The sequence below is a fragment of the Aporhodopirellula aestuarii genome (genome assembly GCF_023701485.1).
GTDB lineage: Bacteria > Planctomycetota > Planctomycetia > Pirellulales > Pirellulaceae > Rhodopirellula > Rhodopirellula aestuarii.
Genome location: NZ_JAMQBK010000024.1, coordinates 56,388 through 113,274, shown reverse-complemented (window position 1 = coordinate 113,274; position 56,887 = coordinate 56,388). Strand labels below are relative to the sequence as shown.

General features: G+C 56.6%; 61 protein-coding genes and 1 other RNA gene (2 of these 62 only partly in view). 46 read left to right on the top strand and 16 right to left on the bottom strand.

All coding sequences use genetic code 11. The annotated features are described in order from the left end of the window. Window positions 1–30, bottom strand: the beginning of a protein-coding gene (locus tag NB063_RS08860) for a DUF2924 domain-containing protein (protein WP_250928383.1). The gene continues 462 nt to the left of window position 1, outside the view; the window shows 30 of its 492 coding nt (coding positions 1–30); the start codon lies at window positions 28–30; its stop codon lies beyond the left edge, outside the window. Continuing rightward, the gene (locus tag NB063_RS08855) at window positions 27–239 is read right to left on the bottom strand and encodes a hypothetical protein (protein ID WP_250928382.1); all 213 of its coding nucleotides are present in this window, start codon (window positions 237–239) and stop codon (window positions 27–29) included. The genes NB063_RS08860 and NB063_RS08855 overlap by 4 nt, the downstream gene beginning before the upstream one ends. 1,421 nt (window positions 240–1,660) lie before the next feature. Here NB063_RS08855 and NB063_RS08850 point away from each other — a divergent pair. Then, on the top strand, window positions 1,661–2,905 hold the full coding sequence (locus NB063_RS08850; protein WP_250928381.1) for a carboxypeptidase-like regulatory domain-containing protein: 1,245 nt from the start codon (window positions 1,661–1,663) through the stop codon (window positions 2,903–2,905). 291 nt (window positions 2,906–3,196) lie between these two features. Here NB063_RS08850 and NB063_RS08845 read toward each other — a convergent pair whose 3' ends face one another. Further along, complete coding sequence (locus NB063_RS08845) at window positions 3,197–4,540, bottom strand: cation:proton antiporter (protein ID WP_250928380.1); 1,344 nt, start codon at window positions 4,538–4,540, stop codon at window positions 3,197–3,199. A 632-nt stretch (window positions 4,541–5,172) separates the two neighbouring features. Between NB063_RS08845 and NB063_RS08840 the strand changes: the two genes are divergently transcribed. The 6 genes from NB063_RS08840 (at window position 5,173) to NB063_RS08815 (ending at window position 10,271) form a co-directional block, all read left to right on the top strand. Beyond that, window positions 5,173–5,346: a hypothetical protein gene (locus NB063_RS08840; protein ID WP_250928379.1), complete on the top strand. Its 174-nt coding sequence runs from the start codon at window positions 5,173–5,175 to the stop codon at window positions 5,344–5,346. Next, window positions 5,330–5,824, top strand: a complete 495-nt coding sequence (locus tag NB063_RS08835; protein ID WP_008684308.1) for a DUF2924 domain-containing protein — start codon at window positions 5,330–5,332, stop codon at window positions 5,822–5,824. The genes NB063_RS08840 and NB063_RS08835 overlap by 17 nt, the downstream gene beginning before the upstream one ends. Then, the gene (locus NB063_RS08830) at window positions 5,821–7,386 is read left to right on the top strand and encodes a recombinase family protein (RefSeq protein WP_250928378.1); all 1,566 of its coding nucleotides are present in this window, start codon (window positions 5,821–5,823) and stop codon (window positions 7,384–7,386) included. The genes NB063_RS08835 and NB063_RS08830 overlap by 4 nt, the downstream gene beginning before the upstream one ends. Next, window positions 7,383–7,784: a hypothetical protein gene (locus NB063_RS08825; protein WP_250928377.1), complete on the top strand. Its 402-nt coding sequence runs from the start codon at window positions 7,383–7,385 to the stop codon at window positions 7,782–7,784. The genes NB063_RS08830 and NB063_RS08825 overlap by 4 nt, the downstream gene beginning before the upstream one ends. Before the next feature lie 152 nt (window positions 7,785–7,936). Then, window positions 7,937–9,175 carry a hypothetical protein gene (locus NB063_RS08820; RefSeq protein WP_250928376.1) on the top strand — a complete coding sequence of 413 codons (1,239 nt, stop codon included), beginning with the start codon at window positions 7,937–7,939 and terminating at the stop codon, window positions 9,173–9,175. Next, entirely contained in the window at window positions 9,084–10,271 is a 1,188-nt protein-coding gene (locus NB063_RS08815) for a hypothetical protein (RefSeq protein WP_250928375.1), read from the top strand. Before NB063_RS08820 ends, NB063_RS08815 begins: the two co-directional genes overlap by 92 nt. A gap of 10 nt (window positions 10,272–10,281) precedes the next feature. Here NB063_RS08815 and NB063_RS08810 read toward each other — a convergent pair whose 3' ends face one another. Beyond that, on the bottom strand, window positions 10,282–11,001 hold the full coding sequence (locus NB063_RS08810; RefSeq protein WP_250928374.1) for a hypothetical protein: 720 nt from the start codon (window positions 10,999–11,001) through the stop codon (window positions 10,282–10,284). A 238-nt stretch (window positions 11,002–11,239) separates the two neighbouring features. Between NB063_RS08810 and NB063_RS08805 the strand changes: the two genes are divergently transcribed. The 9 genes from NB063_RS08805 (at window position 11,240) to NB063_RS08765 (ending at window position 19,652) form a co-directional block, all read left to right on the top strand. Further along, the gene (locus NB063_RS08805; protein ID WP_250928373.1) at window positions 11,240–11,857 is read left to right on the top strand and encodes a hypothetical protein; all 618 of its coding nucleotides are present in this window, start codon (window positions 11,240–11,242) and stop codon (window positions 11,855–11,857) included. Between the two features lie 115 nt (window positions 11,858–11,972). Continuing rightward, window positions 11,973–12,206: a hypothetical protein gene (locus NB063_RS08800; RefSeq protein WP_250928372.1), complete on the top strand. Its 234-nt coding sequence runs from the start codon at window positions 11,973–11,975 to the stop codon at window positions 12,204–12,206. 42 nt (window positions 12,207–12,248) lie between these two features. Continuing rightward, window positions 12,249–13,034, top strand: a complete 786-nt coding sequence (locus tag NB063_RS08795; RefSeq protein ID WP_250928371.1) for an ATP-binding protein — start codon at window positions 12,249–12,251, stop codon at window positions 13,032–13,034. A gap of 2 nt (window positions 13,035–13,036) precedes the next feature. Then, entirely contained in the window at window positions 13,037–13,495 is a 459-nt protein-coding gene (locus tag NB063_RS08790) for a DUF669 domain-containing protein (RefSeq protein ID WP_250928370.1), read from the top strand. A gap of 94 nt (window positions 13,496–13,589) precedes the next feature. Continuing rightward, window positions 13,590–14,111, top strand: a complete 522-nt coding sequence (locus NB063_RS08785; protein ID WP_250928369.1) for a RusA family crossover junction endodeoxyribonuclease — start codon at window positions 13,590–13,592, stop codon at window positions 14,109–14,111. Beyond that, the gene (locus NB063_RS08780) at window positions 14,108–15,769 is read left to right on the top strand and encodes a DEAD/DEAH box helicase (RefSeq protein ID WP_250928368.1); all 1,662 of its coding nucleotides are present in this window, start codon (window positions 14,108–14,110) and stop codon (window positions 15,767–15,769) included. Before NB063_RS08785 ends, NB063_RS08780 begins: the two co-directional genes overlap by 4 nt. Next, window positions 15,769–17,946, top strand: coding sequence for a bifunctional DNA primase/polymerase (locus NB063_RS08775; RefSeq protein ID WP_250928367.1), 2,178 nt, complete (start codon window positions 15,769–15,771; stop codon window positions 17,944–17,946). Before NB063_RS08780 ends, NB063_RS08775 begins: the two co-directional genes overlap by 1 nt. Before the next feature lie 438 nt (window positions 17,947–18,384). Then, window positions 18,385–18,864: an NADAR family protein gene (locus NB063_RS08770; protein ID WP_250928366.1), complete on the top strand. Its 480-nt coding sequence runs from the start codon at window positions 18,385–18,387 to the stop codon at window positions 18,862–18,864. Beyond that, window positions 18,861–19,652: an AAA family ATPase gene (locus tag NB063_RS08765; protein WP_250928365.1), complete on the top strand. Its 792-nt coding sequence runs from the start codon at window positions 18,861–18,863 to the stop codon at window positions 19,650–19,652. Before NB063_RS08770 ends, NB063_RS08765 begins: the two co-directional genes overlap by 4 nt. A gap of 52 nt (window positions 19,653–19,704) precedes the next feature. Here the strand turns inward: NB063_RS08765 and NB063_RS08760 are convergent, their stop codons facing one another. Next, the gene (locus NB063_RS08760; RefSeq protein WP_250928364.1) at window positions 19,705–20,532 is read right to left on the bottom strand and encodes a hypothetical protein; all 828 of its coding nucleotides are present in this window, start codon (window positions 20,530–20,532) and stop codon (window positions 19,705–19,707) included. Window positions 20,533–20,700: 168 nt separating this feature from the next. On the opposite strand from NB063_RS08760, the gene NB063_RS08755 reads away from it, so the two are divergent. Next, window positions 20,701–22,011, top strand: a complete 1,311-nt coding sequence (locus tag NB063_RS08755) for a DNA modification methylase (protein ID WP_250928363.1) — start codon at window positions 20,701–20,703, stop codon at window positions 22,009–22,011. A gap of 3 nt (window positions 22,012–22,014) precedes the next feature. Here NB063_RS08755 and NB063_RS08750 read toward each other — a convergent pair whose 3' ends face one another. The 10 genes from NB063_RS08750 to NB063_RS08705 form a co-directional block, all read right to left on the bottom strand. Further along, on the bottom strand, window positions 22,015–22,335 hold the full coding sequence (locus tag NB063_RS08750) for a hypothetical protein (RefSeq protein ID WP_250928362.1): 321 nt from the start codon (window positions 22,333–22,335) through the stop codon (window positions 22,015–22,017). A 12-nt stretch (window positions 22,336–22,347) separates the two neighbouring features. Next, window positions 22,348–22,563 (bottom strand): DUF4314 domain-containing protein, encoded by a 216-nt coding sequence (locus NB063_RS08745; protein ID WP_250928361.1) that lies wholly within the window; start codon window positions 22,561–22,563, stop codon window positions 22,348–22,350. A gap of 11 nt (window positions 22,564–22,574) precedes the next feature. Beyond that, window positions 22,575–22,808, bottom strand: coding sequence for a hypothetical protein (locus tag NB063_RS08740; protein ID WP_146406592.1), 234 nt, complete (start codon window positions 22,806–22,808; stop codon window positions 22,575–22,577). A gap of 351 nt (window positions 22,809–23,159) precedes the next feature. After that, the gene (locus NB063_RS08735) at window positions 23,160–23,300 is read right to left on the bottom strand and encodes a hypothetical protein (RefSeq protein WP_250928360.1); all 141 of its coding nucleotides are present in this window, start codon (window positions 23,298–23,300) and stop codon (window positions 23,160–23,162) included. A 12-nt stretch (window positions 23,301–23,312) separates the two neighbouring features. Next, window positions 23,313–23,819, bottom strand: a complete 507-nt coding sequence (locus NB063_RS08730; RefSeq protein WP_250928359.1) for a winged helix-turn-helix domain-containing protein — start codon at window positions 23,817–23,819, stop codon at window positions 23,313–23,315. Window positions 23,820–23,848: 29 nt separating this feature from the next. After that, window positions 23,849–23,919: hammerhead ribozyme type II (locus NB063_RS08725), an RNA gene on the bottom strand. 5 nt (window positions 23,920–23,924) lie between these two features. Then, window positions 23,925–24,179 (bottom strand): hypothetical protein, encoded by a 255-nt coding sequence (locus NB063_RS08720; RefSeq protein WP_250928358.1) that lies wholly within the window; start codon window positions 24,177–24,179, stop codon window positions 23,925–23,927. 159 nt (window positions 24,180–24,338) lie between these two features. Next, complete coding sequence (locus NB063_RS08715) at window positions 24,339–24,548, bottom strand: hypothetical protein (RefSeq protein WP_250928357.1); 210 nt, start codon at window positions 24,546–24,548, stop codon at window positions 24,339–24,341. Between the two features lie 72 nt (window positions 24,549–24,620). Further along, entirely contained in the window at window positions 24,621–24,896 is a 276-nt protein-coding gene (locus NB063_RS08710) for a hypothetical protein (protein ID WP_250928356.1), read from the bottom strand. A gap of 321 nt (window positions 24,897–25,217) precedes the next feature. Beyond that, window positions 25,218–26,075, bottom strand: coding sequence for an amidoligase family protein (locus tag NB063_RS08705; RefSeq protein WP_250928355.1), 858 nt, complete (start codon window positions 26,073–26,075; stop codon window positions 25,218–25,220). 274 nt (window positions 26,076–26,349) lie between these two features. Between NB063_RS08705 and NB063_RS08700 the strand changes: the two genes are divergently transcribed. The 13 genes from NB063_RS08700 (at window position 26,350) to NB063_RS08640 (ending at window position 41,602) form a co-directional block, all read left to right on the top strand. Beyond that, window positions 26,350–26,556, top strand: coding sequence for a hypothetical protein (locus NB063_RS08700; protein ID WP_250928354.1), 207 nt, complete (start codon window positions 26,350–26,352; stop codon window positions 26,554–26,556). Then, on the top strand, window positions 26,546–28,804 hold the full coding sequence (locus tag NB063_RS32435) for a terminase gpA endonuclease subunit (RefSeq protein WP_250928353.1): 2,259 nt from the start codon (window positions 26,546–26,548) through the stop codon (window positions 28,802–28,804). The genes NB063_RS08700 and NB063_RS32435 overlap by 11 nt, the downstream gene beginning before the upstream one ends. Before the next feature lie 480 nt (window positions 28,805–29,284). After that, window positions 29,285–29,509, top strand: coding sequence for a MerR family DNA-binding transcriptional regulator (locus NB063_RS08690; protein ID WP_250928352.1), 225 nt, complete (start codon window positions 29,285–29,287; stop codon window positions 29,507–29,509). Further along, window positions 29,506–34,464, top strand: coding sequence for a chemotaxis protein CheB (locus NB063_RS08685; protein WP_250928351.1), 4,959 nt, complete (start codon window positions 29,506–29,508; stop codon window positions 34,462–34,464). The genes NB063_RS08690 and NB063_RS08685 overlap by 4 nt, the downstream gene beginning before the upstream one ends. Window positions 34,465–34,786: 322 nt before the next feature. Beyond that, window positions 34,787–34,984 carry a hypothetical protein gene (locus NB063_RS08680; RefSeq protein ID WP_250928350.1) on the top strand — a complete coding sequence of 66 codons (198 nt, stop codon included), beginning with the start codon at window positions 34,787–34,789 and terminating at the stop codon, window positions 34,982–34,984. A gap of 63 nt (window positions 34,985–35,047) precedes the next feature. Further along, window positions 35,048–36,541: a phage portal protein gene (locus NB063_RS08675; RefSeq protein ID WP_250928349.1), complete on the top strand. Its 1,494-nt coding sequence runs from the start codon at window positions 35,048–35,050 to the stop codon at window positions 36,539–36,541. Next, window positions 36,513–38,531, top strand: coding sequence for a Mu-like prophage major head subunit gpT family protein (locus NB063_RS08670; RefSeq protein WP_250928348.1), 2,019 nt, complete (start codon window positions 36,513–36,515; stop codon window positions 38,529–38,531). The genes NB063_RS08675 and NB063_RS08670 overlap by 29 nt, the downstream gene beginning before the upstream one ends. Window positions 38,532–38,594: 63 nt before the next feature. Beyond that, window positions 38,595–38,927, top strand: coding sequence for a DUF2190 family protein (locus tag NB063_RS08665; protein WP_250928347.1), 333 nt, complete (start codon window positions 38,595–38,597; stop codon window positions 38,925–38,927). Window positions 38,928–38,947: 20 nt separating this feature from the next. After that, complete coding sequence (locus NB063_RS08660) at window positions 38,948–39,274, top strand: DUF2190 family protein (RefSeq protein WP_250928346.1); 327 nt, start codon at window positions 38,948–38,950, stop codon at window positions 39,272–39,274. Between the two features lie 28 nt (window positions 39,275–39,302). Beyond that, a complete protein-coding gene (locus tag NB063_RS08655; RefSeq protein ID WP_250928345.1) occupies window positions 39,303–39,914 on the top strand; it encodes a hypothetical protein in 612 nt (203 codons plus the stop codon). Further along, window positions 39,904–40,932, top strand: a complete 1,029-nt coding sequence (locus tag NB063_RS08650; RefSeq protein ID WP_250928344.1) for a hypothetical protein — start codon at window positions 39,904–39,906, stop codon at window positions 40,930–40,932. Before NB063_RS08655 ends, NB063_RS08650 begins: the two co-directional genes overlap by 11 nt. 5 nt (window positions 40,933–40,937) lie before the next feature. Further along, window positions 40,938–41,216, top strand: coding sequence for a hypothetical protein (locus NB063_RS08645; protein ID WP_250928343.1), 279 nt, complete (start codon window positions 40,938–40,940; stop codon window positions 41,214–41,216). Next, complete coding sequence (locus NB063_RS08640) at window positions 41,213–41,602, top strand: hypothetical protein (protein WP_250928342.1); 390 nt, start codon at window positions 41,213–41,215, stop codon at window positions 41,600–41,602. Before NB063_RS08645 ends, NB063_RS08640 begins: the two co-directional genes overlap by 4 nt. On the opposite strand, the gene NB063_RS08635 is transcribed toward NB063_RS08640, so the two are convergent. Continuing rightward, complete coding sequence (locus NB063_RS08635) at window positions 41,599–42,078, bottom strand: DUF1569 domain-containing protein (RefSeq protein ID WP_250928341.1); 480 nt, start codon at window positions 42,076–42,078, stop codon at window positions 41,599–41,601. The genes NB063_RS08640 and NB063_RS08635 overlap by 4 nt on opposite strands. Before the next feature lie 337 nt (window positions 42,079–42,415). On the opposite strand from NB063_RS08635, the gene NB063_RS08630 reads away from it, so the two are divergent. The 16 genes from NB063_RS08630 to NB063_RS08560 all read left to right on the top strand — a co-directional run. After that, on the top strand, window positions 42,416–42,871 hold the full coding sequence (locus NB063_RS08630; RefSeq protein ID WP_250928340.1) for a hypothetical protein: 456 nt from the start codon (window positions 42,416–42,418) through the stop codon (window positions 42,869–42,871). Next, window positions 42,868–43,425 carry a hypothetical protein gene (locus NB063_RS08625; protein ID WP_250928339.1) on the top strand — a complete coding sequence of 186 codons (558 nt, stop codon included), beginning with the start codon at window positions 42,868–42,870 and terminating at the stop codon, window positions 43,423–43,425. The genes NB063_RS08630 and NB063_RS08625 overlap by 4 nt, the downstream gene beginning before the upstream one ends. A gap of 17 nt (window positions 43,426–43,442) precedes the next feature. Continuing rightward, the gene (locus tag NB063_RS08620; protein ID WP_250928338.1) at window positions 43,443–43,859 is read left to right on the top strand and encodes a phage tail tube protein; all 417 of its coding nucleotides are present in this window, start codon (window positions 43,443–43,445) and stop codon (window positions 43,857–43,859) included. Window positions 43,860–43,912: 53 nt separating this feature from the next. Next, window positions 43,913–44,428 (top strand): hypothetical protein, encoded by a 516-nt coding sequence (locus NB063_RS08615; protein ID WP_250928337.1) that lies wholly within the window; start codon window positions 43,913–43,915, stop codon window positions 44,426–44,428. Between the two features lie 241 nt (window positions 44,429–44,669). Then, on the top strand, window positions 44,670–47,804 hold the full coding sequence (locus NB063_RS08610; RefSeq protein ID WP_250928336.1) for a phage tail tape measure protein: 3,135 nt from the start codon (window positions 44,670–44,672) through the stop codon (window positions 47,802–47,804). Beyond that, a complete protein-coding gene (locus tag NB063_RS08605) occupies window positions 47,804–48,595 on the top strand; it encodes a hypothetical protein (protein WP_250928335.1) in 792 nt (263 codons plus the stop codon). The genes NB063_RS08610 and NB063_RS08605 overlap by 1 nt, the downstream gene beginning before the upstream one ends. Next, window positions 48,595–50,748, top strand: coding sequence for a hypothetical protein (locus NB063_RS08600; protein WP_250928334.1), 2,154 nt, complete (start codon window positions 48,595–48,597; stop codon window positions 50,746–50,748). Before NB063_RS08605 ends, NB063_RS08600 begins: the two co-directional genes overlap by 1 nt. Then, a complete protein-coding gene (locus NB063_RS08595) occupies window positions 50,745–51,302 on the top strand; it encodes a hypothetical protein (RefSeq protein ID WP_250928333.1) in 558 nt (185 codons plus the stop codon). The genes NB063_RS08600 and NB063_RS08595 overlap by 4 nt, the downstream gene beginning before the upstream one ends. Next, window positions 51,265–52,665, top strand: a complete 1,401-nt coding sequence (locus tag NB063_RS08590) for a glycosyltransferase family 25 protein (RefSeq protein WP_250928332.1) — start codon at window positions 51,265–51,267, stop codon at window positions 52,663–52,665. Before NB063_RS08595 ends, NB063_RS08590 begins: the two co-directional genes overlap by 38 nt. 5 nt (window positions 52,666–52,670) lie before the next feature. Beyond that, window positions 52,671–53,423 (top strand): glycosyltransferase family 2 protein, encoded by a 753-nt coding sequence (locus tag NB063_RS08585; RefSeq protein WP_250928331.1) that lies wholly within the window; start codon window positions 52,671–52,673, stop codon window positions 53,421–53,423. Continuing rightward, the gene (locus NB063_RS08580; RefSeq protein WP_250928330.1) at window positions 53,416–54,069 is read left to right on the top strand and encodes a sulfotransferase domain-containing protein; all 654 of its coding nucleotides are present in this window, start codon (window positions 53,416–53,418) and stop codon (window positions 54,067–54,069) included. The genes NB063_RS08585 and NB063_RS08580 overlap by 8 nt, the downstream gene beginning before the upstream one ends. Further along, entirely contained in the window at window positions 54,066–54,974 is a 909-nt protein-coding gene (locus NB063_RS08575; RefSeq protein WP_250928329.1) for an alpha-1,2-fucosyltransferase, read from the top strand. The genes NB063_RS08580 and NB063_RS08575 overlap by 4 nt, the downstream gene beginning before the upstream one ends. Then, window positions 54,967–55,554 (top strand): glycosyltransferase, encoded by a 588-nt coding sequence (locus tag NB063_RS08570; protein WP_250928328.1) that lies wholly within the window; start codon window positions 54,967–54,969, stop codon window positions 55,552–55,554. Before NB063_RS08575 ends, NB063_RS08570 begins: the two co-directional genes overlap by 8 nt. Window positions 55,555–55,566: 12 nt before the next feature. Continuing rightward, complete coding sequence (locus tag NB063_RS32220) at window positions 55,567–55,701, top strand: hypothetical protein (protein ID WP_261367273.1); 135 nt, start codon at window positions 55,567–55,569, stop codon at window positions 55,699–55,701. Next, a complete protein-coding gene (locus NB063_RS08565; protein ID WP_250928327.1) occupies window positions 55,698–56,504 on the top strand; it encodes a radical SAM protein in 807 nt (268 codons plus the stop codon). Before NB063_RS32220 ends, NB063_RS08565 begins: the two co-directional genes overlap by 4 nt. Then, window positions 56,501–56,887, top strand: the 5' portion of a protein-coding gene (locus tag NB063_RS08560) for a hypothetical protein (RefSeq protein ID WP_250928326.1). The gene runs 36 nt beyond the window's last position; only the first 387 of its 423 coding nucleotides appear in the window; the start codon lies at window positions 56,501–56,503; the stop codon falls past the right edge of the window. Before NB063_RS08565 ends, NB063_RS08560 begins: the two co-directional genes overlap by 4 nt.

Below are 56,887 nucleotides of genomic sequence, written 5' to 3'. Positions count from 1 at the left end.
AGCAACCGCCAATCGAGTTTCATCCTTCATCGGCTCACCTCAGTGTTAGCTTGCTCCGATTCGGAGACGATCGACAATTCGTTGATGTCGAGCGATTCGGAATCTTGTTCGACATTGACTTCATTCGACTGGCGAGTGTAGATCGCACATTGCGTCGCAGACTGTTCTGCCTTGGTCCGGCATCGAGTCAATGCACGCGAAAGAATGGCAGCGATATTGCTGCGTCTTGCATCACTCATGAATGGGTACCTCTGTGAAAGAAGGAATGGATTCGGCCGCGGTCATCTGCCGCTCAGAAACCGCGTCCGTCACAGAGAGCCCTGGAAACCGACCCGGCTCAAGCGGCTTTCCCAAAGAGTCTTCAAGAGTTCCCGAAACAGTTTCCAAACAAAACCGTTTCCACCGTCCCACGCCGCGACCGAGCAACTCAGCCACCGCCCGTCGTCGCTCATCTGGCAACAACTCACCCAAATCCGACTTACCCACACGCATCCCTTTGAAAGAACAACAAGCAACCGGGAGCAACCAAACGCTCCCTCCCCGGTTACCTATGCCGTCCTTCCGCTCACCTGCGCGCCAAAGTAGAATTCAAGCCAATCAAAAAACATTCACCCCACCAAGGAACGGCAACGTACAAACCGATCTCCGTGATCGGGCAATTCCTAAAAGAAAATCACCACATAATCTGCCAAGTGTTCTGACCAACGGTTAGAATCCCGCAAGAGTTTGAAAACCGCTGGTCGCCCACAACTTCAATTGGACCCTTCGGTTTACTCCGACCGTCGGGTTATCGAACAAGCCGACGTTGGTCCCATGGACCGACGCCGGCTTTTTTCGTGTTTTACCGCAGTCCTGGCAAGGACTTACGTCAACAGTCGAACGGCAGAGATCTCTCAGAGTGTCTCTGGAAAAGTACTATCCGGCCGCCGGCGAAACGGTCTCTGGGCCGATCTCGGCCAAAGGTCTCTCTTGTCTCTGTACTATTTGACCTCAAGGTTATGAAGTCTCAGAGTGCTATCGGAAAAAAGTGGTCAACGTTTTCGAGGTGTCATTCGCCTGAAAGTTCCGGATCGTCGAGATCCGTTTGAACCCAGTGGTCGGAGAGGTGAATGTCCGTTGTCTCTCGCGAGCCGGGGCCGAGGTTGTGGTATTTGTGGGGGACATTTGCAGGGCCGGCAGAATGTCGCTAGCTTTGGCCTCAATCTTCTTGTCGCCAATCGTGAAAAGCTGACCGCGACGAACGATGAAAACTTCGTCGTCCGAATGTACGTGCCACAGTGGGCCTACTCCGACTTCGTCGGAGCAATAGAACAGCACCGTCACTCCCGTTCCCAAGATCCTTGCCCTGGACAGCGCCCATCCACAGTTCATCGTGCGACGCCCAATCGGAACGGTGAAGGATAGTGGGCTCACGATTTGGTGCGTTATCGGTTTGAGCGTCATCGCTCATAACTAGCCTGCAAGTTTGTTGTTTTGCTGAACTATCGGAACAGGATTCCTCAACGGGCCGCACGCGAGCGTTTGAAGTCCTTACGGTCTATCCGGCATGTGGGTTGCTCACTATTGGTGGCAAACTCGGTGTCAACGCGATTGATTGGATAGGGCTATGCTACGCAAATTTGTGTGTTCAGTTCTTTTTAGTGGTGTTTGTGCGTTAACCATGTTACCCGCCATCAACGCACAAGAACCCGCCGGTCGTTCAAGTGGTGATCCATCAGGCCGAAACAACGATGGTGAATCTGAAGCACCCGTTTCGCCTGAATTGGTTGAGCTCAAACGCTCGATCGCCCGCTTGGAAACAAAGATTGATAGGCTTCTTGAGCAACCATCCGAGTTTACTCCTATCAAAGTGCGGATCGTTGATGAACTTGGAGAACCACTGAACGGTTTCGAAGTGCAGTTGTCCTCAATCGGTGATGTACAGGCTGCTGAAGCCACGGGGATCAGTAGCGATGACGGGATTGGTCTTTCCCGAGCGTTACCCTACGGACGCTACTGGATGACCTTGAGTGGGAACGGCTGGCACTCTCGTTCTATGATGACCTTGGAAGTCGGAAAGGCGATGGATCTAACCGTCGTTGCACCTGCGGCCGATCAGGTCGGCGAGTTGGTTCTGCAAGCCTTGGTTGCACCCGACAAGGTGACCGGTCTGCCGTTTGGTGAATGGGAGGTCAAAGGACAAAACGGCGGCTGGGGCACCAGGATTGTACCGGAACCTGAAGAAGTTCAAGAAAGCTCGAATGATTGGAAAACGTTTCCCACGGTGTCCGACGGTATCGAAGCCGTTGCAGTCGTTGTGGAATTTGAGATCAAACGAGGAATCGATCAACCCAATAACCGTCCCGTCACATGGAGCTGGCGGGGAACCTCAAGTGGCAGTGGAGAACCCCACGTGAAATGGCTGGTTCAGTCCAATGGAATCATTCGCCCGCTTTTGAAGGTAACGGAGCGAAGCACGCAAATCAGCCCAGAGTCGGAGAGATTCCAAAACCTGGCACCCGATCGCGAAACTGACGAAGCTGAGTACGAGCGTTCAACCCGTCGCGAACGGCTCGGTTATCACCTCTTGGAACTAGGTACTGAGTATCAAGACCAAGCTGCCATTGCAGTTCCAGCAGGGCAGATTAAGTTGTCGATCGAGACCATTTATGGCGATCCAACCGATGACGTGTTGCAAGCCATTGATAAACAAATGGACAATCACAATGGCCAGATTTGGCTTCATGGCGTTACATCAAGCGTATCGACGCAATGGTTAGTCCGCCTTTCGGGACAGTCGTGGGATGTCTCGCGACTTGGCGTTAACAAGAGTGTCGAAGTTTCAGCAAACGAGCGAAAGGAAATCCGCATTGGAACCGTCAAATCTTCCGAATCGCTATCCCCTCTGAGACGTCCCCAGGACTGACCGTCAATGTACCAGAGGCGTCAGAGGCGGGGTCAATCGCGGTCTGCCGCCCGTTCCTCTTGTTGTTGTTGTTGTTGTTGTTGTTGTTGTTGTTGTTGTTGTTGTTCCTTAGAACCGGGATATCATCACATGGGGACTGAGCTCCCGCATGGGATTTCGGGAGCGATCAAGCGGCGCGACCGTCACGCTGCCGTTCAAAGGCATCATTCACGTGACAGGCACCAGCATGTGGTGGCGCAGTAGCAAAAGGTCGATTGGTAATTCTTGGGTTCGCTTTCAGGCTCGTACACGTTAACCATCTTGTTGCTTGTTACGGCGCAGACGTTGGTCGCGTAATCGCATCACGGGTGCTGCTGCGATGCCATGTACAATCACGGACAACACGACGGCAAAGGAACAAACGGCCCATAACGTGTCTTCATTGGAAAAACTCTCCGTTTCCGCTCCATAGGCAAGATAAAACAGGCAACCGATGCCTCGCACTCCAAAGAAACTGACGATGCCGCGGTCCAGGAGGGAAAGCCGCTGTTCTCCCAGCAGGCTAATCATTCCGGCAGCTGGGCGTAGAACGAACACCAATAGTAACCCTAACGCGGCCCCTGACCAGGTTAGCGGAGCCAGCAAACCACCAGCAATCGCACCGCCGAGGGCGAGTAGGGTGACTGTCATAAAAAGCTGCTCCGTTTGTTCGGCAAACGCATGCATCGATCGATGCGATTGCATCGCTTGTTCACTGTGTCGAATCGTGAGTCCCCCGATGAACACGGCCAGGAATCCATATCCCCCCAAGATCTCCGTCGATCCGTACAACAGCAGTGTCGCCGCCAGTGAGCCGACTCCGGCCCTCATTCTCTCCTGTTCGGATTCCGCCGGCAGCCGCAATAGTAAGCGAGGCACCCCCCAGCCGATCGCTGTACCGACAATGAGTGCCACGCCAAGCCGATAGGCGAGATCGATAAGTACCCACTGGCCAATCCAGTTCGTTAACGACAGGCCCTCGTTGAGCATCAGAATCGCAAGGTACGTGAAGGGAAAGGCCAACGAGTCGTTGAGTCCAGCTTCGGCCGTGAGTGTGAACCGCAGCTCGTCCTCTTTCTCGGTGGGATCCGTCTCGTTGGAGGCCTCCTCGCTCTCGGCCTGTTTGCTGCCCTCGGGAATCTCCTCGTCCGGCTTCCCAACCTGCACGTCCGACGCCAGGACTGGATCGGTGGGAGCCAGTGCGGCCCCCAGTAACACCGCAGCCGACGCTTCTAGGCCGATCAAGTACCAGGCAAGAGTCGCGACCCCGGCGATCGTCAGAGGCATGCAGACGCCTAGCAGTCGCCACGTCGCACTCCAAGTGCGCCACTGCGGGAGCCGATCAATTTTCAGCCCCACGCCCATCAACGAGACAATCACGCCAAGTTCGGTCAGATGCAAGGCAATCGCGCCGTGTTCCCTGGGATCGAGCGAAGGGAGGCCCAGTGGCAAAGCGAAGGCGGCGTAGCCTGCTGAAAGTGCGAGAATTGGAAACGAAAACGGATAACCTTGAAACCGGTGCAATAGTGTCGCCAGGCCAAGCACCCCCAAGCCCACGACCACGAGGGATAGATCGTAAGCTTCCAAAAAGGTGAGGGTGTCTGTTAGGGTGAACAAAAACGCGACTCCCGCCAATCCATTGCGATGGATGGTGGGACAACACTTGCACCATCCGACATTTTCTTTCGTACCCTGCGATCCTCCAGCAAATCGCAGGCCAGGGTGGTCAACAATCTAGTGAATCCAAGGCGACGCAGGCGTTCAAGCTGGTTGTTGGGTGTCGTTGGCTGGTTCCTTTGGTGACACGGTATTACGAATTACCACATGCTCCAGCCAGACGTGGGGCATCTCGTGAATGTTTCATTTGCCGAAACCTCTGCGGACCGTTTTATCTCGCAATTCATACTTGATTCCATTGATGCGAACGGATTGCTGTCGACACAAATCTGGTTAACCCTACCGAGTTCTCTCCTACATAACCCTGAGGGCGATCGCCGTTTCGTTCGGTTCGCTAGGGATTGGTTTTAGGAGGAAGGGTTATATGGCGTTGGACTATATCCAGCCTGTGGTGCAGGTGCGGAAAGTTGCGAAATTGCTTGAGTTGGTGACGATTCGGGTCAAACGTGGCGAGATTCCAGAGACTTTGGAAAGTTCTCGCGAGATTGAAGAAACGGGACTTGAGATCTCTCCGCCGTCAGTGATCACTGTGTCTCGCGGTGACTGTTTTGCAACGGGCAAGACGGTCCGCGATGAACTCTCAAACAGTAATGGTGATCCAATTGAGCGAACAGCAACGCGAAGAGATCGCGACCATTTTGGCGCGGGCGATTCGACGAACCCTGGACAAGGCGGCAGCAAAAGGCACGCAAGACACATCTCAACGTCCGAGCCAACCGGAGGTAGCTGATGAGTCCCAATCCTAAAAGTAAAAACAGTGCAGCATTTGAAATCGCCGAGTTGGCCGACCTGACGATTGACCAACTGGTGGCGAAGTTCGAGGTCGTTCATCAAGAGAAGTGTCGCTCCCGCAATCGCAACTTCATCGTCCGCCGCATCGCTTGGCGGATTCAAGCGAACGAAGAAGGCGGGCTGAGCGAACGAGCATTGCTTCGAGCCGGACCGATCGCCGACGAATCGGTGATCCGAGTGACTCCTCCGAAACCAAAAGTTGGTGGCGACGTGGTACGAACCAAGATGCCGCCGAACTGGGATCCTCGGATTCCGCCGCCAGGCAGTTTTGTCGAGCGGCGATACAAGGGCAAGATTCGGCGTGTGCTGATTCTGACCGACGGCTTTGAATACGAGGACGAGCGTTTCGACTCTTTGTCGGCGGTCGCCAAATCAATCACAGGAAACCACTTGAGCGGCTTCCGATTTTTCAAGTTGGGAGAACACGCATGAGCAAGAAACAAGAAACGCAGCAAGTGAAAACGATCCGATGTGCGATTTACACTCGCAAGTCGACTGAAGAGGGTTTGCAGCAAGAGTTCAATTCGCTCGACGCTCAGCGGGAAGCCGCCGAAGCGTTCATCGCTAGTCAGAAAGCTGAGGGCTGGCGTTGCTTGCCGGAGATGTATGACGACGGAGGATTTTCCGGCGGCAACCTTGAGCGGCCGGCGATGAAGCGGCTGATGGAGGACATCGAAGCCGGCAAAGTCGACTGTGTCGTGGTTTACAAGGTTGACCGGCTGAGTCGGTCGCTGATGGACTTTTCCCGAGTGATGGAGACGTTCGATAAATTCGGCGTCTCATTTGTTTCGGTGACTCAGCAGTTCAATACTACGCATTCGATGGGGCGGCTGACACTGAATATTCTGCTGTCGTTCGCTCAGTTCGAGCGTGAAATCATTGGCGAGCGGATTCGCGACAAGATCGCCGCGATGCGAGCCAAGGGCAAATGGTCGGGCGGTATGCCGGTGCTCGGATTCGATGTTGACCGCAGTGGGACGAGCCCGAAGCTGGTCGTGAATGCAACCGAAGCGAAACAGGTTCGCAAGATCTTCGAGATGTACTTGGAGTATCGTTCGCTATTGCCGGTGGTGAAACGCCTCCAAGAATTCGGCTGGCCGAACAAGATCTGGCGTACTCGTACCGGGCGGACGCGCGGCGGCAGAGTGTTCGACAAGCCCGCGGTTCACTCACTGCTCACCAGTCCGCTCTATGTGGGCAAGATCGCCTACAAGGAACATATCTACGAGGGTGAGCACGACGCAATCATCGACCAAGAAACGTTCGACGCGGTTGGCAAGATGCTGAAAGCCCACCAGAAAGGGAGGGCACAGCGGCTGGTCAACAAGTACTCGGCACTGTTGAAGGGCATCCTTGTTTGTCCATACTGCGAAAGCCGAATGGTTCACCGAACGACCAAGAAAAAGTCGAGCGTGTATCGGTATTACGCTTGCCAAACGACGGTAAAGAGTGGAGCCGATGCTTGCGAGATGGGTTCGGTGTCAGCGGCGATGATCGAGGCCGCGGTCGTCGATGAACTCCGAGTGGTTATTGATGACCAAGGCCTGCGTGACGCCGTGTACCAAGGGTCAAAGGTATTGCTTGATAAAGAGCAAGCCGAAGTTGAAACGCTCTTGGCTCAGTTGAAAGCTCAAATCAACCGAGACACAGAGGAGGTTCAACGAATTTTGAAGCACGAGGTGTTCGAGAACCTCAACGATATCCGAGTCGAAGACCTGAAAGCCCGGATCACCAAGGCGGAAGCCGACGTCGTTGTCGCGACGGACAAATTGAAGGAAGTCGCCGCCCGCCAACTCTCTCGGCTCGACATCGACATTGCGATGTCGGATTTCAAAGTGGTTTGGGCGTCGCTGACGGCGAAAGAACGGGTTCACCTTGTCGAGCTGCTCGTCGCGAGAGTTGTCTACGAACCTGACGCCGGTTCAATGGCGATCTCGTACCACCCGACGGCGATCACCGCGCTCGTCGAAGAGTGCGAGGAGTCGGTCGCATGATCACGGTTCGCAAGACGATCGCGGTGACGACATCGCGCCGCCACAAAGTAGTCGACGAGAAAGAAGTCGTTCCGGGCACGCTGCCGCGAATCACGCGGCTGATGGCATTGGCGATTCGGTTTGATGAGCTACTCCGGTCCGGGCGGGCGACGGGACTGCAGCACATTGCGGAGATCGGGCATGTGTCGCAGCCTCGCGTTTCGCAGATCCTCAGTCTGACGTTGCTGGCTCCCGATATTCAGGAAGAGCTGCTATTCCTGCCTCGGATGAAAAAGGGCAAGCCGCAAATCTCGGAAAAACTTCTGCGCCCGCTGACGATGGAAATGGACTGGGAAAAGCAACGTGTCTTGTGGGCTGAATTGCGGTCTGGCCCACGGTCAAAACAGGACCGGTCGTAAGGGCTGCGAAGAATTTTCTGGTGACGATGGACCAAACGTGTCACGGGACATGTGTCTGATAAACAGGAGCACGGAGTTTGCTAGCAAACGCTAGCCGCCTCGCCATTCCCCAAGGATGTTCATCGCCAAAGCTGATTTTTCATGAGTCCCAAATGCCTGCTTTCCGATCACCGAGTTTCCTCAACAATGACTTCGGATCTGTCGACCTCGATCTACTTCGCGACTTTCTGCTGCCGTTCTCCGACTACTTCGCCGCGCGGAAATTCACGATCTCGGCCGACATCAGTTTCGATGAAGACCAATTCAAAAAACTCGCACGTTTGCTGAGGACGCCGACGAGGTCCGCTCCCAGCGAACTAATCGAAGCTCAATTTCATATCGACGAAGTCGCCAATGATCGAGGAATGGAGTCCTTGATCCTTGCCTATTCCAAAGCCGGTATTCCGCTGCCAACCGACGACGAATTAACGCCGGCGGACCTGGCGATGCGAACGTGGATGAGTCATCCCGAATTGCTGCGACGATCGAACTACCAGCGTATCGCGACCAGCCAGCGTTCGTTTCGCCACTACATGAATCGGCACGAGAAACCGATGCCGTTTCAGTTGCCGACCACGGTCGTTATCAATGCGATGGAGAAACGCTTGTCGACATTTAACCGCGATCGGCACCGTGGTGGTGGGACAGCGTTGTGGATGCACGACGTAGGCGACGTTCTGGCATTCGTTGTCCGCCGTGGCGAAAACCTGAAACGCGGCGAATTCATCGAAGGCGAGAAGAGTCGCTATCAAGTCCAACGACCGGCCGGCTACGACACCATCCTCGTTCAGAAGCAGCTTGGCGAGTTGCACGTTCACGCTTCGTTGATCAGCGAGCACCGTGAGTATTGCCGTTTGATCGGAGAGTACCTTTTCGGTGACGAGGACTTCTTTCCGACATCGGAGTTATTTGACCTGTCTCCGATTCATGAACTCGGTGAAGACATTGAATCGCCCGCTTTCATTGATGGAATCGAATCCGTTCAGCTCGATGAAGTCACCGAGATGTTCATGGGGAGTCAGAACCTGACGAAGACATTCCGTGGGCGACGCATCTTCGTCCAGCTGCGTGAACACCAGCAGCAACTCACTCTCGGTACCCGCATCACGAAAGCAAAATTTCGATTCACGTTACGAGACTACCCCGAGGTCACGGCGACGATTCACTCGGGCAACATCATCTCGTATTCGCGACAAGTTGGCGTCGAACTGATCGAAGCCTGGATGACTCACCACGGAATCAAGACCACCGGAGTGCCTCGTGACCCTGCGACACCTACGACTTTGGCGAACGCTCTCTCGGATCCCAAGCCTGCGAGCACCACGGCGAGCGTGGCAGGTCGAGCTGGGTGAACATTGGGAACTGTGCCACCAGTTCCTTTCCGCGACGCCAGACCTGGCTGCATGGACGCTGGCCAGCGACGGTGTTACCGCGTGTGACGTCGTCGAGCACGATGACGGAACATTCGTCGGCATCAATCGTCTGCAAGGCGAAGTGTTCGATGTCGAACGAAATGAGTTGTCGATTTGTACGTTCAGCGTTGCAAAACTTGCCAAAACGTTGATGTCGTTGCTTGGTGGGCGTGCCGAGAGTCTGCCCGCTGTTCCGAATGGTTCGGTCCAGAAACTTGGTCGGCTACCACCTCGCTTTGCATCAACGATGGTTCACTTCTGCGCTCGTACAGATCAGACGTCGCTTATCGAAACGGCAATGAGTGTCGGTGCAAAGACTGTGCTCTTGGTCCCGTCACTCGCTGGGACTCGCACCGACCTTGGCTCGATCGAGCGAACATTCGAGATCACGATCGTCGCTGCCGATGAAGTATTCTTCAGCAAAGACGGCTCGGTCGTAGTGAGCACCGCGGCGTTGGACGAGCTTCGCTACCGACTCGGGCTGGGCGAAGATTCTCCACCAAACTCTTTCCGCATGACCGGCGACCATTGGGAGATTTGCTTCGAGAAGAATCGGTTCGTACTCGCCGACGCGATTGGCATGTGGTATCTCGCAGAGCTCTTGTCACGTCCTGGCAGAACACTGAATCCCGTCGAACTCGAAAACGCTCGCACTGGGATCGCGGCCCGGTCTTCCACCAGCGGCACGGGCGAGGCTTTCGACGAAGACGCTCGCCGTGAGTACAAGCGGACCTTGGCCGACATCAGTGCCCGCATCGCGGAAGCAGAACGCAACAACGATGCAGGTACGCTCGAAACGCTGCAAGCCGAGCAATACGAGATTCTCTCGCAACTTCAAAAGGACACCGGTAGGAGCGGCAAAGCCCGCGTCCTCACTGACGAATCCAAGTCACGCAAGAATGTGCGGCAAGCCATCAACCGTGACATCAAACGCATCGCCGAGCATCATGCGGAGCTCGCTGAGCACTTAAAGCTCGCATTCAAAGGTAACGCGATGTGTTACAGCCCCAGTGACGATCCGGCATGGGCGTTCTGATGGTGCGGCATTATGCGATACACATCATGTAAAAGCCAAGCGAGCCCACTCCCGAAATGAGCATGACAAGCAGTAAGTAGGCGATCGTTCGTTTCGGACCAAGGCGAATCATCCAAATGCCAAGCAAAAGCTCGACTGCGGTCAGCAAGAACGTCAACCATTGTGATTCTTGGAAATGTTGTCCGAACATTTGACTTAGGAATGCCGCCGGAAGAAAGGCTGGCATTCCGGCAATCATAACGGCCAACGTTGGCAGTATCCGGTCGAGTTCGTCGTATCCGACGACCCAGGCGTACGGCAGGATCAAACACGCCATCAGTGCCGATGCGGCCATGCGGTGCTGTGGGTTTCTTACGCAGAACCAAATTAGGAATGCATACGAGCCAACGCAAGCGATCCCACTCAACACAAGTGGCACCTTGGCAAACAGCGGAATCGTCACTGCTACGCCAGCAGTGATCATTAGCAATGTGCGAACCGAGAATCGCATCGGCTTGCGTGGTGCGTCGCTTGGCGGTTTCGTCCCGATGGGCAACCACGGCAGAGCGAAACAGAACGCGGCGGAAGCAATCGCCGACCACAGCGGCACCTTCCACAGCAGCGGCGATGGACGGCTCTGATCGGAGTCGGTCCATGCGTAAAACCCAGGGATAAACCAGCCAACGAGCAAGCTCACCGCTATGAACAGCGGGAAGATCGGAACTCGTGATGCCAGTTTGGAAACTTCCATACTTCTTCGAGAGCCCGTTCTGACTCGCCCACTGCGCCGTTTCAAAAAACAGCAAAATTACGAACGACTCACGTGATGTGTCAAAGACTCACGCCATGAGTCGCCGTGACTCCAGCTGAGAGATTCGCATTCGTGCTGATCCCGCTGGTCCGTGTTTCTCTGTGAACGATCGTCCGTTCGCAGCACGGTTTTCGCCGGCCGGAGTCCTCGAACGAACCTCCAGCCGGAGGATATTCGTTTGAAAACTCAGGAAGTCTCAAAAGTCAGCGACATCGACTGGAAGTACATCCAGGCCAATATCCGCTGTCAAGCGTGGCGTGGCTACAAGGCTGGTGCCTACGCCCGGCAAGAACTCCGCGACATCGAACAATCGTTGTGGACGATGGTCGAGCGGTATCTCGAAGATTTTACACCCGAGCGTGCGACGTTCAAAACGTACATCGACATGATCGTCTCGCGGGCACTGGCCAGGATCCTTGATTCTCGCAATACCGCGTTTCGCACTCCGCCCGGCGGCCCTGTCGTTTCACTCACAACGATGGTCGACGATCCCGATGGTGGTCCTCCGATGGAATTGGCATCGGAACTTTCGCTCGAAGATCGCGACCGTGCCATCGGCAGAGAGACTCGCAGCGAAGAAGCGGTATTCGAGGAAGTCGAAGCGTTCCGCGTCGTCTTCGCTGAGTTGCCCGAACATCAGCAAGAACTCTGCAAGCAAGTCATGGAACACGGACGCATTGCGACGCAGAAGCAGTCCGGAATGACGCGTCGCGCCTTCCACTCGATGTTGCAGGACATCCAGCAGCGGTTCATCGACGCCGGAATCACACCGCCTCGCGACAAACGATGGAAATAGCGTCGTTCTGAGAGTCGCTCTGCATTTTCTGGTCATACCCCCGCCTCGTTCGCCTAAGTAACCCAGGAGGGGACATGTCTTTCGATCACCAATCTACACCACCAAACGAGAACTCATGAAACAACTCGATATCGAACGCCGCGTCGCACTCTCGCTCGCCGTCGGTCGTTACTTGCGATCCGCCGAACGCTTCAACGAAGCCTCGCGGGAATTCACCGGAGCCTGCAAATCGCTCCGCAATCAACTCGGCACCGAACAGCGATTCGTCGTGCAAAGCGACTTCAAGCACTTCCTGGTGACCAGCGATCGCCACGGAAACTTCGATGTCGAGCAACTCCAGAGTCTTTAACAACCAACCGTTTCACCCATCCATCAAGGAGTTACCAATCCAGTGACCAACCTACTCGAAACCATCCAATCCGGCCGGCAATCGAAACCGCCTCGCGTCTTGCTCTACGGTGTCGAAGGCATCGGCAAGTCAACCTTCGGCAGCGAAGCACCCAAGCCGATCTTCATTCAAACCGAAGACGGTCTCGACGAAATCGAATGCGATCGCTTCCCACTGGCGACCAAATTCGATGACGTCATTGCAGCCCTGAAAACGCTCGTCAATGAGAAGCACGATTACGAATCCGTCGTGATCGACTCGCTCGATTGGCTAGAGCGTCTTGTCTGGGACAAGCTCTGTCAGCAGTACGCCGTCGAGTCGATCGAGAAGGTCGACGGCGGGTATGCCCGCGGTTACATGCACGCCCTCTCTCTGTGGCGTGAAGTACTCGACCTGCTCAATGTGCTGCGTTCGCGCGGCATGGTGACGGTCTTGATCGCGCATTCCAAGGTCGAACGGTTCGAGGATCCCGAGTCCTCACCCTACGACCGCTATTCGCCGCGATTGCACAAGCATGCTGCAGCCCTCGTGAAGGAATGGTGCGACGCCGTTTTGTTCGCCACTCGCAAGATGCGAACGCAAAGTGAAGACGGCGGGTTCAATCGCAAACGCACCATCGCTCATGCGATCGGCAAAGACGGCGGTGAACGCGTCGTGCGTGCTTACGGGTCGCCCAGTTGCGTTGCCAAGAATCGCTACGGCATCGCTGAAGAATTGCCGCTCTCGTGGTCGGCGTTCGTGAATGCACTGACCAACAACTCACCCACTCCTCAAACCCAAGGTAACTAACCATGGCCAACCTCAACGGCTTTGATGCCAACACTGTCGAACCAGCCGACGACCTCGAACCGATCCCATCAGGCAAGTACGTCGCCGTCATCACTGACAGCGAAATGAAACCCACGAAGTCTGGCACGGGCAACTACCTGCAGTTGACGTTTCAGATCGTGGAGGGCGAGTACGCAAACCGTCTTCTCTGGGTGCGTCTCAACCTCGACAACCCCAACGCGACCGCGGTGGAAATTGCCCGGCGGGAGTTGTCTGCGATCTGCCGGTCGGTTGGCGTCTTGGTGCCAACCGACTCGGCGGACTTACACAACTTGCCTTGCGTGATTCACGTGCGAGTCAAACGTCGCAACGACACCGGCGAGTTGCAAAACGAAGTGAAGGGCTACTCGAAGAAGGACGCCGTCGCTCAGCCGATCGCCGCGTCTCAAGTCAGCGGCACGGACGCCCCTTGGAAACGTTGATCTCGGTCACCGTTTCCAAGCCCGACAGCCGGCCGGCCTTCTAATTCCGGTCGGCTGTTTTTTTGTCTGCCGACACCGATTCAAGTGATACATCATGCTGCGACTGCAACTTCCATTTCCTCCCTCAGTCAATCGCTACTGGCGACATGTTGGCACCCGTGTGCTCGTCAGTAAAGAAGGTCGCGAGTACCGAAAGACGGTTCGCGGTCTGATGAAGCTTCAAAAGGTGAAGAAGCACGATGGCGACCTGATCGTTGACATTCGCTTGATACCTGTGGATCGCCGCCGCCGTGACGTGGACAACTCGCTCAAGGCGTTGCTCGATGCTATGCAAGCTGGCGGAGCGTATGACGACGACAGCCAGATCGTTCGTTTAACGGTCGAAAAGTTCGAGCCGGAAGCTGACTGCCCGCGAACGGAGGTCACCGTTCGTCGCGTGCCAGCAAAACTGGGCGAGCCTGGATACCGATTCTGCCTTCGATGCGATGACGAATTCTATTCGCTCGGCCCAGGGAATCGACTTTGCGAGGAATGCACGCGTTGGCGTAGCCGCCTCACCGGTTTCGTTCCGATCGCACGCGGTCGCAAATATCGCAACGGAGCACGAATCGCATGAAGTTGCGTTCCTACCAGCAAGCCGCCGTTGATGCGGTCTACGATCACCTGCGAAACCGCGACGACAATCCCGTTGTGGTCTTGCCAACAGGTGCCGGCAAAAGTCTCGTCCTCGCGAAGATCGCGTCCGATGCTGTGACGCAGTGGAACGGTCGTGTTCTGATCTTGGCTCACGTCAAAGAGCTTCTCGAACAGAATGCTGACAAAGTTCGCCGTCTGTGTCCCGAAATCAAGGTCGGTCTGTATTCGGCCGGCCTCAAGAAGCGAGACACTAACACGCCAGTTCTGGTCGCTGGCATTCAAAGCATCTACAAGCGAGCGTGTGACCTCGATCCGTTTGACCTGATCGTCGTGGACGAAGCCCATCTGATTTCAAAGAAGGGCGACGGCATGTATCGGCAGTTCCTGGCTGACTGCAAGGTTATCAATCCGCACGTTCGCGTGATCGGATTGACAGCCACTCCGTTCCGCCTCGACTCCGGCATGATCTGCTCGGCGGACCACTTTCTGAATGAAGTCTGCTACGAAATCGGAATCAAGGAACTAATCCGTGACGGATACTTGAGTCCGCTCATTTCCAAAGCCGGCGTGCATCGAGCCGATTTCGGCGGTCTGCATATCCGCGCCGGCGAGTTCGTCAGCGAAGAGGTCGAATCGCTGGTCAACGACGACGCCCTCGTGTCGGCCGCGTGTGCCGAAATCGTGGAACTCACGGCCGACCGCCAAGCAGTACTAATCTTCGCGTCGTCCGTCGCACACGGGCGGCGTGTGGTCGAAGTGCTGTACGAAAACCACGGTATCGAGTGTGGTTTCGTAACCGGCGAAACACCGGCGGGCGAACGAGACGAATTGTTGGCCCGCTTGCGTGGCGATGCTCCGACATCGTTAATCGAAAGCGAACCGCTACGCTTTCTCTGCAATGTGAACGTGCTCACCACCGGGTTCGATGCACCCCGTGTCGATTGTGTCGTGATGTTGCGTCCAACGATGTCACCCGGACTGCTCTACCAATGCGTCGGCCGCGGTTTTCGCTTACACCCCGACAAACAGAATTGCCTCGTCCTCGACTTTGGTGGCAACATCGAACGCCATGGACCGATCGACCAGATCAAGCCGAAGGACAAAGCCAAACGTCCGGACCAAGGTCCACCGGCGAAAGAGTGTGAAAAGTGTCACGCCCTCGTTGCATGTGGCTATGCCAACTGTCCCGAGTGCGGTCATCCGTTCCAGCCACCCGAGCGAGAAGCTCATGATGCCGAGGCAAGCGAGGCCGGAGTATTGTCTGGCGAGGTCACCGACACCGAGTACGACGTTCAAGACATCATCTATCGCGTGCATCGTAAGCGCGACGCCGACGAAGACGCACCACGATGCCTGCGCGTCGACTACATGATCGGCCTCGAACGTTGGCAGAGCGAATTCATCTGTATCGAACACTCTGGATACGCACGTCGCAAAGCGGAAGCGTGGTGGCGTGATCGTTGCCTCGATCCTTGTCCAACGAACGCGGAAGAGGCGATTGACATAGCCGACTCGGGTCTTCTCGCCGCAGCCGAAACGCTAACGGTTCGCTCGATCGCAGGCCAGAAATACGATCGCATCATCAAACAGTCGATCGGCGAGATTCCAAACGCAGCATTGGAAGAGGCACCCTTTTGATGGCCGATGTGCGGGAGCAAGTCACAAACTATCGCCAGCGTGGCTGGTACTGCGTGCCGCTGCGCCCGCGATCGAAGTCGCCGGCACGACGTGACTGGACCAATCTGAGATTGAACCCGGAGGTTTTTCCCGATCAAGGCAATATCGGAATCATCCTTGGCGAGCCTTCGGGATGGCTCGTCGATATTGACCTCGATTGCGACGAAGCGATTGAGCTGGCCGATCAATACCTGCCCCCAACACCAGCGATCACGGGCCGGCCGTCTGCCCCGCGATCCCATCGTTGGTACATCGCGGTTGGCGCTAAGACTGAAAAGCACACCGATCCGAATGACGGTTCGATGATCGTCGAATTGCGTTCAACCGGAACGCAAACCGTCGTCGGGCCGAGCGTGCATCCCGACGGCGAAACCTACGAAACACTCAATGGCGAGCCAGCCCCTGTTCACTCGCCTATGTTGTCCGCGTGTGTCAAAGCACTTGCCGAGGCTGTCAACCATCGGCGTGGAGCCGCCAAGAGACCACAACAAATCGCCACATTGCCGCCACAGTCGCCGCGTGTGAGCAACGACGTGGAATCGCGTGCAATCGCCTACTTGAACGCGATGCCGCCCGCGATCGCCGGCAGTGGCGGTCACTCGCAAACTTATTCCGCTGCGACCGCGCTCGTTCACGGGTTCGGCCTCGATCCGGCAGAGTCGCTGTCGATTCTGACCCACCACTACAACCCGCGTTGCAATCCACCCTGGTCCGAAAAGGAATTGCAACACAAAGTCAACCAAGCGGCAACGAAACCGCACGATCGCCCATACAGCTGGCTCCGTGATGGTGGGCCAATCGAAACGATCGACAACGATGTGGACTTGAGCAAGTTCATGATCGGCAGTTCGCAGCCTGCGATTGCAGCCCAACCTCCGCCACCCGAATCGACGCCCGATCCAGGGCAACTACCCGAGCGACTATTTGACGTGCCGGGTTTCGTTCGTCGTGTCATGGATTTCACGCTCGCGAATGCTCCATACCCGAATATCGGACTCGCGTTTTGCGGTGCGATGGCGCTGCAATCGTTTCTTGCCGGCCGAAAAGTCTGCACGTCGGGTGACTTGCGCACAAATCTGTATTTGCTCGCGCTCGCTAGCAGCGGGACCGGCAAGGAGTTTCCACGCAAAGTCAACTCGCAGATTCTGTTTCAAATAGGCATGTCCGGATCGCTCGGCGACAAATTCGCCTCGGGTGAAGGAATTCAGGACGCATTGGTGCGAACCGGCCGCATGCTTTTTCAAAATGACGAGATGGACGGAGTGCTGCGTCAGATCAACCTCGACCGCGAAAACAGCCGCGAGTCGATTCCGAACATTCTGCTGACGCTCTACACCTCTGCCGGCGACGTCTATCCCATCCGCGTGAAGGCGAACCAGAAAGACGCCATCCATATCGACCAACCGCATTTGACGCTATTCGGCACTGCGACACCGCAGTACTTCTACGAATCGTTGTCCAAGCGAATGTTGACCAACGGATTCTTTGCACGCCTCAACATCATCGACGTCGGCAAACGAGGCACTGGGCAAACACCAGGCTCGGCCCGTGACCTGCCCGAGGACATTCTGGAAACCGCGAAGTGGTGGGCGGACTTCGAGCCTGGCTCTGGCAACTTCCTGAACTTTCACCCCAAGCCGCTCGTGGTGGAAACCACACCGGATGCCGCCGAAGCGATCGACCACGTTCGATTGATGACCGAACGCGAATACGACGCTGCCGAAGAGGCTGTTGATGAGGTCGCTCGTACTGCGTGGAGTCGAACGTGTGAACACGCCAAGAAGCTGGCGTTAATCTATGCGTGTAGCGAAAACCACATCGAACCGCTCATCGGAGTGCCGGCTGTTGAGTGGGCCACCGAGTTCGCGATGCATCAAACGCGTCGGCAACTGTATCTCGCGTCCGTCCACGTCGCGGAGAACCCGTTTCATGCCGAGTGCTTGAAGCTGCTCAAACGAATCGGCGAGCAACCCGAACAGCGAATGCAACGACAGCACATCCTCAAATATATGAAGTGCAAAGCCGCCGACCTTGACCAGATCATTCTCACGCTCGTTCAACAAGGCGAGATCGTGCCGGTCACGATGCCGACCGCAACCAAAACTGCGAGCGGCTTCCAGCGAGTCGCTGCCGAATGAAACCTTCGCGAACGCTTCCCAATCCTTCCCCAGTAAGTGAAGGATTCGACTTAATAGCAACGAATCGTTCCCAAACCTTCCCCTGTGTCGGGGAAGGATTCGAGAAGGATTCCCAAGGACTTTTGACTCACAAATATAGGAACAATCTCTCTCTTTCTGTGAATACTTCCCCTGTTCCCCCGCTCATGCCCGCGATGACCAAAACTCAGACCGCCAGCCCTCGCACGGGGCTGGGGAAGGATTCGAGGGAAGGATTGCCCCAACGGACCGACCGCAAAACGATTAGGTACTCCCGGCGGATCGTATCTCTGGTCAGGGCCACGGGAACAGCGGCGGTATTAGGCACAGTTTGTTTCGCTTGTCCGAACGAGCGGGCGAACCTGTTACCATCGGCCAGTGTCTTTCGGCGAGGCACAAATCTTCATCAGAGCAGAATAAATGTCAGACCCAATCAAGTTCTACAGCACCGGCGACGAATACGGCGAGTTTTCGAATTTCGCGGGCTACCCAATTCGCATTGGCAAGGCGACTTGGCCAACCACCGAACATTACTTTCAGGCGATGAAGTTCAAGTCAAAAGCTGACCAGGACGAAATCCGCAAAGCCAACTCACCTATGCTCGCGGCAAAAATGGGACGCGACCGAAAACGAACGCTCCGAAAAGATTGGGAATCGGCAAAGGTCAATGTGATGCGGGAAGCATTGACCGCCAAGTTCACTCAACATGAAGATCTCCGGAAACTGCTGCTCGGAACCGGCGACGCCAAGATCATCGAGCACACCACTAATGACGACTATTGGGGTGACGGGGGTGACGGTCGCGGCAAGAACATGCTCGGTCGGTTGCTGGTTGAACTCCGCGATCGTTTGCGAGAGGAGTGTGATACGCCGACATTCGATCGAGACGAATCTCAATGACGAAGCCCACCGTCCACGTGATCGCCGGCCCAAACGGTGCCGGCAAGACAACCTTTGCGATGAGCTACCTGAATGCGTTCGCCGGTTGCCGTGAATTCCTCAACGCAGACTTGATTGCCGCCGGCCTGTCGCCGTTCAATCCAGACTCACAAGCGATCCCCGCCGGTCGTTTGATGCTCGGGCGAATCGAGGAACTCAATCGCCAACGCGCAACCTTCGCCATTGAAACGACGCTCGCCGGTCGTGGCCATGCCCAACGGTTGGCGCGGCTCAAAAGCGAGTGCGGCTTTCAAATCGAACTCATATTCGTGTGGCTACCGACTGCTGACTTCGCCGTCGACCGCGTCGCCAACCGCGTTCGCCAAGGAGGGCACAACATCCCCGAACCAGTCATCCGCCGGCGGTTCGACCAGGGGATTTCAAACTTCGCAAAGCACTACGCCCCCGTCGCCAATCGCTGGGCAATCCTCAATGGTACTTGGTATCCACCCAGCCCCGTCGTCTTGCACGAAAACAACCAAACAGTCTCGTTCGACAATAACGCCATCAAGGCAATCCAAACACGAACGCCGAACCTGCTAGACAAACCGCCAGCGACTTCAACCGAACCAACCTCGTTTTTCGATCGACTTGAATCAGCCGCAAGTGAAACCACCCAAACCATCGTCGCCTCGGCCGTCCGCGTGCCAACGCCGATTCTTGTTTGGGGTGATGGAGAGACCGTTCGGATCAATTCCATCACGGAGCGACGCATTCCCGACCACGTCGGCGACGACTGGATGGATTGAATTTAGATTCAATAAAGCGGCGACGGTCCCCAAAGACGCGAGCGAGCATTCTTCATCTCAACTGCTCGATCATCAAACTGTATTTCAAAATCATATCTTGATGATAATCCGCCTGCATCTGGTGTCGGCGAATTAGCGTTTCGATGTGCGACTTGCGGACAAAATCTGGAATGTCCATATCGTCCGGAAACGGTTCGTGTCCTTGAATTCGGCGAGGCGACTCGTCTGGTTTCTGGAAGAGATCAGGGAATCGCTCCCAGGGCGTTTCGACCGAGGTGCCGCACCAACCATCATCCATCACAAGAAACTTTCCGTCGACCATGTGAAACGATATCGGTCGAGTAGCTTGATCATCGAACAGGTACACATAAGGTGAGTTTATCCACAGCGGACTTACGTGGCACCCCAACTCGCGAAACCGATCGAGGATGTTGTCGACATGGGTTCGGTAGCGAGCACCAAACACGATTTCATGCAAACAGAATGTGACCAAGAATTCGGTAAGCGAATCACCGAGCTTTCTCCAGGGTGCACCGTCTTCATTCTCGCGAACCCAAACCGGTGGATCGCTGCCCTCCGTTAGCGTGCCGATCATCCAACAGCCCTGGTTCTCAATGACAAAAACCAACTTGCCCTCACACACTTCAAGGGACTCGAATGGAAGAAGCCTGTCTTGGTAAGCAAAAACAGACTCCCACCAACTGCTACTCGGCCACTCTCCGGCGAAATGGTAGATCCACTTCAGCGGATCTGGCATCCTCGTTCCGGACAATTTTTCAGCAGAGATGCCCATCCATGGACCACGATGCCCAAACCATTGTTCGGTGATCTTTTCAATGCCGCTTCGTAATCCATCAAGGTCAGTTCGGTCGTCGAGCATCGTCCAAGTCCAGTCTCAATCAATGGAGAAGCGTTTAAGTACGGCCAACATTCTAACGAACGGTTGATGAATCGGATTCATTGCAGCCACCCAACCAACCAAACAGCTAACCAACCATCCAACGACCGACCCCTTTCCATTTCTCACTTCCTTGGAAAGGACGCTGCCATGCAGGTCGAAATGTGGTCGCTTGATCGGATCAAGCCTTACGAAAACAACCCCCGCATCAATGACGACGCCGTTGATGCCGTCATCCTCTCGATCAACGAGTTCGGATTTCGCCAGCCGATCGTCGTCGACACCGACGGTGTCATCATCGTTGGACACACTCGATTCAAGGCCGCGACGAAGCTCGGGCTGACCGAAGTACCCGTGCACGTCGCAACAGACCTTGAGCCCGAAGCCGTGAAGGCGTATCGGATCGCCGACAATCGAACGGGCGAAAACTCCGAGTGGGATTGGGACTTGCTGCCCATCGAAATCGGCGATCTGCAGAACTCGGGTTTCGATTGCGAGCTGCTCGGGTTCAACGACGACGAACTCGCCAAGCTGCTTGATCCCGGCGTCACACAAGGTCTGACCGATCCCGAGGAAGTACCGGAGCCGCCGGACGAAGCGGTGACTCAGCCCGGCGACGTTTGGATTCTCGGCGACCACCGATTGATGTGCGGTGATTCGTCGAAAGCCGAAGACGTCGATCGGCTGCTCGCCGGCGCGAAGATTCAAATGGTGAATACCGACCCGCCGTACAACGTCAATGTGGAACCGCGAAGCAAGAACGCGATCGCTGCCGGTAATAGTTCGTTCCCGGCTGGCGAAGGCAAAACGAAAGCCGGTGAGAAGAAGATGCGGGCCAAGGATCGCGTGCTTGCGAACGATAAAGTCAGCGACGATGAGTTCGCGTCACTACTTGCCGCTTGGTTCGGGAACATCGGTCGCGTATTGCAACCGGGTCGCTGCTTTTACATCTGGGGCGGGTTCTCCAACATCGGCTGCTATCCGCCGGCACTGGCCGCCAGCGGGCTGTATCTTTCGCAGACCATCATTTGGGACAAGATGCACCCGGTCATCAATCGAAAAGATTTCATGTCCGGCCACGAATGGGCGTTCTACGGTTGGCGTGAGGGAGCCGGCCACAAGTTCTTTGGGCCGAACAACGCTACCGACCTTTGGCACGTCAAGAAGATTCCGCCGCAGCAGTTGGAACACCTCACCGGCAAGCCGGCGGAACTTGCGGTGACGGCGATGCAGTACTCAAGCCGCAAAGGCGAAAACGTGCTGGACTTGTTCGGCGGCAGTGGTTCGACCTTGATCGCGGCGGAGCAGACCGGACGCAAGGCGTTCTTGATGGAACTCGATCCGCCGTACTGCGACGTGATCGTCGACCGCTACCAACGCTTCACCGGGAAGCCAGCAGTGTTGGAACGAACCGGCGAATCACCGATCGCGATGAAACCGCGAGAGGAGAAGATGCGGTAATGGCTAGAGTTCCTTGTAGGACCAAGCTCCGTCGTCAAAGACATAGACGAACCGAGCACCGCAGTTCCTTGCGAAGTCCAGCAGCGAATCGTGCGTTGGCAGAATCGCTGGCGGGTCACCGTCGGCAAAACGCTCGGCCTCGCCCATCTCGGCGTCCAAGCAGCGGATATCACCGCCGTCGATCAAGGTTTCCGCTTCTTTGGTCGTTTGGTAGTTGGCCATCAAATGTGCTCCGGTGTGTTCGGGGTAGCCATCGTAGTGAAGGTAGACCGCTGCATAAGTTCGGTCGGCGCGGCGGACGGCGATCGTCGCTCGTGTGGACATGGTGGTTGCTCCTTAGTTCGTGGTGTCGGCCGGCAGTCGCTCGACGACGTCCGGTGGAATGGAAAGCATCAGCGACCGACCGTTGTCCCAGTCGACATCGACTTGCGTCCAACCGCTTAGCGGATAGACGCCGGCCACCGTTCCGGTGGTGCCAGCAGGAATCGGATCGGGGTCGTCGGTCATCGAAAGCAGCCGCACGCGATCGCCCGCCTTGAGGTTCGTTTTCATCGTTTTGTTTCCTAGTTGCGAGCGTTGTTGGTTTCGTCGACCAGCGCGGCGACTTCCGAAAGTTGAGCGTTGACCAAGTTCAACGCTCGCACGTGCGTCCATCGCAATGCCTTGTTATCGGGCCGAATCATTCGGTCGAGTTGCAACTCAATATGTTGCAGCAGGTCGCGTGAAATTTGGTGAGCGTTGTCGTAAGCCGCTGCCGGTTCGACCGGCCGCGCGGCGAGCGTTTCAATCTTTGCCATTTCGTTCTTCCGTTCGTGTTTGAAAACCGTTCGTACAACCACACATGAGCCATGACTTTCCGAACACATCAAGCGAAGTCTGCGAAACACGCCTCAGAATTCGCATTCTTTTCCCCGACGCCCAACGAGCCGCGACGTGGCCTCGTGTCGCGTCGTTTAGAAGGTCGGCGTTGTGTTTCCCGTCACGACGAAACGCCCGCACGTTGCAGACGTCGGGCGTTGTCGGCGAAGCCTCGCCAAGCGGGATCATCCGGCCGGCTACCAGCCGATCGGTACAAGAACGTGCGAATTGGGACCCGTCACTGGGAACGATTCGCCGGCGTCGGTTCTGGCGTACAAGGCGTCACCGCGTCATATGACGTCTCGCACCGGCCCGGCGTCAATCATCTCGTTGCGGATCGACCGCAGTTCGTATCTCACGCCAGCTTCCGGCGTCGCGGTTTCACCGTCTTCCAAGTCCTCGACGGTCCGCAGGTCGTAGAAATGCTTCATGGTTCAATCCCCCTACGCTCGCGCGGTGAAGCGACCGCGTTCAACTTTGATGAAACGGCTATCGTCGCCCTTGGCAAGCTCACGAAGGATCGCCGAGTACAAAGTCGCGTGTGGCGTCTTTCCTCCGGGGCTCGTCCAATATCCGGCGTCCGTCATCGCGGCGATCATTTCCTGAGCGTTCATCGTTTCCTCGGTCTCGCCCAAGACTTTCAAAGCCGCCTCGATACACGAGAGCTTCTTGTCGCCGGCCGTCGCCGCCACACTCGCCGCGTCGCCGCCGTTCGTCTGCTTCGCGACTCGTTTGCGGGCTCGCGTTTCGCCGGCCGAACTGGCCGACGTCGTCGCTCGTGCTTTTCCTTGCAACCGCTGGGCGGTTTTGATCCGCACCTTCTTGTTGGTCGTAAGGTTCGTGGCGTCCCAGCCGCCGGCCGAATTCGTCGAGTCGATTCGTACGACGACCTTCTTATTGGTCACGTTGGCATAGTACTCGCCGCCTACTTTTACGTCTGCCTTCTTCATCGTTCGTTCTCCGAAAGGGAAAGGTTCGTGGTTGGCTGCCATCGTCAGGCGACGGGTGCCACCCGCCGCTACGCCAAGCCTCCGTGCTGGCGTTTCGGCTTTGGTTTACAAGACCGCCCCCAAAACGCTCTCGTCGAGCTTTTCAAGCAGCTCGCAAAAGATGTAGTGCTCTTCGAGGAGCGGGCCGGCCGGTCCGCCGTGGTCGAGGTCGGCAATTTCAAGGGCGTTTACCAAGGGCCGAAGGTTTTCGGCGATGCGGTAATAGCTTTCGCGAATCTCTTGGGCCGTGTGCGCGTCCATGTTTCGGAAGAGCGGGGCAAGGGCTTCGGCGCGGGCCTTTTGGGTTTCGTTCATGGGCATGGTTTGTTCTCCGGTGGAAAGGTTGGTTACGTTTTGCCGTCGGGCGTTAAGACACATGAGCCATGGTTTTCAAAACACATCAAGCGAATCTCGGCGAGTTCTAGAAATGTTTTCAATCGTTTTTCCAGAACTCGCATAACTCCCGAACGTGTGGCGAATTCAGGCTCGAAAGTTTTTCCCGAAATGTTCCTTCAATTCGCGGAGCTGTTCGCAAAGATGCTGCAAGGAACCGACGTGCTCCCAATTCAGCGGCGCGGCTTCGCTACCTGGTGCCGGCAAGTCTTCGACGGATTCGTGCAGGTCTTCCAGCAACGTGAGGGCTTGAATGTGTGCGGCGGTGTAGGCGTGTTCGAGTTTGGCGTTGGCCATGGTTGTATCTCTCGGTTTGAAAAAGGAAAGAAAGCGGGCTTCGAGCGAAGCCCGCGTTGGAAACGACGGCGGCTAGCAGTCGCGGCAGGTTTCCCAGGCTCGCTTGCTGCCGTAGCAGATCTGCCCGCCTTCGACGATGTAGACGATCGCGTCTTCCGCTACGTCTTGGTCGTCGAAGTATTCGCTGGGGTCTTCCTCGCTGGCCTCGTTCATCTCCGAGCCGCTGGTGACGCCGGCGATTCGGTTTTCAAAGGGCCAGTTCTCTTGCGTCATCAAACGCACTTCAGCGTCCGGCCCGTGTTGTTCGCGGTACTCGCTCAGCAGTTCGATCAGGGCGTCAATCGTCATCGTTTGGTCTCCGTAGGTAGGAAGGAAAATTCGTTTTGCGATGACACACATGAGCCATGGTTTTTGAGACACAGCAAGCGCATTCGCACTGCAATTTGCAGTCTTTTTGCATGTTTCTCGATCTCGCCGACGTGCCCCGCAAAGGCCGCGTGTCGGCGTCCTCGAAACACTCGGCCCCTTAGGGTTACTTATGCGAACGACGCGACACGTGCGCCAGAAAACGCCAACGTTTGGAAGGAAACGGTTCGGAAGGAAACCAACGCGCAAAAGAAAAGCCGCGGTGAAGGCCGCGGCGTTGAAGGAAAGAAGTTGGCCGGCCGTTTAGACCGCTTGGTCGTACTTGCGAGCCATTTGCAAAAGCTTCTTCTTGACCGGTTTCCAGTCGCAGGTTTGTTCGCCGGCCGAAAGCTCGCCGTATCGTTTCGTGCGAAGAGCTCCTTTACGCCAGCCGATGGTCCAGCCAAGGCGGTAGTACAAGCGGTTCAGTTCCGTTTCGCCTTCGCCCGCGCCGTTGCGGTCCCAGCAGCTCTTGGTGCCAGGTCGCTTGGTGTAGTCCCATCCGCTGCAGCGTCGCGTGGTCAAAGCCAGTTCGGCCAAGCCCAATACCATTTGGATGTAGCCAAGCAGTTTGGTTTTGTTGAGCGTGCCGGCGAAGGCTCGAATCTCGATTCGGTTTCGGCCGCGAGCGAGGTGCGTCAAGTTCAAAAGGTGGTAGCGGTCTGCTTCGCAGTTTCGTTTTGCTGCGTCCTTGTTGCCGTAGCTCTTGATCTGCTTCGCCCAGGTATTTCGCTCGCGTCGTTTGGTTCCCGTCGAAGCGTAGATGGCTCGTTCGTGGTTTCCGATCAGGCTTATCAGCCGAGCCAAGGCGGCCGCGTCACCGTTCCAGGTGATGGTGATGTGAAGGCCGCAGCTTTCGTTGACCCGAGCCCCGCGTGCTTTGATCGCGTCGACCGCTCGTTCTACGTTTTGAAGTCCTTCGTACCCGCGAAGGATAGGCGATACGAACTCGGCGTTCTTGCGTCCGACCGGCGTGCGGATGCTGCTATCGCGTTCTGCTTTCCAGCCTTCGGGCAGCCAAGCGACCGGCAAGCCGTTGTGGTATCCACCGATCGGCGTGGTGTCGTTTCCGGGCAGGTGAGTTTCGATTTCGATACCGAAGGCGATGTCGTTGGCGTGCATGGTTGTGTCTCCGAAAGGTGGCTAGGTGGTTGGGTTTCGCGTGGCGTTTTGCCGGCCGCGTGTGACACATGAGCCATGGGTTTCGGAACACATCAAGCGAAGTCTGCCTAACGTTTTGAATGATTTCGCATGTTTTTTTGGACGCCAACACGCCGCCAGTTTTGGCCCAACGTGGCGTCCAAAAACATGCGGCTAACCACGCCAAACATGCAAACATTCGCGACAGTCGTCGACGTGTGCGGCGTGTCGCGAAGCCCTCCAATCAAGAGCAGTCATGGAAGACAAACGCAAAGCAGTGACGATTAACTCGCTGCCGATCAAAGACGCCGCGACCGCGATCAGTAACGCCTGCCAAACGCGATTCACGCCGGAGCAAATCGAGGCCGACGTTGCCGCCGGCGCACCAACCAACTCTGACGGAACGCTCAACGTGGTCGCCTACGTCGCGTGGCTACTCCAGGAGACACGACGTGCAACTTGACCCAGCGAAACTTCGACCGAGCGAGTGTTGCCGGCTACTCAACAGCACGTCGCTCGGCGAAGTCATCAACGAACGACAACTCCACCGTTATCGAACGCGAGCAGGTCTTCGCATCGGTGACGGCAAGAGCGTTCACTTGCTGAAGTTCGCCGGCCTGCTAATCGAAGACCGACACCGACCCAAAGCTGACGACACCGATGCCTACGAAAAGCACAAGGACTACTCGCGGGAACGAAACGCAGCGAAGTCACTGGCCGGCCGGGACATCGGAGAACTGCCACCGGTCGCCGACGGTGAACGTAAATCAAAAGCCGCCGACAGTTTCCGATACTTTTGCGAAGCCTACTTTTCGCTGACGTTTCATCTCTCCTGGTCGCCGGACCACATCGCCGTCATCAACAAAATCGAAGAAGCCGTCGTTCGAGGCGGTTTGTTTTCGCTGGCGATGGCTCGCGGTAGCGGCAAGAGTTCGCTCGCCGAAGTCGCCTGTATCTGGGCGGTGCTTAACGGCTATCGCGATTTCGTTTGCTTGATCGGCAGCGACGAAGGCCACGCCTGCGACATGCTCGAATCCATCAAGACCGAACTAGACGGCAACGACCTACTACTGGCCGACTACCCCGAGGTTTGCTTTCCGATTCAAGCACTCGACGGCATAGCCAACCGAGCCAACGGACAACTCCACCAAGGAAAACGCACGCAAATCGGCTGGACCGCGAAAGAAGTCGTCCTCCCCAGCATCGAAGGCAGCAAAGCGAGCGGTGCAATCATCAAAGTCGCTGGCCTCACCGGCCGAATCCGCGGGATGAAGTTCAAACGGCCCGACGGCAAAACGGTCCGGCCATCGTTGGTCGTCCTCGACGATCCGCAAACCGACGAGTCTGCTCGTTCGCTATCGCAATGTGCCAACCGCGAAGCGATACTCGCCGGCGCGGTGCTCGGGCTCGCTGGCCCTGGCAAAAAGATCTCCGGCATCATGCCGTGCACGGTCATTCGCCCCGGCGACATGGCCGACAACATCCTCGACCGCGACAAGCATCCCGAGTGGAACGGCTCGCGAACGCGAATGGTCAACTCGTTCCCAACCAACGAAACCCTGTGGGAACGCTACGCCGAGATCCGCAGCGAAGGTTTGCGAGCCGGCGATGGCGGAGCGGCCGGCACCGAGTTCTATCGCAAGAACAAGGCTGCGATGGACGAAGGTGCCGACGTCGCATGGAAAGAGCGTTTCAACCACGACGAGTTGTCCGCGATCCAGCACGCGATGAACTTGAAGCTTCAAGACGAAGCCGCGTTCTTCGCCGAATATCAAAACGAACCGTTGCCGGCCGAAACCGTCGATGCCGACCAACTCACCGCCGAGCAAGTCGCGCAAAAGTTCAACGGAATGAACCGGTGCTGCATTCCCATCGCCGCCAACCACCTCACCGCGTTCATCGACGTCCAAGGCAAACTGCTCTTCTACGTCGTCGCCGCCTGGGAAGACGATTTCACCGGCTACGTCGTCGACTATGGATCCTTCCCCGACCAGAAACGTTCCTACTTCACACTCCGCGACGCGAGGTACACGCTCGCCACCGAAGGCACCGGGCTCGAAGGCTCGCTCTACGCCGGCATGGAAAAGCTGACCACCGACTTACTTGGCCGAGAATGGCAACGCGACGACGGCGCGGCAATGAAAATCGAACGTTGCCTCATCGACGCCAACTGGGGCCACTCCACCAACGTCGTCTACCAATTCTGCCGACAAAGCCCTCACGCCTCGATCCTGCTTCCCTCCCACGGACGCTTCGTTGGAGCATCGTCCAGCCCCTTTAGCGAATACAAACGCCGGCCCGGTGATCGCGTCGGCCTCAACTGGCGAGTCCCCTCGGTCCACGGCAAACGAGCCATCCGGCACGTCATCTACGACACAAACTGGTGGAAGTCCTTCACCCACGCCCGACTCGCCGTCGCCATGGGCGACCGAGGCTGCCTCTCCGTCTTCGGCGACCGCGCCGAGCAACACCGCATGTTCGCCGAGCAAATCACCGCCGAGTACTTCATCAAAACCGAAGGCCGCGGCCGAACCGTCGACGAATGGAAAGCCCGCCCCGAGCAACCCGACAACCACTGGCTCGACTGCCTAGTCGGAACCGCTGTCGCCGCGTCGATGCAGGGAGCGTTGTTATTTGGAACCGATCGACCATTCGCACCAAAAAGAGGACGGGTTAGTTTCAAAGAGCTTCAACGCAGAAAACGAAGCTAGCTCCACCGTTCGGTAGAGCGCTGCAGTCAAGAAAACCGGAGCGCCCGGTGTCGGCCACCGGGGCACCGAAGAGAATCGGCAGAAACCCGCTGCAACGGAGTGGTTAGGTCTGACACGATAAGACTCCTTCGACTTCGAAATGCCCGGTAATTGAACCCCCGGGTAGCGAGCTGACGTCATTGCTAGCGATACGTGTGCTTTTCCAACATGCCGCGGCCTCATTTTTTTCCTGGTCCATCTCAACGACAAAGATCCACCCGATTCAGCTCAATGCTGGCTTTTTTCGTCTAGGTCCGACGCGCACTTGTTAGCGATCGCGAGTGTTCAAAAAGTAAGTTTGTAGTCCTCGTTGAATGGCCGGATTAGCGTTTCAAAAGAGAATCGGAGTGCCGACGCAGCCCAAAACGTCTGTTAGCCCTTCGCCAAATCGATTATCCTTTGTTTGCAATTTGGTTTTTGTAAGGTTTTGGAGTGTTGGCCGTGTCAACGAACGTGCAGGAAAGAGTAGAGCAACTGAAGGGTCTGCTGAAGATCGCCGAAGCGGCAACAATGTGTGGCGTGACGACCGAGACGCTGCGCAATTGGGATCGATCGGGCACCTTGGTTGCTCAGCGGCATCCGCTAACTGGCTACCGCTACTACCGCTCCAAAGACATTGAAGCATTCATCAAGCGGCGTCTCAAAGAACGCGAGGAAAATTCGTGAACGACAAACAAGACGAATCTTCCCACGAACGCCCGGTGGTTGTTGGTGTGGGCGCCTCCGCCGGAGGTCTTGATGCGTTGATGCGGATGTTGTCCAGTCTGCCGAACGATCCTCCGATGGCGTTTGTGATCATTCAACACCTGGATCCAACGCATGACAGTGCACTGACGGAGATTCTGCAGCGGAAGACTTCCTTGCATGTTCAGGAAGTCACTGAGGATACCGAGATCGAAGACGGGTACGTCTACGTCATTCCGCCTGGCAAGTATCTGTTGATCGACAAATGCGTTCTAAAGCTGACGCAGCCGACGGAAGAACGCGGGGCACGAATGTCGATTGACTACTTCTTTCGGTCGTTGGCCGAAGATCTATGCGAATACGCTGTCGGCGTCGTGCTTTCAGGCACGGGTACCGACGGCACCGCAGGTTTGAAAGAGATCAAAATGTGTGGCGGTTTGACCGTCGCCCAAGATCCGCACGACGCCGAACACATCGGTATGCCGCAAAGCGCGATCAACGCCTTGCAGGTCGACTTCACGCTGACGGCGGAACAGATCGGTCATCGATTGGTGAGTTACGTCCAGCATGCTCGCGAGCACAGTTTGCTGTCGGCGCAAGAATCCATTCAACACCGTGATCAACTCGAAGCGATTATCACACACCTGAAGGAAAATTCCGGCACCGACTTTCGCCGCTATCGCCGCAACACGATGACCCGCCGTGTTCGGCGTCGCATGGGGCTAAAGCAGCTCACATCGATGGAGGATTACCTGCATCTGCTGAAGGACGACAAGAAAGAAGCCGCCAGCCTGAAGTCGGATCTGCTGATCGGCGTGACAAAATTCTTTCGTAACCCGGATGCATGGGATTCGCTGCAAAAAACTCTACTGGGACCGATGATCAAGGCCAGTGAGGATTCGCGGCCGATTCGGATTTGGTGTGCCGGGTGCGCGAGCGGCGAAGAGGTTTATTCGCTGGCAATGTTGTGTCATGAAAATGCGGACACCGCGCCAAAACGACCCTCGTTTCAAATCTTTGCGACCGACATCTCGACCGAGGCACTTTCGACGGCCCGCGAAGGACTGTATCCCGAATCGGTCGTGGCCGATTTGACCTCGACGCGACTGCAGCACTTCTTTCACAAAGAAGGCAATCACTACCAAGTCTCACGACGACTGCGGGAAACCATCGTTTTCGCTGAGCAGAACGTGCTGTCACATCCGCCATTCTCGCAGCTTGATCTGATCGTCTGCCGAAACCTGCTTATCTACCTCGACCGGCCGGCCCAGCGGCGTGTGCTCGATGTTTTTCAGTTTGCACTCAAAGAAGGCGGCGGACTCTTCTTGGGCAGCAGCGAATCGACGGGTGATGCATCGCGTCACTTCACGGCGATTGACAAACGATGGCGATTATTCAAACGGACCGCAACGGCGGCGATGCCGCCGATCGAGCGGGACAACGATCCGCCGCCTTCGATGACCGAGACCCGGCCGACAAGGAGGGAGACGGATCAGCGACGTGGCAATCTGGCGACGCTTGTCCAGCGGCAGATGATTCGTGAAGCGAAGATGGGCGTCGCCGTGGTCAACGTCGACGACCGGGCGACGTACCTGCAAGGACAGATCGACCAGTACTTGCAAACCGGAGTTGGTGAACTTGGTGGTCCACCACCGCTCATTCTGGACATGGTCCGCGAAGGTCTGCGGAGCAAAGTTCGGCCGCTGCTACGCAGGGTTCGCGATTCGTTTGATACGCACACCGTCGATGGACGCGTACGCCGAGACGGAAAATACTATCCCGTCCGGTTGGTGGCGCGACCGCTGCGAGGACAAGACGGTGCGGTGTTGCTCTCGTTCATGCCAGCGGATATCTCAGGCAGCTCAACACCAACCGATGTTCCCGCGCCACCCCAATCCAAACCAAATTCCGCGCAGCTAGCGGCCAAGTTTGATGTCGAAGCAGACGACAAGGACGCTTTGATTGAGTCCTTGAGATTCGAAAACAGCGAGCTGTCTCACGAGCTCGATACAACTCGCCAACAGTTATCCACGACGATCGAAGATCTCGAAACGGCCAACGAGGAGTTGCAGGCGGCTAACGAAGAGTCCATGGCGGTCAACGAGGAACTGCAGGCCGGCAACGAAGAGCTAGAAACGTCAAAAGAAGAACTGCAATCACTCAACGAAGAATTGGTCACGCTGAACAACCAGTTGGAAATCAAGCTGCATCAGTTGCAGGACACTACCGATGACCTCAACAACTTGCTGCTGAGTACGCATTTGCCGACGGTGTTCATCGACACCCATTTCCGCATCCGCCGCTTCACTCCATCAGCGACCGATCTGTTCCACTTGATTCCATCGGACAACGGGCGTCCTCTGCTGGACGTTCGTGCCGACTTCAACACCGATGAATTGTTCCAGTTGGCTCGTGAGGTTCTCGAATCACTCCAGCCGCGTCAGTGTGACGTTGCAACGACCGATGCAAAGAGTTTTCTCGGCCGGCTGCAGCCCTATCGCACCGAAGACAATCATATTCGCGGGGTCGTGATGACGTTCTCCGACGTCACCGATCTCAAGCGTAGCAAACAGATCGCACAAACTCGTTTGGCCGAACTGGAAACCATCTACGAAGCCACGCCAATCGGTTTGTCCTTCATCGCCAAGGATCGCACCTACCGGAGCATCAATCGTCGGCTGGCGGAGGTGAACGGCGTGTCGGTCGAAGACACGATCGGTAAAACGCTGCGGGATGTTTTACCCGAGCCATTGGTGGAGGGAGTTGAGCAGTGCTACGAGCAGGTCTTTGCAACGGGCAAGCCGATCGACGATTTGGAGGTCATCGGACAGACCCATGCTGATGAAAAACTGCACAAATATCGCGTCAGCTACCATCCGGTGTTCGACAAACATGCCGACGATGCTGAAGTGATCGGTGTCAACTCGGTCGTCGAAGACGTGACGGATCTGCGACGGATGCAGTTGGAGTTGTCGACCAGCGAGGAACGTTTGCGGCAGATTGCGGAGGTATCGGACTACGTGTTCTGGATCACGCAGATTGATCCCGAGCGTGTGCTTTACGTCAGTCCCGCGTACGAGAAGTTGTGGGGACGCAAAGCCAAAGATCTATTGGAAGACGCCCGGCATTGGTCCGAAGCGATTCACGTCGACGACCGGGAGCGGGTTAGCAGGGCGTTCGAACGATTCATTAGCGAGCCCGACGTAGGACCTTTTGAAGTTGAGTATCGCATCGTTCGCGAAGGCGAAACCCGCTGGATTGCCGACAAAGCCAACGCAATCCGCGAGTCCGACGGATCAATCAATCGTGTGGCCGGGGTTGCCCGTGATATCACTGACACGACGACTGCGTTTCAGCGGTTGGAGATTAGCGAAGGTCGCGCGAGACTGGCCATTAACTTGGCAAAGATTGGGGTTATCGAAGTCGACTACAAAACCAACCAAGCGGTCCTCGATGACATCGCGGCCAAAACGTTTGGTCTGCCGTCCGGTGAAGCGGTATCACGCAACGAGATTCACGATCGGTTTCACCCGGAAGAGCGTGAGGGACTGGTCGCAGAAATTGACCGTTTTATCCAAGATCCCGATGAACGCGTCAGTTCATTTGAGCATCGAGTGCTACTCCCCGATGGCGAAGTCCGCTGGGTCCGCGCCTCCAAACGCGTCTACTACAGAACTGTGAAAGGGAAGCAAGTCGCTCGCAACACGGTCGTGGCCGTACTTGATTTCACCGATCAGCACAAACAGCGCGAACGACTCGCTCAAGCACGCGACGAGGCCGAAGCCGCGAACCGATCACGTGGTGAATTTCTGGCCAACATGTCGCACGAAATCCGAACGCCCATGGCGGCCATCTTGGGTCACGCTGATATCCTCAACGATCACCTGAAAGATCCTGACAACTTGTCGGTCGTCGATACGATCCGCCGTAACGGTCGGCACTTGTTGTATATCATCAATGACATTTTGGACTTGTCGAAGATTGACGCCGGCAAGATGGAAGTCGCATCGCGACCGGTGCGGCCCGATGCGATCGTGGGTGAAGTTCGATCATTGATGGACGTGCGAGCGGCCGAAAAACGATTGCCGTTGAAGATCGAATTTGACGGACCTGTTCCCGAGATGATCGACACCGATCCGGTCCGACTGAGGCAGGTGCTTTTAAACTTGGTTGGCAATGCAATTAAGTTCACCGATGACGGTGAAGTTCGATTTGTGATTCGCTACGACCAGTCCGACCAAACGATGCACTTTGATGTGATCGACACGGGGCTGGGCATTGCCGAGGATAAGCTGGATTCGCTGTTTGAACCGTTCACGCAGGCCGATGCCACCACAACCCGCTCCGCTGGCGGGACAGGTCTTGGCTTGACCATCTGTCGTCGTCTCGCTTACTCGCTTGGCGGCGAAATTACAGCCGACAGCCAACCCGGTGAGGGCAGCCGTTTCAGTTTAGTGCTGAACGTGCAAAACGAAACGCAACTCATTGAACCCAATCTGAACCGCGAAACGCCGTTGGACGCGGCGAGCGACGATCCGCAAATTTCCTGCAGCGTGCTCATCGTCGATGACCGACGTGACATTCGCTATCTCGCTCAACACTTCGTTGAAAAAGCTGGCGGAACCGTACACACGGCAACCAATGGGCGAGAAGCGGTCGACTTCGTTACCGCCGAGGATGCACCGGAAGTAGACATCATCGTAATGGACATGCAGATGCCAGTGATGGACGGCTACGAGGCAGTCGCTGAACTACGGCAGTTTGGTTGCAAGCTTCCCATCATTGCCTTGACCGCCAACGCGATGAAAGAAGACCGAGACGAGTGTCTTGCTGCCGGTTGCACTGACTACACCACCAAACCGGTCGACAGCAAAGTGATGATCGGCATGATCGACCGGCTGGTACGCGAAGGCTCGAACAGTTCTGATTTCAACTGAGTAAGCTGGCAGATTTGTGGGCATACAGCTATTCGCTGCTAGCAAATTGGTGATTCACCTTCGACAAATCACCCTGCCAGACTTCTTCGTGTTTTTCTGCCGATTCTTTTCGGTGCTCCGGTGGCCGACACCGGAGCCTTATCTCTACTCTTGGCCTGTTCGTTTCATCAACCGACGCATCGGGGAACACAATTCTGGATCCTCACGAGAGATACCAGAGGACGATTTGCGTTTCGCGGCCAATTTTCTGGTTTACCCACGGCTCACTTCGCCTAAGTAACCCTGAGAGGGACGTTTGTTTTCGAGCAAGTGAGTGCCGGCGATGGCTGATGATCTCAATGATGAAATTCGTGAGAACGCTGCGGGGCCTGCGAAGGCTTCGGGTGATGCGGGTTCGGTTGAGCAGCACAAGCTGACGGAGCAGATCGCTGCGGACAAGCATCTCGCTGGCAAGGACGCGGTTCGGAAGCCGAATCGCGGCTTGCGATTTAACAAGATCGTGCCGCCGTCGGCTGGCTGATCATTCTTTTTGCTTTGCGATGAGCACAGGGCTGCCGGGGACGGCAATAGGATTACATCACGGATGTTGAAACGTTTGTCAGGGATTATCGAGCAAGCATGGCGTGGCGGAGCTTCCCGCTCTTCATCCACGCCGGGACGCTCGCCCCGGCAGCCCTTCTTCTCGCGGCTTCGTGCGAAGTACGACGCGGCGAACACGACGCTCGACAACATGAAACATTGGTCGCGGGCCGATGGTCTGTCGTCTGCTGCAGCGAATAGTCCCGATGTGAGGCGAACACTTCGCAATCGGTCGCGATACGAGGTCGCCAACAACAGCTACGCTCGCGGGATCACGTTAACGCTGGCGAATGATGTCGTGGGCACTGGGCCACGTTTGCAAATGCTGACGCCCGATGCTGAAGCGAATCGTTTTGTCGAACAAGAGTTCTCCGCTTGGGCCGAGGCGGTAGGTCTGGCGGAAAAGCTACGAACCATGCGACTCGCCCGCGTTTCGGACGGTGAATCGTTTGGTTTGCTGACCAGCAACGAACGAGTTGACTCGACCGTGAAGCTCGACTTGCGATTGATCGAAGCCGACCAAGTGGCCTCGCCGACGTTGGTTGCGGACCGAACACGATACATCGACGGAATCCAGTTTGATACCGACGGAAACCCGCTCAGCTACGACGTGCTTCGCGAACATCCTGGCGATGTGACGTTTGCGATTAACGAGGAGTTTGACACGGTGCCGGCCGCCGCAGTGCTGCACTACTTCCGCTGCGATCGTCCGGGTCAGATTCGTGGCATTCCCGACATCACGCCGGCGTTGCCTCTATTCGCACAACTTCGTCGGTTCACACTCGCCGTACTTGCGGCTGCCGAAACCGCGGCTGACTTTGCTGGCATCCTCTACACCGACGCGCCGGCCAATGGTGAGGCAGACGCTGCGGAACCATTCGAGCCGATCGAACTTGAGAAGCGAATGCTGCTCACGATGCCGGGCGGCTGGAAGATGGCTCAAATGAGGTCGGAGCAACCATCGACCACGTATGCCGAATTCAAGAAAGAGATCCTCAACGAGATCGCTCGCTGCTTGAACATGCCTTTCAATGTCGCTGCTGGAAATTCTAGCGGTTACAACTACGCGAGTGGGCGACTCGATCACCAAACCTACTTCAAGTCGATCCGTGTTGAGCAAACCCAACTCGCTCGCGTCGTGCTGGATCGCGTTTTGATTGCTTGGCTTCGCGAAGCCATTCTCATCGAGGGCTATCTGCCCAATTCGCTTCGCACGCTCGACAGCACGTTCGAGCACCAATGGTTCTGGGACGGGCACGAACATGTCGATCCCGCCAAAGAAGCCAATGCCCAAAAGATCCGTCTCTCGAATCATACGACGACTCTGGCCATCGAATTTGCGCGGCAGGGGCGTGATTGGGAGACGGAACTCAAACAGCGTGCCAAAGAAGTGTCGCTGATGCGTGAGCTTGGTCTGTCGGCCAGCGATGAAACTGAAACCCAACCCTCAACCAAGGTCACGGAAGACAATGCCGAAGACACAGCACGCGCCGCTTGAAGCCGACGCCGAATCCGTTCCCAGTTCGCTGCGAATCGTTTGTGACGACGCTGCGACGATCACGCTCGCCGCAGCCGAAACGCCAGAAGAAGGCAAGCCGTCACTGCGTAAGTTCTCGATGACCGCGTACACCGGCGGTGCGATGCGGTTGGGCGGTTGGCCTTATCCGGTGGTGGTCGATTTAGCTGGCATGCGAGTGACCCGCAAGTCTCGTCCGATTTTGAAAGACCACGATCGGGGCAGCATCGTTGGGCACACAGACGACATCGCGATCACCGACAAATCGCTCGAAGTCGCCGGCGTGATCTCAGGAGTTGGTGCGACGGCTCAGGAAGTGATCGCGACCAGTGAAAACGGTTTCCCGTGGCAAGCCTCGCTGGGTGCGAGTGCCGACAAGGTTGTGTTCATTCCTGAAGGCAAAACGGCCAACGCCAATGGTCGCGAGTTCAAGGGGCCAGTCTATGTCGCTCGCAAGTCAACGCTGGGCGAGGTTTCGTTCGTCGCTTTGGGTGCTGACGACGATACCGAGGCTCGCGTCGCTGCCGGCAACTACGCCGAGGGCGATGATCCCGGCGATACGGATGAAGAAACCGACGACCTCGAACCCGTCAACGCAAGTTTGAACATGAGCACCAAACCAAAGACCGAAAACAAAACAGCGACCACTTCACCGGTCAACGACATGCGTGCCGAAGCCGCTGCGGAATCTCGTCGCATCGCCGGCATTCGCAAGGTGTGTGCGGGCAATCATGCCGATATCGAAGCCGATGCGATTGAGCAAGGCTGGTCCACAACCAAAACGGAACTCGCCGTGCTGAGAAGCGAACGCCCCAAGGCTCCCGAGCAGACGCAAAACTCACCGCGATACAGTCGCGAGGTCCTCGAAGCTGCTGCCTGCCTGTCGGTCGGCATCGAAGAAAAAACGCTGCTAGCCAGCTATGGCGAAAAGACGCTCAACGCCGCCAACCCGCTACGTCACATCGGCTTGCGTGAACTCGTCGCCGAGTGCGCTCGCATGGAAGGCATCGACGTGCCTCGCGTCTTTGGCGATGGTACGGCAACCATTCGAGCGGGTTTCAGTTCCATGAGTCTGCCCAGCATCATGGAAAACGTCATGAACAAGACGCTGCTGGCGGCCTATCAAAACACCCCGATCGCCGCCTTCGATCTTTGCAGCGTGGGAACGGTCACCGACTTTAAGGAAGTCGCCCGTTATCGTTTGCTCGGGACCGGTGGTTTTGAGCAAGTCGCCCCTGATGGGGAACTCAAGCACGGTAAGTTATCGGACCAAAAATTCAGTAACAAGGCCGACACGTATGGCCAGATCCTGACGCTGACGCGACATGACATCATTAACGACGACTTGTCGGCGTTCATGGATATCCCACGCCAGATGGGACGCTCCGGAGCCGAGTCGATCGACGATCTGTTCTTCACGCTGCTGCTGAAGAACACGGGCTTCTTCTCCTCAGGTAACGCGAACCTGCTCTCCGGTGCCGACACTAAGTTCGGTCCCGATGCGTTGACCGTCGCCAAGACCACCTTCCGCAAACAGAAAGCCGGTCCAGGCGGCAAACCCAAAGATCAGAAACCGATCAATATTCGCCCCGAGTACTTGGTGGTTCCAGTGGAGCTTGAAACCGAGGCGGAATTGCTGATGGGCTCGTCCCAGTTGATGATCGATGCTCAAGGCTCACCGACCAAAATCCCAGTCGATAACCCGCACCGCAATAAGTACCGGATCATCAGTACGCCTCACTTGTCGGATTCGTACTACACCGGCGCAAGCGGCACGGCGTGGTATCTGTTCGCCAACCCCAATGTGCTGCCGGCGTTTGAGATCGTGTTCCTCAATGGCCGTCGCACGCCGGTCATCGAGCGAGTCGAAATGCCGCCGAACACGCTGGGTATGGGTTTCCGATCGTACATCGACTTTGGCGTGAATTCTCAAGACCACCGCGCAGCCGTGAAGGTCACGGGCGAAGCGTAAATCCTGGGAACCGTGTCTTCCCCGTCACAGCAACCAACACATTCGAGTCCACCTGAGGTTTTTATGTCTGCAGCAGAGTTCGTTCACGATGGTTCGGCCATCGATCACACACCCGTCGCCGATCTTGCATCTGGAGAGATCGTGGTTCAAGGCGATCTTGTCGGTATTACCAGGCGAGCGATCAAAGCCGACACGCTGGGAGCGATTGCCGTTGAGGGCGTTTTCGACGTGCCCAAAGATCCTGCCGGCGCGGTTGCTTTCACGGTCGGCCAGAAAGTTTACGTCGACGGAAGTAACGAGCCGCAGACGACGGCGACCGGTAACAAGCTGCTTGGAAAAGCGGTACTGCCCGCAGCAACCGACGATGAAATCGTGCGTGTCCGCCTGAGCCAATAGTAAAAGGGCACTGACTCGCGATGTCCGCAGTCTTCCTGCACGACGGAGCGACCGTAGATTTCCTTCCTGCTGCGGACGTGGCCGCCGGTTCGATCATTGTTCTGGGGGACCTGGTAGGAGTCAGCAAATTCTTCGTTGCCGCCGGTCGCACGGGCGGGATCGCGGTTCGCGGCGTCTTCGATGTCCTGAAAGATCCGTCGACCAACATCGACGTTGGCACTCGACTTTATTGGTCCACGGTCAGTTGGCATGTGGTCAAAACGGCCAGCGGACATCCGCTGCTTGGCAAGTCAGTTTTGCCGGCTTCTCCCGGCACCTCCTACGTTCGCGTCCTACTGACGCAGTAGTTCCCATTCTCTTGAAGAGGAAATCCGAGTGAAAGGGCTCCCACGTTCGATTGCTACCGCATTCTTGCTCCTGCTGGTGACAGGGTGTTTGCCGGAACAGTCGGAACAAGTGCGTCCACTTCCGGCACCACCAGTAGAACGACCAGTGGCCAATCTCCCGCCCCAGCTTCATCAACGCAACTGGACTGGCAGGCTCAATCAAGGCAGCTGCGTCCACGCTTCACTGGTCAATCATCTGCGTTGGCTCAACGAGTACGAACTCGGCGAGCGATGGCGGGCGACCTACAGCGATGGCGAGTGGGACACGCGGCTGCGAAACCGACTCGATGCAGCGGACATTGACTACAGCTACACCGTTAAAGCCGATCCGCGATTTCTGGACTGGGCCAACGCCACTCGTCGCGGCGCGATTCTGTGGTGGAAGCCCGCCCACTGCTGCACCTTCGTTGGCTGGGTTGAACGCAACGGCCAGCAATACGCCGCGATTCTCGACAACAACTATCCGGGCCGGTTTGAACTCACGCCACGTGAACAATTCGTACGCCTCTGGGCGGGCTACGGGGGCTTTGCCCTAACCGTTATGGAAGACCCCGCCAGTTCCCTGCCCTATCGAAGCTATGAGGTCATTGATGAAGGATGAAATTCGGATCCGACTGAGCGCCGGTCTGATCGTTGTCGCGGTGCTGCATGCGGTTATGCTTGCAGCCGTGTTTACCGCGCTGCATCGAACGCCAAAGCCACAAGTGAGCGACGAGTGGCGGCTTCCGACAGCGCGACCCGCTCCGCAGGTTGGGCGGCAAATTGAGAAGCTGCCTGAACCGGCCCACGTGAATCTGGAAGCACAAGGCGAGCTCAAGCAGCAATCCGGCTATTGCCCGCCGTCATGTCCGCCCGTTGTGCGGCCCACCATTCGGCCCTATCACGTCGTTCCCGCCAGACCGGTCGTCCAGCCCGCAACTCCGTCGCCAACGACCGTGCCCGCACCGACCGTTCCTGCGCCGATTTTTGTCACGCCGACAAATGCCAACGACAACGCGGTCCCACAGCCATCCCCGAAGCGATACCAGATCGCCTTGTTTATCGGCAACGACGCGAAGAGCCAACAGTTGTTGGAATGGTTTAACAAGGACGCAAAGCTCTCGAAACTCCGAAAGAGCTGTGAATTCCAGGTCTACACCGAGAGCAACGCCCTCTACAAAACTCGCTTTGCGGACATCGTGCCGGCAAGCCAGTTCCCCGTCGTTCTTTTCCAGGATTCAAGCGGAGGTCACGTTCATGCAGCCGGCTACACGATGTTGCCATCGACTCCGGCGGAACTGTACGACGATTTGCGACACGGATACGAACTCTATCAGCAGACTCGCCAAGCCCAGAAAACTGGAGCTCTCAAATCGCGAGGCTATTCTTGGGATTCGGCGATCTCGCCAACGCTTCAACTCTCTCCTGAAGACTGTCCGGACGGCTATTGTCCGATCGAACCGACCGAGCCCACGTGGCGGCCCTTCGATCGGGACCGTGATCGCGAGCCACTCTTCGACCGCGATTCTGACGGGCGCAACGCACTGATTTGGGCCGGCGCCGGCGAATTGGCGACGCTCGCATTGATTGTCGTTGCGATCATTCTACTCGGATTCATTCTCATCAAGCGAGGCATGTAAGGCTCATGATTCTTGGAATTGCAACCGTTGTCGTCCTGGTTCTCGTTGCTGTGGCCTTATTGCCTGCTAAGAAACGCGACCGAGACGGCGGCAACCTCAACTTCACCCAGCCGCTTGTGCGGCCGACCAGCTTCCGACAGCAGCAGCTTAACGAAGAGGCCGAGGCGATCGCCGACGAATATCAACGTCGGGCCGACGAGGCGTGGCGTGAAGAGCTGGGCGAAAAGGCAGCAACACTGCTTAAGTCGAAGCCAGCAACCACATCAAGGTCCGCCAAATCGTGAGCGACCTGCTGCAACGCGGTCAGGCCTGGCTGTCTGACAAGCTGACCAAGCACGCATCTCGATTAGTGACTTATCAACGCGATGAGTTATCCGTCGAATTGCCAGCCACGATCGGAAAGTCGGAATACGAACAGGACGATGGCGAGGGAATCATCACGCGAGCCCAAGTCCGTGACTTTCTGATCAACTCCAAAGACCTGCTTGGCAGCTTCATCGGTACCTGGCCACGACGCGGCGATCGCATCCTCGAAACCGACGGAGACACGACGTTCGTTTACGAACTGATGTCGATCGGCAATGAACCACCGTGGCGATACAGCGACCCTTTCCGCGTCAAACTTCGCATTCACACCAAACTGGTCGACACGATTGTTGATGGTGATTAGGCGATGTTTGAACGAGATACGTGGGGCACCGCAAAACTCAAATGATGAGCGCAATGCCACTGTTGCAATTGAAGCCACTGCTCCCGGTTTAACCGCCCGAGCATCGGATAGGTCTCAACGAATTTGGTGTCGGGCTGCATTAGGGTATCGCAAAGTTCATAAAAGCGATTTGCACAGGAATCTTCATCAAGATTTGCGGAGGGCTGAATCTCCTTTGGAGCCTTTCCACGCAATTTCGACGGCTTCCCAACACGCAACGTGCGGCTGAACATTACTCGAAACAGTGGCCGCAAAAGAACAGGGAACGTGAACTCAGCACCGGTGAGCGTCATCTGCAACGAAAGATTCAGGTGATCGAGAATCTGGGCAAGACTCCATTGCCCGCTCAACTCATTGCCAACTTGACGCAAGTGACGAACGTCCTCACAAGCGGCGTTCAAATTGGGGAAGCACAGATCCATTCGTCTTTGAGGCATTCAGAGTTCTCTTTCCATGTTTCCGGTAACAGGTCAATGCAGAATGTAAGCGGCAGATTGGCCGTCAACGATAGTATCCGCAATACCGATCGGATAGGGCGACCTTGTTAAGTCCCGAGAGTATGTTCATTGGCAGACTTCAGTGTCAAGGAAACGGATCGGTGGCCCGAGTGGACATGTGAATCTTCAAATCTACGCAACCCGAAACAAAATGAACTGGATCTCCCTAATAGGACCGTAAGGAAGCTGAGATAGCCAGCGGTCGCATCCTCTGCAATCCGATCATCTCCCTGCGAGTTAAACTCCGCGTCCAAACAAGAATGGTCGACACCGACATATGACTGCAACCACTACTGCCACACCTGCCACCGTCATTCAAATTGCTGACAGCGTCGTCGCTGAAATCAATGCCGGCGAGTTCTCAAAGAAAAACCTCGCTGCACAACGATTGTATGTTCCCAACTTCGATCTCGAAGACATGAAGGAGCTGCGAGTTACCGTGGTGCCACGTGAGGTCGAATACTTGCCGCTCGATCGAGTCAGCAACAAGTTTCACGCGACGATCGATGTTGCAATTCAGAAGAAGTTTAGCAAGGGCGATGCCAAAGAAATCGACCCGCTGGTGTTCTTCGTCGAGGAAATCGCCGACTACTTCCGACTCAAACGACTCAATTCTTTTGTCGCCGCACGGTGTGTGAAGGTCGAAAACGCTGTCCTGTACTCCACCGAACACTGGACGCAGTTCAATCAGTTTACGAGTTTACTGACGTTGACGTTTGAGCTCGCCAAGTGATCCAGATTCGGACGCGTGTTCGTTTCGATCAAGCGAAAGTCCAGAAGAAAGTTCAAGCCGCCAACTTCCGCTCGCTTGGTCATGCCGCCGCAACCATTCGGATAACCGCGAAGCGATCGATCCGTAAACGGAAGAAGCCGTCGAGCCCCGGTTCGCCACCGCACACGCAGACGGGAATGCTTCGCCGCGTGATTCGCTACGAGGTGAATCGGGACCGCGAAGAGGCAGTAATAGGACCGGTCAACGAAATCGCTGGTCGCCTGTGGAACCTACACGAGTTCGGCGGTGTTGTCACAAAGCGACGCCAACTGAAGCGTCACCGTTTCCGGGTCGGCCAGCACGGTCCGATCCGCAAGACAACTCCGGGCAAATTTGTTCGCACGCTTTTGCAGACCGCCGCTCAAGCCAATCGTGCCACACGATTGGTCGAAGAAGAAAACGAACGCCGTGGTGCGAACAAGCCGCGACGTTATCCCAAACGTCCATTCATGAAACCGGCCCTGCAATCCAACCAATCACGTCTACCCAAGTTCTGGCGTGATTCCGTCAAGTAAATCAAGAGAAGGTCGATATGTCAGCAGAAGTAGTCCTCGGTCTCGACGCCGTCCTCACCATCGATGGTGCCGAAATCAAGAACGTCAAAGACTTGACGGTCAATCTTGAAAAAGCCGAAGCGGATGCCAGCACTCGTGACAACAACGGTTGGCGAGCCACCGTGGGCACACTCAAGGATGCCTCGATCGAGTTCACCGTCCTCAATAAAAATGGCGACACCTCGTTCTCGATGCTTCAGACGCTCTGGAGCAGTGGCACGCCCTGTGATATCGACATCAGTGACGTCGGCGGTTCACTCACACTGACCTGCGAAGTCATGACCTTCAACGTCAATCAAAACCTCGAAGAGGTCGTCTCGGCCGACGTGACGCTCAAGCCCACTCAATCCGCGACCGGTAACGGTATCAACGTCCCTGTCGGTAGTGGAACCTAAACGCCGTTCTTGGTTCGTCTCGCTTTCTCGCTGCTCACTATTTGTAGTTTCCCATGCAGAAATTCATTGATCGTCGCGGCCGGGTGTGGATCGTCGATATCGACAACACCACGCTTCGCCGCGTGAAAGCACTCACCGACGTTCGCTTGTTAGACGCCATCGATGGCGATCTGATCACACAGTTGTCCAGCGACCCGCTACTGTTGGGCGACGTCCTGTTCGCGATCTGCAAACCGCAAGCCGATCAACAAGACGTCGATGACGAGGCATTTGCTGAAGGGCTGGCCGGCGACGCAATCGATGAAGCTTGCAAAGCGGTCGTCGATGCGTTGGTGGCGTACTTCCCGGAGTCGCGTCGCCGTCTCCTGCGGAAGGCGGCCGACAAACAGCGGATGATCGAGACTCGGGGATTGGAAGCGATCGAGAGAAGGTTGGACGACCCGAAGTTGCTGGACACGCTTCTCAGCGACCTCGAACAGAAACTCGGGGTTCCGATGTCGAGCGAATCGTCGTCGAACTCGCGGGAGTCGTCGGAGTCGACCCCGGACCACTCACCCTCCGCCAACTGATGCAAATGGCCGACGCTCGACGACGGCACGATTGGAACATCGCATCGAGTGTCATGGCACTGACCGCCGAAATCAACCGCGATCGTCGGCGTCGTCGCAAGCCATTCAAGCCCGATGATTTCAACCCCTACACGGCAACTAAATACGTGCCTGCACGCGCAACCGTCGAGCAGCTTGCCACTCTTCTCGGTGCGGTGTTCACGCCTTCTAGCCACTCGCTTCTAGCAACTAGCCACTCCCCATGTCCCAAGTCCGAGCCGGAGCCGCCTACGTCGAACTGCTGACTAAGGATGCAGCATTCGTGAAAGGTCTGCGATCGGCTCAGAAGCGATTGGAATCATTCGGTGCATCGACGCGGTTGCTCGGCACCAAACTGATGGGGCTCGGCGCGGCTGCGGCAGCTCCTTTGGGCGGCAGCGTTGCCATCTTCTCCAACTTCGACGACGCCATGCGCGGTGTCGCCGCAATCACGCAGGCGACGGAAACGCAGCTGGAGTCGCTACGCAATACCGCCAAGAAGCTCGGGGCAACGACCAGCTATTCCGCAAACGAAGTCGCATCGCTGATGACGGAACTCGGCCGCGCCGGCTTCAAACCGGAGCAAATCGAGCGAATGACTTCCGCGGTGATGAACATGGCTCGAGCGACCGGCACCGACGCCACGCAAGCCTCCGGCATCATGGCGGCAACGATCCGCCAGTTCAGCATGGAAGCGGGCGAAGCAACACGGGTTGCCGATGGTCTGACCGCCGCAGCGAACAAATCGTTCAACACCGTGGAGTCACTTGGTGAAGCCCTGGCATACGCCGGTCCCGTTGCCGCCGATGCCAACATGAGCTTCGAAGAGACGTTGGCAATCCTCGGCACGCTCGGCAACATGGGCATCCAGGGCTCCTCGGCCGGTAACGCGATGCGTCGGCTTCTGACAATCAGCGCGGCGGAGTCCGAAAAGTTTCAAGCCGTTTTCGGTGTGGCAACCAAGGATGCCAAGGGAAACGCCCGCTCGCTGGTCGACATTTTGGGTGAAGTCGCGGCGGCCACAGCGAACATGGGGACGGCCGAGAAAGCGGAAAAGCTCAACGAAGTCTTCGGTTTGCTGGGCATTACGGCCGCAAGTTCCATCGGTAAATCCGTGGCCGACACTCGCGAGCTTTACCAAGAACTGCAAAAGGCCGGCGGAATCGCCGCGAAGACGTCCGAGGAAATGGAGGGCGGTCTGGGCGGCGCGTTCCGGATCCTCAAATCATCGATCGAAGGAGTCGCCATCGCAATCGGCGAATCGCTCGAAGGCAGCGTCACCAACATGGTCAATGCTTTTAGCCGCGCGGCCTCGGGAGTGATCGAGTGGATCAACAAGAATCAAAAGATTGTCAAGATTGCGGCGGCAAGTGCGGTCGCCATCATCGGGATCGGCGCCGCGTTGTTTACGCTTGGCTCGTTTGCTGCTGCCGCATCCTTCGCGGTCGGAGGCTTGGCCAGCATCTTCAGCTTCATCGGTGCCTCCATCGGAGTGATTGTCAGTGCCGTCGGGATGTTGTTCACGCCACTGGGGCTGGTCGTTGCGGCGATCGCGGCTCTCGGTGGCTATTTCTTGTATTCGACCGGTATCGCTGGCAAGGCGATCGAGTATCTGGGCAGTGTCTTTGAAGTCCTCAAAGCGGAAACGTTGGCCGCCTTCGGTGCAATCGCCAATGCGTTGGCGGCTGGCGACATCACCGCGGCCACCGACGTGCTCTGGTCGTATCTGAAACTCCAGTGGATCAAGGGCACCACCTTCCTACAAACCAAATGGGCCGAGTTCACTCAGTACATCGCGGATGTCTGGGCGGACTCGGCCTATTCCATTGGTGACGTACTGATCGGTGCATTGTCCGGCCTGGCCGGTGTGTGGAATGACACGCTCGGATTCATGGCCGATGGGTGGACGATTCTGACTTCCGCCGTCCAAAAAGGCTGGAACAATACGATCGGCTTCCTGAAGAAAGGATTCCTCAAGCTTCACGAACTCGTCGACATCGCCGGCGACGTATCGGTGCAAATTGGTGGCGTGCTCATCAACGCATTGGCCGGAGTTGAGAATGCATGGGTCGAAACCGTTGACTACCTGGCCGACACCTGGACCGTGTTTGTAGGCCAAGTGAAGTCGATGTGGAACTCAACGGTCGGCTTCCTCAAGAAGGCCTGGATCAAACTCAAATCACTGTTCGACGACGATATCAATGTCGACGTTGAGATGGCGAAGATCGACGCAGACACTCGAGCGGCCGAAGCGGCTGAGCAACAACGTCGCAATCAAGCGATTATCGAGCGGCAACAACGACGGTCGAAACGCAAGCAGCAGATCGAAGCCAACCGCATCGAGATGCAGAAAGGCATCGCGTCACAGCTGGAAGCACGGCGCAAGGCTCGTGAAGGCCGTGATCTAGACGCCGAGATGCGAGCCATCGACGCGGAGACCGACGCCAAGAACTCAGTCGTCAACCAGTCCAAAGAACGGCAATTCAAGGAAAACGACTCCGCTCAGTCCCGACGTCAGCAAATGATCGACGACACCACGTCCGGCGTCCAAGCCACCCTGGACCAGATGCGGGCCGAGTCGAAGGCGGCACGTGAGGCAGCGAGAGCCAACGAACTCGGTGATCGCGGGCGGGAGCAAGAGGAGAAGATTGCTGCTGCACACGCAGAGTTCGAGGCAGCCGTCGAGCGAGCGAACAACGCGACCGCACCCTCTGATCGCGCTGATGAACTTGGCGTCCCTGCCGGCCTCGCCGAACCACCGAAATCGCCCGCGTTGCCAAAGCCGATGGAGCCCGGTGACGTCGACATCCCGCCGGTGGATCTGCCTGGCATCGATGATCCCGAACTGCAGCCGCCGAATCCGAACGACTTGAAGCTCGGAATCGAGTCGGACGTCCAAAAATCAATGGATCGATTCGCGGCCGGTCCCGACAACACGACCCAAGTCGAATCAGCGGGTAACTTTGATTCGCGAGGCCTGGGCCTTGGCAGCAGTGCGAGAAAATTGGAACCTCTGAAACTGAATCCAATCGAACCGCTGGACAAGGAGGTAATTGAGGCACCTCAGCTAATCATTCCGAGGGAAGAAAACCCAGTCGATGATGGCATCGCTGATATCGAACCGGAGATTGAAGAAAACACCCTGGATGTTGAAGCCATCAACGAAGCTTTTGCCACCGTTCGTCAGTCGTTGGCTGAATTCGACCTAGCACGCAGCGGTGCAACGTCTCGTTTGCAGCTTCCTGCTTCCTCAGGCGATGGCATCACCGAGGACATGAAACGAGCGATCATCTCCACTGCGGAGAATACGCGTCGGTTGGTCGAGCGATCAAAGTCCGGAGGGTTGGTGTTTAGCTGATGAGCTTTTCAGCCGGTGGATACAACTTCGAAATAGCGGCGCTTTCCGAAAAGGCATCGCGTGGCAAATCGCACTCGGACTTCGTCGCCTATGTGGCGACCGATGGCGGCGAAGTCGATCCATCGGCCGCTGCCAACGCAGCTCATGGCTACTACAAATCCAACTTCCCGGACCTGATTCCGCACCTGCAGATCGACGCAGAGTTCATCAACGCCAAACACGCGTTGGTCAGCGTCACGATTAATAAGACCAAACTCGATCCGGTCTCGTTCAACACGACCGGCGCAACCACACACCTCAATCAATCGCTCGGCACTCGGGGCATCTATCCCGCGCCCGGCAAGATCGCTCCGATTTACCAGGGTGCCATCGGGGTCAGTGACTCCGGCGTCGAAGGCGTCGACGTGACCGTGCCGGCATTCGAGTTCTCGGTGCGGAAGAAGTTTGAATGGGTTTCGACCGACTATTTGCTGGCCATTGTAGCGATGACTGGCCGCACGAACTCAACCGACTGGTCCATCTTCGCACCCGGCGAAGCCTTGTTTCTCGGCGGTGAGGGCGGCGAAGACGATCAGAACTGGGTCGACATTACCTATCACTTCGCCGCACGCCCGAATCAACCGGCGTTGTCCGTCGGTGCGATCTCAGGAATCAGCAAACGGGGCTGGGACTACCTCTGGGTCCGGCACGACGAAGAGGTCGTCGGCGATCGCGTGCTCCGCCGTCCGGCCGCAGCCTACGTTGAACAAGTCTATCCGGAGGGCAATTTTAACGCGCTGGGCATCAACTGATGACACGACGAGTTCGCCCCGGCGATCAGTTCAACATCTCGGCCACCGAGTACAACCGGCTGTTGGCGGCGGCCGATGCACTGCACAAGAATCGACTGCCCGGTGGCGGCGGACCGCGGACTCATATGCAGAACGCGGCGACCGTCCGCGTTCACAACAAGTCCGCTGGGGTCGTTCCGATCGGCGGCATCGTCGGTTTTGAATCACCGATCACCGATCCGGAAGCTGGCCCCGTTGAACTGGCACGCTTCGTCCGCGACGCCACGATTGAAACAACGCCACCTACCGAAAACGAACACACCGGCCGCTTTGGAGTCGCCATCGAGCCGATCCGCGAAGTCGAGGTCGGCCGAGTTGTTTTCGACGGCATCGTCGCCGCCCAAGTCGACATCCGCCAAACCTGGCACCGTTTTGCCGACGTAGCCGAATCGGGCGGTGATACGTTGCAATCCAAGCCCGACGGATCAGCCCAGATCCTCTGGCGGAAAGACTTCAACGCGACGGGGCTGCAGTGGGCGGTGGTCCGCGTCGGCCGCCCCGCCGATCCGGTCTTTATGGTGAAGGTTCCCACCGGCGGCATCACAGCCCGCCGCGGAGTGCAAACCGGCGCGGCCGATTGTGACCTGTTCGAACTCAACACCGAAGGCGAAATCACACCGGTCGTCGACCCCGCCGGCGCGACCGTCCGCATCACGGCTCGTAATCATTCATCACAGCGCATCCGTGGACCAATCGAAGGCACCGGTGAAGACCAATACCTCGTCGTCACGTTCGACGGTCGCCACTCCTGGGTCATCGACCCGCCAAAGCAGACGCTTTTATGCAAACCGACCAAGCGACTCAAAGCGAAATCTTGGGGCACCGCCCGCGAACTTCGATTTGATGGTTCGCAGTGGCGACCGATCGGCGTCAAAGTATCGGTTTACAACGTCTGCGACTACGCGTTGCTGGCGTCGCAGCAGATCATTTGTCACTTCCACGAAGATACAGGCGACTATGTAACGATCGGATGCCGATGCTGTGACGGCAGCAGCTCGTCTAGTTCATCATCATCGGACAGCTCATCATCGAGCGATTCGTCTTCGTCCAGTTCATCGTCTTCATCATCCAGCAGCCCCTCGAGCAGCTCATCCTCGAGTAGCAGCTCGCTGAGCAGTTCGAGCTCAAGTAGTCTCTCATCGAATTCCAGCAGTTCGCTTTCGTCGTCATCCAGCTCCGCATCAAGCAAATCCAGCAGCCCCAGTTCATCGAGTCTGTCGTCGACCTCAAGCGACTCATCACTCTCCAGTAAGTCATCGTCGACTGCGAGCAGCACGTCATCAGACAGTTCTAGCGCGGACGCCAGTAGCAGCGATTCGGCCAGCTCAGCGAGCGACTCGATCTCGGAAAGCAAATCCAAACCATCTGAGTCATCCTTGTCTGGTTCGGCTTCCAGCCGATCAACCAGCGACAGTTCGCAATCCGATTCGGATTCAATTTCGAGCGAGTCGCAAAGTGATTCCGAAGGCTCCGCCTCGGACCAAAGCGATGACAGCGGTTCGCCACCCGACGAGAGCGACTCCGGATCACGTCACCGGTCGACCTCAGCCAGCGATCACTCGGCGTCGTCCGCAGGCAGCGGAAGTGCGAGCTCGAGCCAAAGCACAAGCACCAGCGAATCCGAATCAACCAGCGACAATTCCGAATCGGCATCCGATGATTCCGACTCCAAGACATCGCAATCCGACGCCTCCGATTCAGCCAACCCGCCCAGCACGTTCGACGGTTCGTCCTTCGCCCCCAGCGATAGTCAAAGCGGACCGCCGCACGATTCACGATCCGACGACAGCGCCACGCCATCGGTCGACGACTCCGACTTCGACTTCGACGCCAGCAGCGACTCCCGCGACGAAAGCGATTCTAACGAGCCAAGCGGCAGCCGCGATGAAAGCCACGATCCCTCTGTCGATGATCCATCCGTCGACAGTCGATCCGAAGTCGACTCAACCGACGAACCGTCACACACCAGCAGCGAAGGATCGAGCGAGCCGTGCAACAGCACTTGGGTTTGGTCTTGCGGTTGGGAGCTAGTCGACAGCGATTGCGAAGATCCCGGCGAACCGCCATCAAGCAGCGGAGCCTATGACGGCGAAGTCGCGGGGATGACCGCATGATCCACTGTCCGCATCTGACCAACGACAACGTTTGCAAAGTCGCCTCGGGCATGGCGGGCTGCCCAGCCAAAGTCACACCCGCCGCGTGCAACGCGTGTCAGAACGAATCCAACCCGCGAGCGATCAACGTCGTCACGATCGGGATGGCACTGGTCAACAAGAAACGCCGCAAGCAAGACACGCGGGAACTGCACGCGATGCTCCGCAGTTATCTGCCCGATCGCGAGCCCGAACCGACAACACTCAAGATCGCCGACTACCGCCCCGGTCCCGGCAACGAACTCAAGAAGATGCTCGCTTGGTTCGCTCGGCCGACCGACTCCTGCAACTGCGACACCCGCGCCGACACGATGAACGACTGGGGCGTCGAAGGCTGTTTGCAGAACATCGAAACGATCACAGATTGGTTACTTGAAGAAGCCGAAGCACGAGGCCTACCCCATGGAAGATTCACCCGCACCATCGCCAAGTCACTCGTCACCACTGCCATTCGAAGGTTCCAGAAAAAGTTCCCCGATGGCGCACCCGAACCAGACGACGATGATCACGCGTGACCGCAGCATCGTCGAACGATCCTTCCTAATGAACCTCGATCGTCGAGAAGACCGACTCAAAGAGTGGCTGCAGCAACTCCCGGATCCCTGGCCGTTCCCCCAACCCGAACGCTTCGCCGCGATCGACGGCCGCCGCTGCGCAACACCTCCCCAGTGGAAAGCTGGCAACGGGGCTTGGGGTTGTTACCGATCACACTGCCTGATTCTGGAAAAGTGCCTCATTGAAGGAATCGATTCCTACGTGGTCTTCGAAGACGACGCGGGATTCGGCGACGACTTCTGCGAGCGGTTGCAGGAATTCATCGCGGAACTGCCAGCCGACTGGGGCATGGCGTATCTCGGTGGCCAACACCTCTATGCCGGTAAGAATCCGCCGCACAAGGTCAGCGAACACGTCTATCGTCCGTACAACGTGAATCGCACGCACGCGTTCATGGTGCGAGGACGTAACGCAATGAAGACGTTGTATCGCCATTTGACCTGGAACGATTGGCATTCCAAGCATCACATCGACCATCACCTCGGTCGGCTGATCCAGCGTCGCTACCAGGCTCTAGTTCAAGGAAATAATGTCCAGAAGGAATCCATCGCGGTCTACACGCCGGATCGCTGGCTCGTTGGACAACTGCCGACCAAATCGAATATCTGCGGTCGCAAGTGGAGTCAAACACGGTTCTTCAACGATGCAAAGAATGCGGATCACTCCGACGCACCGTTCTTTGCCGTGCTTGGCCCGCACCGCGCCGGCACGTCATGCGTCGCCATGGTGATGCATCACCTGGGTGTTCACATGGGCAACCAACTCGGTGGCTACGAAGCGACCGGAGGCGGCGAAGCAGTCGGACTGGCACAGCTTTGTGAAAAGGTGATGCGGTTCCCTGCAACGGACCCGAATGTCAGCGATATTCAACTGACGCAAATGCTCAAGTCGTGGATTGTCAGTCGCAAATCTGAAGCCAACCGCGACAAGACTGTGTCGGGAGCGAAGTATCCGCACTTGTGTCGATTCGTGAATCACCTTCACGCCGGACTTGGCGATTCACTGCGAATCATCTCCGTCGAACGAGACATCGAAGCGTCGATTCGTTCGCTGCAAAACCGTAGCGAGAAACATCGTGGCCAATGGTTCGCGGCGAACGATGAGGAGTGCGAGGTTTTGCAACGCAGTCTCCGCGACCACCGAGACAATTTTATCGCGGAACATCCCGACGTGCCGGTGTTCCGAATCGAGTTCGCCGAGTTGGTGACGTATCCCGAGGAAGTGATCGGCAATCTGATCGAGTTCCTCGGAATCACGCCGACTCCGGGTGAAATCCAGTCGGCGATCGAACACGTCAATCCTGATCTCCGGAAGTTTGGGTAAGCATCATGGGAAATAGTATTTCAACCGCAGACATTACGTTCTGCATCAAGACGATTCACCGACCTTGGTCCTGCCATCGGCTGGTCCAGTCGTTGCGTGAGCACATTGGCGATCCCAAAATCATTGTGGTCGACGACGGTAAGCCTGAACTGCGGTTTTCACAGAAATTCCCCGAGTCTGCGGTGGCATGCCAGGTCATTCATCCAGCGGATTTTGATGTCGGCGTCAGCATCGGTCGAAACATCGCGATCGATGCTGTGGAAACCCCCTTCGTCTTCATGCTCGACGACGACCACGTTGTCACGTCCAACTTGAATCTTGATCGGGTTTGCAAACGCTTTGCCGCCAACCCGATCGACATACTCGGAGTTCGCCAAGGAAGCGGCGGAAGACCAACAATGCTGTCCAAGCTTATGAACGGTAAACGAATCTGGGTCCATCGCGGTGAGACACGGCGAAACGGCTATGTCGCCTGGTGCGACATGTCGTCCAATGCGTTCCTCGCTCGAACCGAAACGATTCGCGAACTTCGTTGGGATGGAGAACTGAAAACACTGGAACACTGGGAGTTCTTCTACCGTGCCAAACTTGCCGAATTGAACGTCGCGGTTGCTGGTGACTGTTTCATTCGGCACGAGCACGTCGAGTCGAAAGATTACCGCGTGCTGCGACATCGTTCAAAGTTCCGAGCGATTGGACTTCGTAAGCACGGCTTTCATTCGATGCGGATGCCGGGTGGAGGTGTCGTGAATGTCTAATCAACCCAGCGGTGTGCTTCCATCGGGTATTGAGGTGCTGGTCGCCTCAGTCGGAGGCGTCGGCACAACGATGCTTCTCCGGCACATTGGTAAATTCCGAAAGACGAATCACCCATCCGATCACGATGGTTTGAAACACATCCCCATCCCGCCGACAGATGTTGGTGGCACGGCGAAATATGTCTACGTCTTCGGTGATCCAATCGACTCAGTGATCTCGCTCTTTCGACGCAACTACCAATCACAGCAATCTCGCAAGCTGCAGCGTTTCCAAGCCAGCAAGTCCATTATCGGATCAGGCACAACCCTGCACAGCTACGCAAGGCACCGAGTCGATCGACTGCCGATCAAGCGTCATTTCCAAAATTGGCATTCGTTTTACCTTGCCGTTCCGACGCTGTTCGTTCGCTATGAAACGATGCATGACAACGTCGAAGCAATCGCGTGTTTTGCGGGCTTGCCGAGATCGTTTGTCGACGACTTTCCAGCGAACCAACCACGCCAGTCCCGCCTTAACGACTTACCGATTGATGTTCGCAACGGACTGTTGGCGATGTACGGAGACTTCCGGACCGAGCTTGATCAATTACCGGACTGCTTCTTGAGGCAGCCTTCTGTGTCCGCCACGCAGGTGACGACCCCATGACGCATTCCAACACCGAACGCTTGTTTGTCAGCTATCGACAATCCAGTGGTGGCCGTTCCGGTCATTGCCTGAAGGACCTTTTTACGTCCGTGATCGTTGCTCAATTGAGCGGCGGGCAGGCGACCTTCAATCAGGATTGGACTCGCCAGAGAATCATTCCAGTCGTGGGGGTTCGAGAACAATTGGCGAGCGAGCCATTGGGAATCGCCCCTATCGAGTATCGCACCAACCGGGCTGGCTGGGGTGGGATGCGATTCGAGGACGTCGCGTGGTTGCTTGATTGGATCGAATCAAAACGAGTGCCTTCGGCGACAACAGTCATTCAATTGACCGGGCTTTGTCGCATCCATCTCTTCCAGGTCCACAACTGGGAAAATGAAGGGCTCATTCCTTCGGGCACGTATCAAGCTCTGATCGATCAGCTTTGTCAAATGCTATGGCGTGGTCCTCGGCCTCTGCGAAACGCAGGCAGCCCGACCCGGATTGCCATTCATGCTAGACGAGGCGATGTCGCGAATCCCCAGAGCAGATTATTCAAGTCGATGGGACCGGGCAAGGTTTGGAACGCAGAGTTTTACCAGCAATGCGTCGATCACTTTCGAGGGCTCAATCCAGAATCTGAAATCACCATTTATAGCGAAGCCATCAATGCTGCTGATTTGAGAACGATCAAAAGGTGCGAGCTAAATCTAGGTCACCGGAAAGACGTGCGTCGCCATTTCCGAGCGTTGGTGAACGCCGACATTCTGGTTCCCGCCAATTCGAGTTTCTCGACATGGGCGGCTTACCTCTCTGCTGGCGAGGTGCATGTGTTCCAACGCGAGCACATCAAGCATTTTGCCCATGTGACACCACCTGACAACTTTCGATTCTGCGAATTGGGAGAAAACTCCTGCCATGACTAACAACTTATCAAACGCGAGATCGCAAGCCACCTTCTGCATCAAGACGATTCATCGCCCGCAGTGCTGTGCCGCGCTCGTCCGCAGCATCCATCAGTACTACGGCGAAGACCGTCCGCTGATTCATGTGCTCGACGACGGGAAACCGGAGTTGCGTTTCTCGGCAATTTGTCCCGACGAAGCGGCGATGGTCGATCAGCTGATAGAGACCGAATACGACATCGGCTTGTCGGCCGGCCGGAACCGGTTACTCGACGCTGGCGACACCCCAGTCGTGGTTTTTGCGGACGACGACCACCTTGTTACGGCCAAAACTCGACTCTCCAAGTTGATTCGCAAACTGAATCAGCATCACGATCTCGATCTGTTGGCCGCGCTCAGTAACCAGCAAGAACGGCCGAAGCTACTTCGCGTCGACGACAAGACGCTGCGGATTCCTCGCGGCTATTACAAAAAGCGTGGATCCATCTGCTGGTGCCACTATGTCGGCAACTGCTTTGTTGCGTATCGAGACATCCTGCAGGCGATCCGCTGGGACGAATCACTCAAGGTCGAAGAACACTGGGACTTCTTCTGGCGATGAAAACTCGCCGGCATGAACGTCGCCGTCGACTTGAACCATTCGTTCAAACACAAACACGTCGACCCGCCCGGCTACGTTCGCAATCGGCCCGAGTATCTCGAAGCTGGTCTCAAGAAGCACGGACTGCGGAAGGTGATGTGGCGATGATTGAAATACCAGCTCTTGAGTTCCACCTTGCTCACGGGTGCAACCTTTCGTGCCAACAGTGCAGCCACTACAGCAACTTTCATCTGGCGGGTCGAATGCCGACGCCTGATGATGCGCGAGGTGAGTACTCGCACTGGTCACATCGAATCCGACCGAAGCGATTCGCGTTGCTCGGTGGCGAGCCGCTGCTGAACCCTCACCTGATTGAGCACATACGATTGGCCCGTGAATCATGGCCCGACTCCGACTTGATGCTCGTCACCAACGGATTCTTCTTCGATCGCCATCCCGATCTGCCTGTAACGCTCGTCGAAACCGACTGCCGACTCGAAGTCAGCCAACATGGAACGCACGAACCCTATCTGGCTCGATTCAACGAAGCGAAGAAAACGGTGTGGCAATGGCGTTCCGACTATCCCGGAATCCAAATCAAAATTCGCCAGTCGCATCGCGGTTGGATGCGACAATACCGAGTCGAAGATGGCAAACCGATGCCATTCGATTCCAAACCCGCTGCAGCTTATCGGATCTGTATGCAGAAAACCTGCACGCAACTGTTTCGTGACTGCCTATGGAAATGCCCAGCATTGGCGTACCACGCATTGCTGGAACAGCGACTGCGCCTTGAAGGATTGTCGGCATGGCAGTTGTTTCGCGATTACAAAGCCTGCCCCCGGACCGCTAGCGACAATGAATTGCGCTCGTTCGTTGAAACCAAAGCCATTCCGCAATGCGGACTTTGTCCGGGCAAGCGTGTGCCGTTCAAACATCCCGACCCGAGTCAAAGGAGTGAGATTCGATGACTTTCCCACCTGGTTCAAGCAGCGGCGACATTCCGCCGCCATGGTATCCATTTGTTCCACCATTCGATCCACCGGGCAGCTCATCACCCCCGACGCCAACTGATACACTGGAGGGCTCAAGTACCGATGACGATACATCCAGCGACGAGCGTCCTGACTGGTGGCCCGATGATTTCCCTTGGCCACCGGAGCCCGAAGAACCGGTCGTGATCGAATCGCCACCACCGCTACGAACAATCATCTGGCCGCGGCTCCCACCGGATCATCCGTATCACGTACCACCGGGCTACTCGTATCCCGACAACTTGCCCGATGGACATCCTGGGCACTACTACCCAGGCATGCCGCCTTATCCCGTCGTGTATCCTGGTGACGGGGCCGAC

Coding starts and splice junctions, on each gene's coding strand:
- NB063_RS08855 (WP_250928382.1), bottom strand. CDS start 239: ATGAGTGATGCAAGACGCAGCAATATCGCTGCCATTCTTTCGCGTGCA.
- NB063_RS08850 (WP_250928381.1), top strand. CDS start 1,661: ATGTTACCCGCCATCAACGCACAAGAACCCGCCGGTCGTTCAAGTGGT.
- NB063_RS08840 (WP_250928379.1), top strand. CDS start 5,173: ATGAACTCTCAAACAGTAATGGTGATCCAATTGAGCGAACAGCAACGC.
- NB063_RS08835 (WP_008684308.1), top strand. CDS start 5,330: ATGAGTCCCAATCCTAAAAGTAAAAACAGTGCAGCATTTGAAATCGCC.
- NB063_RS08830 (WP_250928378.1), top strand. CDS start 5,821: ATGAGCAAGAAACAAGAAACGCAGCAAGTGAAAACGATCCGATGTGCG.
- NB063_RS08825 (WP_250928377.1), top strand. CDS start 7,383: ATGATCACGGTTCGCAAGACGATCGCGGTGACGACATCGCGCCGCCAC.
- NB063_RS08820 (WP_250928376.1), top strand. CDS start 7,937: ATGCCTGCTTTCCGATCACCGAGTTTCCTCAACAATGACTTCGGATCT.
- NB063_RS08810 (WP_250928374.1), bottom strand. CDS start 11,001: ATGGAAGTTTCCAAACTGGCATCACGAGTTCCGATCTTCCCGCTGTTC.
- NB063_RS08800 (WP_250928372.1), top strand. CDS start 11,973: ATGAAACAACTCGATATCGAACGCCGCGTCGCACTCTCGCTCGCCGTC.
- NB063_RS08790 (WP_250928370.1), top strand. CDS start 13,037: ATGGCCAACCTCAACGGCTTTGATGCCAACACTGTCGAACCAGCCGAC.
- NB063_RS08785 (WP_250928369.1), top strand. CDS start 13,590: ATGCTGCGACTGCAACTTCCATTTCCTCCCTCAGTCAATCGCTACTGG.
- NB063_RS08780 (WP_250928368.1), top strand. CDS start 14,108: ATGAAGTTGCGTTCCTACCAGCAAGCCGCCGTTGATGCGGTCTACGAT.
- NB063_RS08775 (WP_250928367.1), top strand. CDS start 15,769: ATGGCCGATGTGCGGGAGCAAGTCACAAACTATCGCCAGCGTGGCTGG.
- NB063_RS08770 (WP_250928366.1), top strand. CDS start 18,385: ATGTCAGACCCAATCAAGTTCTACAGCACCGGCGACGAATACGGCGAG.
- NB063_RS08765 (WP_250928365.1), top strand. CDS start 18,861: ATGACGAAGCCCACCGTCCACGTGATCGCCGGCCCAAACGGTGCCGGC.
- NB063_RS08760 (WP_250928364.1), bottom strand. CDS start 20,532: ATGCTCGACGACCGAACTGACCTTGATGGATTACGAAGCGGCATTGAA.
- NB063_RS08755 (WP_250928363.1), top strand. CDS start 20,701: ATGCAGGTCGAAATGTGGTCGCTTGATCGGATCAAGCCTTACGAAAAC.
- NB063_RS08750 (WP_250928362.1), bottom strand. CDS start 22,335: ATGTCCACACGAGCGACGATCGCCGTCCGCCGCGCCGACCGAACTTAT.
- NB063_RS08745 (WP_250928361.1), bottom strand. CDS start 22,563: ATGAAAACGAACCTCAAGGCGGGCGATCGCGTGCGGCTGCTTTCGATG.
- NB063_RS08740 (WP_146406592.1), bottom strand. CDS start 22,808: ATGGCAAAGATTGAAACGCTCGCCGCGCGGCCGGTCGAACCGGCAGCG.
- NB063_RS08735 (WP_250928360.1), bottom strand. CDS start 23,300: ATGAAGCATTTCTACGACCTGCGGACCGTCGAGGACTTGGAAGACGGT.
- NB063_RS08730 (WP_250928359.1), bottom strand. CDS start 23,819: ATGAAGAAGGCAGACGTAAAAGTAGGCGGCGAGTACTATGCCAACGTG.
- NB063_RS08720 (WP_250928358.1), bottom strand. CDS start 24,179: ATGCCCATGAACGAAACCCAAAAGGCCCGCGCCGAAGCCCTTGCCCCG.
- NB063_RS08715 (WP_250928357.1), bottom strand. CDS start 24,548: ATGGCCAACGCCAAACTCGAACACGCCTACACCGCCGCACACATTCAA.
- NB063_RS08710 (WP_250928356.1), bottom strand. CDS start 24,896: ATGACGATTGACGCCCTGATCGAACTGCTGAGCGAGTACCGCGAACAA.
- NB063_RS08705 (WP_250928355.1), bottom strand. CDS start 26,075: ATGCACGCCAACGACATCGCCTTCGGTATCGAAATCGAAACTCACCTG.
- NB063_RS08700 (WP_250928354.1), top strand. CDS start 26,350: ATGGAAGACAAACGCAAAGCAGTGACGATTAACTCGCTGCCGATCAAA.
- NB063_RS08680 (WP_250928350.1), top strand. CDS start 34,787: ATGGCTGATGATCTCAATGATGAAATTCGTGAGAACGCTGCGGGGCCT.
- NB063_RS08675 (WP_250928349.1), top strand. CDS start 35,048: ATGTTGAAACGTTTGTCAGGGATTATCGAGCAAGCATGGCGTGGCGGA.
- NB063_RS08670 (WP_250928348.1), top strand. CDS start 36,513: ATGCCGAAGACACAGCACGCGCCGCTTGAAGCCGACGCCGAATCCGTT.
- NB063_RS08665 (WP_250928347.1), top strand. CDS start 38,595: ATGTCTGCAGCAGAGTTCGTTCACGATGGTTCGGCCATCGATCACACA.
- NB063_RS08660 (WP_250928346.1), top strand. CDS start 38,948: ATGTCCGCAGTCTTCCTGCACGACGGAGCGACCGTAGATTTCCTTCCT.
- NB063_RS08650 (WP_250928344.1), top strand. CDS start 39,904: ATGAAGGATGAAATTCGGATCCGACTGAGCGCCGGTCTGATCGTTGTC.
- NB063_RS08645 (WP_250928343.1), top strand. CDS start 40,938: ATGATTCTTGGAATTGCAACCGTTGTCGTCCTGGTTCTCGTTGCTGTG.
- NB063_RS08635 (WP_250928341.1), bottom strand. CDS start 42,078: ATGCCTCAAAGACGAATGGATCTGTGCTTCCCCAATTTGAACGCCGCT.
- NB063_RS08630 (WP_250928340.1), top strand. CDS start 42,416: ATGACTGCAACCACTACTGCCACACCTGCCACCGTCATTCAAATTGCT.
- NB063_RS08620 (WP_250928338.1), top strand. CDS start 43,443: ATGTCAGCAGAAGTAGTCCTCGGTCTCGACGCCGTCCTCACCATCGAT.
- NB063_RS08615 (WP_250928337.1), top strand. CDS start 43,913: ATGCAGAAATTCATTGATCGTCGCGGCCGGGTGTGGATCGTCGATATC.
- NB063_RS08610 (WP_250928336.1), top strand. CDS start 44,670: ATGTCCCAAGTCCGAGCCGGAGCCGCCTACGTCGAACTGCTGACTAAG.
- NB063_RS08605 (WP_250928335.1), top strand. CDS start 47,804: ATGAGCTTTTCAGCCGGTGGATACAACTTCGAAATAGCGGCGCTTTCC.
- NB063_RS08600 (WP_250928334.1), top strand. CDS start 48,595: ATGACACGACGAGTTCGCCCCGGCGATCAGTTCAACATCTCGGCCACC.
- NB063_RS08595 (WP_250928333.1), top strand. CDS start 50,745: ATGATCCACTGTCCGCATCTGACCAACGACAACGTTTGCAAAGTCGCC.
- NB063_RS08590 (WP_250928332.1), top strand. CDS start 51,265: ATGGCGCACCCGAACCAGACGACGATGATCACGCGTGACCGCAGCATC.
- NB063_RS08585 (WP_250928331.1), top strand. CDS start 52,671: ATGGGAAATAGTATTTCAACCGCAGACATTACGTTCTGCATCAAGACG.
- NB063_RS08580 (WP_250928330.1), top strand. CDS start 53,416: ATGTCTAATCAACCCAGCGGTGTGCTTCCATCGGGTATTGAGGTGCTG.
- NB063_RS08575 (WP_250928329.1), top strand. CDS start 54,066: ATGACGCATTCCAACACCGAACGCTTGTTTGTCAGCTATCGACAATCC.
- NB063_RS08570 (WP_250928328.1), top strand. CDS start 54,967: ATGACTAACAACTTATCAAACGCGAGATCGCAAGCCACCTTCTGCATC.
- NB063_RS32220 (WP_261367273.1), top strand. CDS start 55,567: ATGAACGTCGCCGTCGACTTGAACCATTCGTTCAAACACAAACACGTC.
- NB063_RS08565 (WP_250928327.1), top strand. CDS start 55,698: ATGATTGAAATACCAGCTCTTGAGTTCCACCTTGCTCACGGGTGCAAC.